Origin of the sequence: Pseudoalteromonas sp. OOF1S-7, assembly GCF_022347765.1 — a bacterium.
Classification (GTDB): Bacteria; Pseudomonadota; Gammaproteobacteria; order Enterobacterales; family Alteromonadaceae; genus Pseudoalteromonas.
The window spans coordinates 1-57,671 of sequence record NZ_JAKRFZ010000024.1 but is presented as its reverse complement, the minus strand read 5'-3'; the positions used below and the strand labels follow the sequence as shown (position 1 = coordinate 57,671).

The window sequence follows — 57,671 nt, the reverse complement described above, 5'->3', positions numbered from 1 at the left end:
AGGTGACGCTGGGTATGTTGCCTCCTCCGGGCTATAACATTTTGCCAGGGATGACCGCCAAAGTGATGGCCAGTGCACCAAGTGAAACCCAGTCTCGCCTTTATTTGCCTCTGTCAACGGTGCTAAAAGACGATAAAGGCCACTATGTGTGGACGGTTACATCAATCGGTGACGGTAAAGGTAAAATAGCGAAAACGCCGGTACAAATAGGAGAAGTGTCTTCGCTCGGGTTCCCTGTGATCTCCGGGGTGACGGCTGGCACGCACGTGGTCACGGCAGGCATGAGCAAGGTGACTGAGCAACAGGTTGTGAAATTCCAGGGAGGTCGTGAGTGAACATCACCCGAATTGCATTAGAGAATAATCGCACCACCTGGGTTTTGATCTTTGCCTTACTGTTTTTCGGCATCGTGGCGTTTAACAAGATGCCCAAGGATTATGACCCGGGTTTTATCATCAGAACGGCACAGGTGGTGACTTACTTTCCCGGTGCGAGCCCGCAACGGGTCGAAGAGCTGGTCACGGACAAAATTGAAAAGGTCGTACAACAAATTCCGGAACTGGATTTTGTGAAAAGCACCTCGAAAACCGGGGTCTCAATCGTCAGTGTCAATATTAAAGAAAGCTACAAAGAAATGCGGCCCATCTGGGACAACCTGCGCCGTAAGATTGAAACCGTGGAAAGCGACCTGCCCAGCGATGCGCAAAAGCCCATAGTGAATGACGAGTTTGGCGATGTGTTTGGTGTTGTCATCGGGCTGACTGCCGAGGGCTATACCTACCGCGAAATGGAAGAAGTGGCCGAGCAGGTCAGAGATGAGTTACTCAGGTTGCCTGAAGCGGCCAAAGTGGAGATCTTTGGTGCCCAGGAGCAGCGTGTTTTTATTGAGTTTGAAAATGCCAAGCTAGCATCTCTGGGCATTTCACCGGGGCAACTTAAAGATCAGCTGGCCGCGCGCAATATTGTTAACCCGGGCGGCTCCATTTTTATTGAAGATGAAACACTGGCGCTGGAGCCAAGTGGTAATTTTGAATCGGTGGAAGACATTGCCGGCACTATCATTAATATTGCTGGGTCGGAGCAGGTGATCCTGCTCAGTGACATTGCCAGGGTGTACCGTGATTATGTTGATCCGGCCAAAGTAAAGGTGCGGGTTGCGGATGAGCGCGGTATGACGATCGCCATTTCTATGCGCCAGGGGGGCAATAACCTGTTACTGGGTGAACAGGTGCTCGATGCCATACATTATCTGGAGTCTGTGTATCCGATTGGTGTGGACTTTGAGTTACTGTCCTTTTTGCCCCGAGAGGTTGAGCAAAAGGTAGATGATTTTGTCTCTAACCTGGTTCAGGCGGTGCTGGTGGTGACCCTGGTGATGCTATTCAGCTTAGGGCTGCGAACCGGTTTGATTGTGGCCAGCCTGATCCCCATGAGTATGGTGTTTGGCATACTGGCGATGTCGTTTTTTGATATCAGCATAGATCAGATCTCTCTGGCCGCACTGATCATTGCACTGGGCATGCTGGTGGATAACGGCATTGTGATGTCGGAAAGTATTATGGTGCAGATGGAGCGCGGCAAGTCGGCGGTCGAGGCCGCGGTAGACTCGGCAGATGAGCTTAAAGTGCCCCTACTGGTGTCTTCGCTGACCACAGGCGCGGCGTTTTTGCCTATTTTCCTGGCAGAATCCGCCACCGGGGAATATACCGCCTCTTTGTTTAAGGTCGTGACCATTACCTTGTTGTGTTCCTGGTTACTGGCAATGACTATGATCCCTATGCTGTGTGTGCTGTTCACCCGGGTAAAATCCGAGGCTGCTAATTACGATGCGGGCGTGTATCTGGTTTATAAAAACATTCTGATGGGGCTTATCAAGCACCGCTGGATGACTCTCGCCGGATGTGTGTTGATGTTTGTCCTCGCATTGCAGGGCTTGCAGCTGGTGCCTAAGTTGTTTTTCCCACCCTCTGACAGGGATTACTTTAAAGTTGAGCTGGAGCTGCCAGTTGGCACGCGTCTGAGTGCCACCGAAGCCATGGTCAAGGATATGGAAGCCTTTTTACAGCGCGAGTTGAAGGTCAACGAGTCGCGTGATAAAGGCGTAACCAACTGGGTCACCTATGTGGGCAACGGAGGACCCAGATTCCTGCTGACGCATACCCCGGAGCCGACCAGTTCAAACTACGCACTGATGATAGTGTCGACCACCTCCTATCGTCATATCGATGAACTGATGGCAAAAATTGAGACCTATGCGCTGCAGCGGCATCCCGACTTACTGATTAAGCAACGAAAAATTGAAAATGGCTCACCGATCGACAACCCGGTTGAGGTGCGTTTATCTGGCAGTGATATTGATGTGCTGACTGGACTGGTCAATCAACTCAAAGCACAAATGCGCAACACGCCGGGGTTGAAGGCGGTGAGTGATGACTGGGGCTTGCCGATTAAGAAGCTGCAGATCAAAATTAACCAGACCCGCGCGCGCCGCGCCGGTGTATCCAGTAAAGACATTGCCAGCTCTTTGCAAACGGGGTTGAGTGGGCTGGAACTAACTCGGTATCGCGAGGGCGATGAGCTTATTCCGGTTACCCTGCGTTCGGTGGCCGCTGACAGACAGGATATTGGTAAGCTCGAAGCTATGGTGGTGTACTCACAGGCCTCGGGTAAGTCGGTGCCACTGAAGCAAGTGGCGGATATTGAAGTAGTGTGGGAAAACGCGCAGATCCTCAGGCGAGACCGTCTCAAATCCGTGACTGTGGGTGCTCAGCTGGATGGCATCACCGCCGATGAAGGCTTTTCTAAGCTCAAACCCTGGCTTGAGGAGCAACAGAAAAGCTGGCCGTTTGGTTACAGCTATGAACTGGGCGGCGAGGCTGAGTCTTCTGGCAAAGCCAATCAGTCTATCGCCGAGAAAATGCCCATTGCCATCTTCATTATTGTGATCCTGTTGGTTGGCCAATTTAATTCGTTACGTAAATCGGCCATTGTCCTGACCACTGTGCCGCTGGGTTTTATCGGGGTGGTTGCCGGGTTGCTGGTCGGGCAGTCATTTTTTGGCTTTATGACTTTACTGGGGATCATCTCACTGGCGGGCATCGTGATTAACAACGCCATTGTGTTACTGGAGCGGATCAAATATGAACTGGAGCAGGGAGAAGATGCGGTACTGGCCATTATCCAGGCCGCCCAGCAACGCATGCGGCCTATTTTGCTTACTACCGCAACCACGGTTCTGGGACTGGTGCCGCTCTATCTGGGTGGGGGAGAGATGTGGGAGCCCATGGCGCTGGCCATTATGGGCGGCTTGTTGTTTTCAACTATACTGACATTAGGCGTTGTGCCCGTCTTATATGCGTTGCTGTATCGCATTTCGGTTAAGTCGTAACACGGATGAAGGATACCAGTCCGCCAAAATCAGTGGATTGGTATCAAATTGTCGTTAAATGTTACCTTTCATTGCGCGTTCAGCAAAAAATGCACAGTATTTAAGGGTCGATATCTAACATCGATCACAGATGGGTTGGCAATCGTGAGGAGAACACCATGAAACTTTTACATGCAATAGCGTTGCTTTGCCTGAGTCCATTGGCTGCGCAGGCCGGCGAAGCCAATGTCACCTGGCGCGACTTTAATGATTATCGCGATGTGGTGCCGGCCAATGAAAGCAAAGCGGGTTACCACAAACGGGTGGCCTCGCAGCTTGAAAAGCACCTGAGCAAGTTGATGACACAGACACCCGAGGGTTATCAGCTGAATATCACTTTTGAAGATATAGACCTGGCGGGTGATGTGCGCTTTAACATGCACGACATCCGGGTTGTTAAACCCATTTTCTTCCCGCGTCTGAAAATCAGCTACACGCTCACCGACAACAATGGTGCGGTTGTGGCGCAGGCGCAGGAGAAGGTGCTCAAAGATCTGTCGTTTATGGACCGAGTGAGAACCGGGCGAGACAGTGAGTTCTACTATGATAAACGGCTGTTAAGCACTTGGTACAAAGAAGAAATTGCTGACAAAGTGAAAGGGTAATTGCGGCATCGCCGGGTTGGCTCACCCGGCCAGTGGTTTTGCTGCGCTTTACTTAAATGTGGCGAGTAACTGGATAAGCTGCTGGAGCTTAAAAACCGCTTTTTTAAGTTGTGCTTCGTCTAGTTGTTCAGTCTGGCTGAGTGCTTCGACATCCGCCGCGACGTCCAGCACATAAGGCTTAAAACGCTTAGCAGCAAAATCAAACCCGGCGTCTTCAGCAAACAATGCCTGGAATTTTCCGTGACCTTGCTGCTGCAGTTCGTCTAATTTTTTATCGGCATCAAGTGCTTGACGGTAAACAAGTTTTAGATTTTCATTCAGCTTTTCGATAACGGCTTGCATATTTTTCCTAAAGACTTACGGGAACTGGCCGATATTGTACTTGGATCCATCAATCTTGTCAGGTATAAGCTTATGAATATATCCGGAAGTAACCTACCTGCTATGTCTGGGACAGGGCAAAGCGGCGAAGTAATGAGCGCGCAGCTAGCCAAAAAACAGCAAAAAGCAGATGGACAAGCCGCCCTGGCCCTAATTGAGTCTGCTGGTAATTCAGCTCCAGCAAAGTCAACCACGGCCACTATGGGCAATAATATCAACGTCTACGTGTAGGCATTGATATGCTGTGCCTAACCTGAATTCGCAAGCCCTGGCTTGTGTGTGGTATCAGGTCGGGCTCAGTCCCAAATCAATCGGCGTCTTACTTGGTTGGCCGCCGATTTCTCTGACCAGCTTAGGCACCAAAAAGCCGGGCAAGGTATCCAGTAGTCCATGCATCAGTGTAATAGCCTCTTGTTCTGCAACGTCAAAATGGCTCGCTCCCTCTACTTTATCTAGCAAGTGCAGGTAGTAAGGCAGTACATCAGCGTCAAACAGCGCTTCGCTTAGCGCCTGTTGAGCCGCCAGGCTATCATTAATCCCTTTGAGCAATACCGCCTGATTTAACAGCATCACGCCCGCACGTTTGAGCTTTTGCATTGCCGCTGTAAAGTGTGTATCGATTTCATTGGCATGATTAATGTGATTTACCAGAACCGGTTTTAACCGGCTTCTGCTGAGCGTCTCGCATAAGCCGTCGGTGATTCGTGCCGGGATCACCACAGGTAAGCGTGTGTGCACTCTAAGGCGTCTGAGATGTGGAATGGCTTCCAGGTGTTCAAGCAGCCAGGCCAGCATATCATCTTTGGCCATCAGAGGATCGCCGCCACTCAAAATGACCTCATTGATCTCAGGATGTGCGCTCAGATAGTCGAATACGGTCTGTAAAGAACGTTTATTGAGCTGGTTGTCCTGATAAGGAAAATGACGACGAAAACAATAACGACAGTTCACGGCGCAGCCGGTTTTGAGCATCAACAACACGCGGGAGCGGTACTTGTGCAGCAGTCCGGGCAGCGCTGCCTGCTGTTCGTCGAGGGGATCTTTGTGAAAACCGGCTTTGGCTAAGAATTCCTGATGCTGAGGCAGCACCTGAAGCAGCAAGGGATCCCGGGCATCTCCATAACGCATTTTTGCGATAAAGGGACGTGGAACTCTGAGCGGAAACAATCGCTTAGCGGCCAGGTCTTGCTCACTGAAGTGGCCCTCCAGGCCCACCAGTTTAAGCAGCTCGTCTGCACTGGTGACCACATTCGCCAATTCTTTTTGCCAGTTAGTATGCAAATTTACTTCATTTATTTGTATCATTAGCGGGTTTATTACTCGAAATACAAAGATTAGAGGATACGATGGCGAATTATAGCACCAACGAATTCAAGGGCGGCCTAAAAATTATGATCGATGGAGAGCCTTGCTCCATCCTGGAAAATGAAGTGGTCAAGCCCGGTAAGGGCCAGGCGTTTAACCGTGTTAAGATCCGTAAGCTGATCTCAGGTAAAGTTTTAGAGAAAACTTTTAAGTCTGGTGAATCGGTTGAAGGTGCAGACGTCATGGACACCGATCTGGCTTACCTGTACACAGATGGTGAGTTCTGGCACTTTATGAACAACGAAACCTTCGAGCAAATCGCGGCAGATGAAAAAGCACTGGGCGATAGCGTGAAGTGGTTGGTTGAAAACGATGTGTGTACCATCACATTGTGGAACGGCAGTCCAATTGCTGTGACGCCGCCTAACTTCGTTGAGCTGGAGATCACTGAAACAGATCCAGGCCTGAAAGGCGATACAGCAGGCACCGGAGGTAAACCTGCGACGCTGAGCACGGGCGCTGTGGTACGTGTTCCTTTGTTCGTACAAATCGGTGAAGTGATCAAAGTAGATACGCGCAGCGGCGAATACGTGAGTCGTGTTAAGTAAGCCTGTACGCTTTGTTGCTATCTCGCTTGTGATTAAGTGAGTCTGCATCGACAAGTCACCTGTAAATCCCGGTCCCGACCGGGATTTTTTTGTCCGGAGTTATTATGAGTCATTCAGCATCTGGTGGAACGTCTGATATTGTTTGGGCACCGAGTGCCAGTATCGAGACCCTGCGTCAGCGTGCCGCTATCCTCGCTAAAATTCGTGCCTTTTTTGCCGCACGAGAAGTCCTTGAAGTCGAAACCCCGAGTCTGGCACAAGCCTCAGTGACGGACGTTCATCTTGCCACCTTCTCAACCACATTTGTCGGACCGGGTCATGCCAGCGGTACGCCATTGTATCTGCAAACCTCACCGGAATTTGCCATGAAGCGGCTGCTGGCTGCCGGCAGTGGCGCGATTTACCAGATTGGTAAGGCGTTTCGCAATGAAGAATCAGGCCGACATCATAACCCCGAATTCACCATGCTGGAGTGGTATCGACCCGGGTTTGATGAATTTGCGCTGATGGCGGAAGTGAACGACTTAATGCAGGCAATCCTGGGCTGCCCTGAAGCCGATTCACTGAGTTATCAGCAGGCCTTTATCACGCACCTGGGCTTGGATCCGCTGAGCGCTTCTATGGATGAATTAAGACAGCTGGCATCGCTGCGCGGCCACGGCCATATTGCAGAGCAGGAACAACACCGCGATACGCTACTGCAATTGTTGTTCTGTATGGAAATTGAGCCTCTGATTGGTCAGCAGGCACCGTGCTTTGTTTATCATTTTCCGGCCTCCCAGGCTGCGCTGGCACAGCTCAACGCCGCGGATCCCAGAGTGGCAGGACGGTTTGAACTCTATTACCGAGGTATGGAGCTGGCCAATGGTTTCAATGAGTTAACAGATGAGGTTGAGCAGAGCGCGCGTTTTGATGAAGATAACGCGTTGCGTGCAGCAATGGGTCTGGCACCTGTGGCAAAAGACCCACGCTTTCTGGCGGCGCTGGCGCAAGGACTACCTGCGTGTGCCGGGGTGGCGCTGGGCGTCGATCGCCTGGTCATGCTGGCAACTGGTAAAACCCAGCTCAAAGAGGTGATTGCATTTGATGTTGACAGAGCATAGGCCAGACTAAGCTGGAGGGGCCTTTGCAGGCCCTATACAAAACGCTTGAGTTCTTGCTGTGTTCTGGTGGAGCGCTGCTGTGCATCCTGACAGTCCGCCAGAGCGGTATCGATCTGTGCTTTGGCGGATTGTCCCAGCTCAACAATACGTTGTACTGACTCGTGCGTGTGTTGCTGAGTGGATTCGAGCTGATGGACGGCACTGACAATCTCTTCCAGTTGCGACTGATTACGTTCAAAGTCTTCAGACATATCAGCAAAACCCTGTGATGTGGTGCGAATGGCCTGCTCGGCAGAGCTGGAGTGGTCTATCAGCTGCTCTGACTCCTGATGGGTTTCACCGACCAGCACATCCATCTGATTAATAAAGTCACTGATCTGCCGGGTGGCGTCATTCACCTTGACCGACAGATTGCGAACTTCATCTGCGACCACGGCAAAGCCACGCCCCGCTTCCCCAGCTCGCGCCGCCTCGATGGCAGCATTGAGTGCCAGCAGGTTGGTTTGATCGGAAAACTCTTCAACCATTTTCAATATACTGCGGATGTTCTCACTGTTTTCTTTGAGTCCGGCCACGGTGGATGAAAAGCTGCCCAGCAGATGGGTAATTTGCTGCACCTCTTTGACCAGGGTTGCCAGTGACTGTGATGAGCCTCGAACAAAATGCAGGCTTTCCGTATTGGCCTGATAAACCTGATCGGTGTTGTGTACTATGCTTTGCAAGCTGTGTGTGACCTGATCGCTGGCGGCGATAATGGTATCGCCCTGATCGATTTGTTGGCCGCCCAGTAGAGCCGTTTGCTTCATTGAGTCGGTTACCTGTTGGTTGCTGCGGTTAGCCGCTTCGGCGCTTTGGTAGGTAGCAGCCAGTAGTTCGCTGAGGTGCTGAGTAAAGGTGTTGTATTGCTCGCTGAGGTCGCGAAACTCATCATAGGTGAACTGCGGCAGCCTGGCATCGAGGTCGCCGTCCTGACGGTTAATTTGCTCCAGTGTGTCTCGCATGGCCTGCACAGGGCGCACGATCAGGTAGCGCATATAAAAGAAGGTGAAGATAAAGGCACCCACCGACACCAGTGCCAACAACCAGAACACGCTGGTAGTGCCACTTTGTTCGGCCAGCTCACTGTGTAGCCACAGTAAAGTAATGATTTGGAAAACTAACAAAAACCCCAGATTACCAAAAATCTTGCGAGTCAGGGTGAAGAACAAAGATTCTTCGATCAAATTATAGATGCGCATGTACAAACTCATATTAGGCTCTTCACTGTGCCGTTTAGCATACAGTATAGAGTAAACCCGGCAGGTGCAACTGTTTACAGGTTAAGCAATTTATTTTGGTCAGCGGCATAATCCGGTGAGCTACTTGCTTCCCTGCTTAGCCGCAGACGTCTGGTTTAGCTGTTGTTGCACCACCATTTTGGCGTAACAGGGGTAATTACTGAATATGCCGTCTACCCCATAATCTAACATTAATTCAATGTCTTTAGCCTTATCGACGGTATAAGCCAGAACTTTAAGGCCGCGCTGCTTGGCATCCTGAACAAATTCGTGGTTAATGAAGTTCTTGTCCATATGAATACTCTCGGCGTGGAGCTGTTGGGCAAACTGGGCAAAAGTGAGCGGAATTGAGGCTGTGAGCGCACCGATCCTTACCCAGGGGAGTTTTTGTTTGAGCCACAACAGCTGGTGGTGATCAAAAGAAGACAGTAACAGCTGATGTCTGGCAATTGTGCCACGCTGCACATTCTCTTCTATGGTTGCAACAAACTTGTCCAGGCTGAAGGTATGCTTGAGCTCCAGATTAATCGTCGTTTGCTGACCTATGGTATCCAGTACCTGTTGCAGTGTAGGCACAGACTCGTTATTGCTGAGCTTAAGCTGGGTCAGTGCCGCACGAGAGGTTTCATTAACTTTACCCCGGCCGTTGGTGGTTCGGTCCAGCCAGGTATCATGGATAATGGCGTAATCATCCAGGCAACTTTGCACATCGAGTTCTATGCCATCGACGCCCACTTCCAGTGCCGCTTTAATGGCGCTGAGCGAGTTTTCCGGATAGTTTCCACTGGCACCTCGGTGTGCATAAACCTGGATCATAGCTTGTTCCTTGTGATCGACCACGTTTCATAGCAGGCAGCACTGACAACCAGGACGCCCCCTGCCAGGGTGGTTAGAGTGATGGTTTCTGCCAACAGCATATAAGCCAATACAGTTGCGTACAAGGGCTGCAAGCAAGAAATCAGCCCTGCGGTGGTGGCTGATAAGTAACGTAAACTGGACGCAAATAAGGCATGCGGGATGGCGGTAAATACACAGCCAGCCAGGACAATCAGCATGAGGTTTTCTGCGCTTAACTCTGTTGGTGGCACCTCTACAAAGGCGCAGAGCATCAGGCTGGCTACCAGAGTTTGATAAAACATAGTGTGTGGCCCGCCATAGCTGGAAAACAACTTCTTTTGCAGCAAGTTTCTCAGCGCAAATAAAGCGCCTGAAATCACCCCGGTCATTATTCCCAGCGTAATTTGATTGCCAGGATCGCTGGTGGGCACCAGTAAATAAATACCGAACATGACGACGAGCGCTGTAAAGACATCTTTGCGCTTGAGCTTACTGTGGAAAAAGAGCGGCTCCAGTAGCACAGTGATCACCGGGTAAGTAAAAAAGGCGATTACGCCCACGGCAATGCCGGCCATTTGCATGGCGGCAAAGTAGGTCACCCAGTGCAGTCCAACGCAGACACCCAGTATGAACACCACGCCATAGTCTTTGCGGGCGTTGAGTTTGAATACACTGCCTTTGAATTTCAAAATGCAGGTTAAGGTAACAAATGCGATGGCAGTACGATAGACCGTGATATCGAGTGCAGACAGGGAAATGAGTTTGGAGAATAACGCCGTACCGCCAAATAGCAGCACAGCCAGATGTAAATTAACGAGAGAGGATTGTTCCGGGCGCATGGCGAACTCGGCTTGTTTTTCATTAGCTTATCACGGTAACTGAGGGTTGCTAAAGTATTATGATAGGCACTTTGCGATCATGAGATATCCATCCATTCGGATAAGCTGGCATGATCTGGTGAGGTAATTTCAAGACAAAAGTATGAAGTGTAATCCCGTGTAATGTCGGATGGATTAGATTTTGCTTCCAGGTAGCACAAAATTAATACTATACTAGTAGTTCTTTTTGACGATGTTTGATGCGGTATGGGCGATCCGAAACAACTTTTACAGATCCTGGCTTTGACGTCGTGCGTGTGCGCGCTGTTTATGCTGGTCAACTGGTTTATCCATCGCCGTCTGCTCGGGACCCGGTTATGGGCTGGTTTTTCTGTCTGTACTGCGTTTGGCTGTATTTTCATTGCCTCTTTTTCACTGTCTGTGACCTGGACCATTTTTATTTCAAATAGTCTGATCTTTATTGGCCTGTATTGTTTAAGCCGCGGTAGTGAGGAATTTTTTTCGGTACCAAGACTTATCTGGCCCTGGGTGTTACTGGCGGGCGTATTTTTCCCCGGCTACATATATTACACCTACATTGACGCTAACTTTATCGCCAGAGTGATTTTAAACTATCTGGGCTGGGCACTGGGTATGCTCTTATGTCTGCGCGCTTTATGGCTTGGCCAGCGACGCCAGTGGCAGAGCTTTTCGCCCGCACACTGGACGTTTTCCCTGGCCTGTGTTTGCCTGTTTATCGTGTTTACCGTACGCCTGCTGATGCTGCATCATTACACTCAGCACGACAGCCTGACCACCAACAACTGGGTTAATCAGTTTTTCTCCGTTTCTGTCATTGTGATGCCCTTGATTTTGTGTTTCTCTTTGTGCTTACTGTGTAGCGGGCGACGGGAAAAAGAGCTCCATGAGTTGCGTCATCGTGCTGAACTCGCCGCACAACACAAAGAGCGCTCGCTGACCCTGCTTAGCCATGAACTCAGAACCCCTTTGAACGCCATTGTTGGTCATGCAGAGTTACTCAAACGGGCCCCGAGAGAGCCACAGCAGCATGGGCAGTTTTGTGATGTAATAATCGCCACAGCCATGTCGATGTCGGATCTGGCCAATCAGATCTTGTTACAAGCACGTGGCGCTGTGCCTAATACCATAGTTGAACCGGTTAACCTCGCCACCCATCTTAAAGAGCAAATCACCTTCTTCAGACCCCTTGCTGAGAAAAAGCACCTACAACTGTCGCTGACAATGCAAGGCATTGATACCAATCTGCAGGTCATGATTGACAAAGACCCCTTTACGCTGGTGATTAAAAATCTGTTATCCAATGCGATTAAATACACGGAGCGCGGTGAAGTGGAGTTGATCGTCTATGGTTATGCACTGAACCCCAGCCGTCATCAACTGCGAATTGCCGTCAAAGATACCGGTATTGGCTTAAGCCGTATTCAGCAGCAAAAGGTCTTTGAGCCCTTTGTCACATTTGGTTCGCCACGCGCCATCGCAGATAGCGCCGGGGTGGGTCTGGCCTTGTGTAAACAATTGCTGGAAAACATGGGAGTTGACCTGGAAGTCGAAAGTGTCCCGGATCAGGGCAGCGAGTTTTTCTTTGAGATCCAGGTCAACTCGCAGCAGGGCGAGCAGTCAGAGGCGCTCGACAGCAGGCCAACGACGCTGGGTGATATGTCTGTCCTGGTGATTGAAGATAGCCACCTTAACCGTGAGGTTGTGCGCGGATATCTCGATACCCTGGGGCTTGATTATCAGATGGTTGAAACGCTGGCAGCAGCGGAGCAGCATTTAACCCAAAGTCACTTTGATGTGGTTTTGCTGGACATGCACTTACCGGACGGCCACGGCCTGGAGTGGTATCAGTCGCGCTTTGCCAAGCTTGGACTGGCCCACCCTCCGGTAGTGATGGCCCTGACTGGCGATGTAGACCAGCAAGCGCGTCAGGCTTATCAGCAGGCGGGAATTTACACCTGTCTGGAAAAGCCGTTACGCATCACCATACTAAGACAGGCGCTAGAAGATATTGTGCAGCAGAACAACAGTGGTCTGGCGGCAACTGAAGCGGCTTATGTGGATCTGGCCTTTGTCGAACGCCAGTTGCGTGGATCATCTGAACGTTCCGAATTTTCCTCGCGGTTGATGTATCTCAGTGACCGACTGGATTATGAATTTGCCCAGTTGCGTGGGTTGGCTGACATTCAGGCAGACGAATCGCTGCGTGAAAAGCTGCTGCAACTGGAGCACGAAGTCGAGCAGTTGGGGTTATATGCATTGCGCCAGGCATTGCATCAGACCCGGCGGCGTGCGGCGCAGGAGCGCGATATCGACTGGTCTGCTTTACATCAGTTTGCCAAGCAAAGTGCCTCTGCACTGCAGTCCTGTCATCAGCGGATGCATGCCTGAGTGTTTTAAAAAGCGCAAGGTTAGGTGGGCCATTGACAGGATTTGAGTTAGAATAGTCGTATAACTTCTCTACATACTCAGTGAATGTCTAAACAGGATCCCTATCTCAGCCGAGAGCAAGAAAAATACGACAACCCGGTGCCCAGCCGCGAGTTTATTCTTGACCATATACAGAAAAGCAATAATAAAAACAATTTCAATCAGTTATGCCAGGACCTTAAAGTCTTTGAAGACGAAAGGCAGATTGCCTTTAAGCGCCGTCTCAGAGCGATGGAACGCGATGGTCAGTTATTTTTCAACAAGTTTAAATGCTACGTGATCCCAACCGACGATGGCCTGGTAAAGGGTCGGGTGATCGGGCACCGTGATGGCTTTGGCTTTCTGGAAGTAGAAGGGGAAGCCAAAGACTGGTTCATCACTAAGTACCAAATGGACAGAGTATTACACGGCGACTGGGTGCTGGCGAAAGCCGGCTCACGTGGCTCTGGTGGCAAAGTCGACGCGCGCATTGTGCGGGTGCTTGAAAAAGAACGTGCTCCGCTGGTCGGTCGGTTTTTTATTGACCATGGTATGGCGGTCGTGGTGCCGGAAGATCCACGCCTCACTCAGGATATTATCATCTTACCTGGCAGCGAAAATGGTGCTCGTCACAATCAGATGGTGCAGGTGGAAATCACCCAAAGCCCCAGTGAGCAAATGAATGCAGTGGGCAAAGTCACCGAAGTACTGGGCGATCATATGGCGCCGGGCATGGAAATTGAAGTGGCGTTGCGCAACCATGAAATCCCTTATGAATGGCCACAGGCTGTGCTGGATCAGGTCTCTGAACACGGCGAATTCGTCGCCGAACCGGATAAGCAGGGGCGGGTTGATTTACGCGCGCTGCCTTTGCTTACCATAGATGGGGAAGACGCCCGGGACTTTGATGATGCGGTTTACTGTGAGCGCAAAAAGTCGGGTGGCTGGCGTTTATGGGTCGCCATTGCGGATGTCTCTCATTATGTGCCAAAAGGCAGCGCGCTGGATAAAGAAGCCATCTCGCGGGGGAACTCTGTGTACTTCCCTGAGCAGGTTGTCCCTATGCTGCCTAAAGTCTTGTCTAATGGTTTGTGCTCGTTGAACCCTCAGGTGGATCGCTTGTGTATGGTGGCCGAAATGACGGTGTCCGAAGCTGGCCGTTTATCGGGCTATCGCTTTTACGAAGCGGTGATGAACTCACATGCCCGACTGACTTATACTAAGGTCCACGCCATGTTGCAGGGCGATGAAGTATTACGTGAGCAATATCAAGATCTGTACCCGCATATTAGTGAATTACATCAGATGTATATGGCGCTGAAGTCAGAGCGTCAGGCCCGCGGAGCGATTGAATTTGAAACCTTAGAAACCCGTTTTGTTTTCAATGCGCATCGTAAGATCGAGTCCATTGTGCCTGTGGTCCGTAACGACGCGCACAAATTGATCGAAGAATGTATGATCCTGGCCAACGTTTCGGCAGCACGCTTGTTGGAAAAACATGAAGCCAGTGCCTTGTACCGGGTACATGACCAGCCTGATCCGGAAAAGCTCAGTCAGTTTAGGTTATTCCTGCAAGATTTAGGGATCGAAAGTACCCTGGGCCACGAACCCACACCGCTGGAGATCACTGAGGCGCTGAGTGGTTTGGGCGAACGCCCCGAGCTGGAACTGATCCAGACTATGCTGCTGCGCTCGATGAAGCAGGCAGTCTATCAGAGCGACAATATTGGTCATTACGGACTGGCCTTAAAAGCCTATGCGCACTTTACGTCACCTATTCGACGTTATCCGGATCTGGTGGTGCATCGCGCTATTAAGGGGATCCTGGCCGAGCAGGGGCAACAGGTATCGGGTGCTTATGTCTATGAAAGTGACGAAGCCGATCAGCTCGGTGAGCAGTGCTCTATGACTGAACGCCGTGCCGATGATGCCACGCGTGAAGTAGCAGACTGGCTCAAGTGTGAATTTATGCAAGATCACGTGGGCGATGAATTTACCGGAGTGATCTCATCGGTCACGAACTTCGGTTTGTTTGTCAGGCTCGATGAGCTGCAAATTGATGGCATGATCCATGTCAGCAACCTGGGCCACGAATATTTCCACTTTGATGGTGCCAAACATTGCCTGGTAGGCGAGCACAGCCGCAGCGTGTTCAGACTGGGTGATAAACTGAGCGTAGTGGTAAACTCCGTGAGTCTGGATGAGCGGCGTATTAATCTGGCGCTGGCGGAAGAAGCCGTACCGGACCGCTATGCCAGACGACGTCGCAAAACGGCGCCAGGCAGTACAGCCAGCAGTGTCCGTGCACAACTGAAAGACGGCAAGATCCCGGGCAAAGATAGCAAAGCCGATACAGACGTGAAATCGGCTAGCGGCGAAGGCAAAAAGCCGAAAAAGGGTAAAAAGACCACACCCAAAGGCACGGCCAAAAAAGCCAAGCTAGCTGAGAAGTCGACCGGCAAGAAAAAGTCCAAGAAAAGTGCAAAGAAAGCCAAGGCAAAACGGCCTGGTAAAAACGCGCGTAAAAGAAACAAACCTAGTGCGGGAGCTTAACCTTGAGTAATGAATTAATTTTTGGTTTCCATTCTGTTGAGGCCATTTTAGCCACGACCCCTGAACGTTTTTTAGAGATCTATGCGCTTAAAGGACGAGACGACAAACGCCTTAATGCGGTCGTCAATGAAGCACGTAAGTTTGGTATCTCTGTGCAGTTTATGCAGCGTAAGGCGCTGGACAATAAAGCCAATGGTGAGCAGCACCAGGGGATCATTGCCAATGTAAAAGCGGCCAGAGTACTCAATGAACGCGATCTGGATGAGATCTTAGCCCGAGAATCTACGCCATTCTTTTTGGTCCTGGATGGGGTGACGGATCCGCACAATCTCGGTGCCTGCTTACGCAGTGCGGATGCCGCTGGTGCACACGCTTTGATAGTGCCCAAAGACAAATCTGCCAAGCTCAACGGCACGGCCCGAAAAGTTGCGTGCGGGGCTGCGGAAACCGTCCCGCTTATTCAGGTAACGAACCTGGCGCGTACGCTCAGGGACATCAAAGAAGCGGGTGTCTGGGTTGTCGGCACCGCAGGTGAAACCGACACGGAGCTGTTTGATGCCAGTCTGACCGGCCCAATTGCTATCGTGATGGGTGCTGAGGGCGACGGCATGCGTCGTCTGACACGCGAACATTGCGATGTGCTGGTGAAAATCCCGATGGTGGGCACGGTATCCAGCCTAAATGTATCGGTGGCCACCGGAGTTTGCTTGTTTGAAGTATTACGCCAGCGTAACAATCAATAACCCGAAGTCGCTATCAGTGACATGAAAAAGGCAAGCTTAGCTTGCCTTTTGTGTGTCTGGGTTCATAAGCAGGGCCTGGAGCTGCGCGAGGTTGTCGACCGTGTAGGTCGGGTTGATTTCAGGCGGGCACTCGGCACCCGGGTGGCGTAACCAGCAGCTGTCGATACCAAAGCGATTGGCACCCAGTACATCACTGGCGGGTGTATCACCAACCATCAGTACCCGAGACTTATCAGGATTGTCCAGCAGTGACAGCGCGTGCTTAAAGACGCGGGGATCGGGTTTAGCCACACCCACTTGCTCAGAAATCACAATACTGTGAAAATAATCTTTGAATCCGGTGTGTGCCAGGCGTTTCTCCTGCAAGGCGGTAAAACCATTGGTGATGATTGCCAGGGTGGCTTTGCCTTGTAAAACATGTAATAACTCAGCTGCACCAGGCAGTGGGTTACAGAGCTCGGCCATGGCATCCAGAAACCCCAGGTTGAGGGTTTCAGCAGGCACGTTGAGGCGCTCAGACCAAAATGCAAAGCGTGTGATCTGGAGGGTTTTTGCATCAATTTCGCCGTTCTGATACTGCACCCACAAAGGTTTGTTGATGCGCTGATATTCGGCGTTATCGGCTTCGCTAAATTCCACATTATAACGGGCAAACAGGGCCTTTAGGCCTAAAAAAGCGTTGAAACTGAACAGGGTTTCATCGGCATCAAAGAGAATATGGGTATATTTCATACGTATAGCTCTGGATGGTTAAAAGGGGCCATAGCCAGCAACAGGGCCTGCGTATAGGCGCTTTCCCGGGTTGCCAGGTGGTTAGTCAGCAAACCTATCGCGCCCCCTTTTTGTTTAATATTGTCGGTATTGAACAGGCGATCCATCACGTGACCCAGCTCTTCTCCTGCGATCAGCGCATCATAAATCCGTTGCGGTAGTGGCAGGTTGGCACTGCGGCCAACACTCTCATGCTGACCATTGGATATGACAACAAAAGCAAAGGTGGCGGGGCCATAAGCAAACTGATGGGCACCGCCTTCCATTGCACAGTAGTAGTCGGCTGTGTGGTGGTCAGCCAGGTATTGCACGCGGTTTTGTGCGCCCAGTAGTGTGTCAGCTTCGCCCAGAGGCTGGTCCGCTACCCCACTAGGGGCATGCAGCCCGTCGCATAGGATTTCACTGTTCGGAAAATACTGTGTGAATATCTGCCTTGCGGCATTAACTTTGACCGGGTTTTTTGACCCGACGAGTACCTTAATAACTGCCATGCGCGATGCCCTGAAAAAGCGCTAGTGTAACGGCTTCGCCTGACAGGTCGCAAGCGATGAAGTGTAACCGGGCGTTAAACCGGCAAATCCAGCGGTACAATTTGTTCCAGTGCCCGCTTTTTGGTCAGCAAGTCTTTAATAAGTGGTGTTAACACCAACTCCATCGCCAGGCCCATTTTTCCACCAGGCACGACTAAGGTATTGACGCGTGACATAAAGCTGCCCTGGATCATCTGCAGATAGTAAGGGAAATCGACATCTTTGATATCGCGAAAGCGGATCACCACGAAGCTCTCATCCAGTGAGGGAATGTCTTTGGCACTGAACGGGTTGGAAGTATCGACTGTGGGGACACGTTGAAAGTTTATGTGAGTACGCGAGAACTGAGGGGTAATATGGTTTATGTAGTCATCCATACTACGCACGATCGAGCTCATTACGGCTTCACGTGAATGCCCGCGCTCGTGGGTGTCACGAATTAATTTCTGGATCCACTCCAGGTTGATGATAGGTACCATACCAATCAGAAGATCAACATGATGGGCGACATCATGCTCTTCGGTTACTATGCCACCGTGCAGGCCTTCATAAAACAGCATGTCGCTGTTGCTGTCCAGTTCCTGATATGGTGTGAAAGTGCCCGGTAGTTGATTATAAGGCACCGCATCATCAAAGGTATGCAGATAACGCCGAACCTGGCCGGTACCGCTCTGACCATAGGTTTCAAACAGGGTTTCGAGTGCGGCAAAATCATTGGCTTCCTGGCCAAAGTAGCTCAGGTGTTTCCCTTCTTGCAGGGCCTCCCGTTTGAGCTTGTCCATTTCCGGGCGGGTGTAACGGTGAAAGCTGTCGCCTTCCACGAATTCAGCTTTGGCGTCCAGGCTACGAAAAATGTGCTTAATCGCGGCTGTGGTGGTGGTGGTTCCGGCACCGGAACTCCCCGTGATCGCGATGATTGGATGCTTTGCAGACATTTTGTCCCCTTACCTGGCTCAGTCAGGCTGAGCGTAACTTCCGATTAACACCTTTCGATGTTACTCGATAAGGGAAAATTCGCAAGGCATTTCCGGTGACTGGGCGGGCAATGATTGAGTTCCTGCTGTTGCCCGGTATGATAGCGAAAAAAACAAGGGATACAACACAATGACACTGCTGAAAAAGATCATCACAATCGGGTTGCTATGGGGCGTAACGGGGGCGCTCAATGCGATGCCAGCCTCCCAGCTGTGGCTGGCAGAAGAGCACGCAGGTGCGCTGTCGGTCAAACCGATTAGCGCAGCGGATGGCTATCACAACCAGCCTTTGGTTGTCGACAATGGCGTCTATTTTACGCAGCAGGTTCAAAGTCCTGCAGGTGCGCAAACCGACCTGTTTTTTTATGATTTTACTACTCAAGAGGCTCGTAATCTCACCAATACCCCAGTGTCTGAATATTCACCCACTCTATACCCCTATGATGACGGGCTTTCTGCGGTGGTCGTTGAAGCCGATGGCTCGCAAAAACTGTGGTTTTATCCATTTTCAGAAGCACATTCACCGAGGCGACTGTTTGAGCATATTGCCCCTGTGGGTTACCACGCCTGGGGCGAAGACGAGCAACTGGTAATGTTTATTCTTGGCGCGCCACATACTTTGCAGTTCACGGACTTAAAAGGGCATTTACCTCAAGTAGTGGCCAGTGATATTGGCCGTACACTTGCCTACAACCCTTCGCGGGCGCTTTACAGTTTCAGCTATACCGCACTGGGTCAGCAATGGTTTGCGACTTTCAATGCACAAACACATATGGTGACACGGCACTTTGCACTACCAACCAGCGTCCATTATTACACCTGGTTTGATGATAATACCATTGCCTATGCCATTGGCGGTCGCATTTATACCCGCCAGCTGGATAACCCATATGATGTTCGGTTATGGCGAAACTTGTCGGCCTATTGCGCCGGAACAATTTCACGCCTGAGCAAGCAAGGGCAGCACCTGGTATTTGTGTGTGAGCAAGCCTAAGCGGCGACGGCCCTTATCTGTAAAACACTGACACATCGGACGTGATCGTTTACAATGAACGCAGTTATGTTTTTAGGAAAATTACTATGACCGTCTTAGTTACCGGTGGTGCCGGGTATATTGGTTCGCATACCGTGCTGGAGTTGTTGAGTGAAGGCAAGGATGTGGTTGTTGTCGATAACTTGAGTAACGCTTCACAGCAATCTTTGCAACGCGTAGAAGCGTTAACAGGTCGTGCCGCGACGTTTTATCAGGGTGATATCTGTGACAAAGCCTTTCTCGATCGCGTTTTAGCGCAACATCAGGTGGAACAGGTGATCCACTTTGCCGGGTTAAAGGCGGTTGGTGAGTCGGTGCAGAAGCCAGTTGAATATTATCAAAATAACGTTCAGGGAACGCTGACTTTACTGGATGCGATGCGAGATGCCGGCGTATTTCAGTTGGTGTTTAGCTCTTCTGCAACGGTTTATGGCGACCCTGCCAGTTTACCTATTCGCGAAGAGTTTCCGGTAGGTGGTACAACTAACCCGTACGGCACCTCTAAACTGATGGTCGAGATGATCCTGCAAGACCTGGCTAAATCAGATGCACGCTGGGCGTTCGCGATTTTGCGTTATTTTAACCCGGTCGGCGCACATGTCTCTGGTCAGATAGGCGAAGACCCGAATGGCATTCCGAACAATCTGCTGCCTTATATTGCACAGGTTGCGGTGGGTAAGCTAGATACGCTGGGCGTGTTTGGTAATGACTATGACACCCATGATGGGACAGGGGTGCGTGATTATATCCATGTTGTTGACCTGGCCATTGGCCACCTGAAGGCATTGAACAAGATTGCAGCACAACCTGGCGCGCATATCTATAATCTCGGCACAGGTAATGGTTACTCGGTAATGGACATGGTCAAAGCGTTTGAAAAAGCTGCAGGCAAGCCAATCAATTACGAAATAAAACCGCGTCGCGATGGTGATATTGCCGCCTGTTATGCCGCCCCCGAAAAAGCGCTGAATGAGCTGGGCTGGCAAGCAGAGCGTGGCATCGATGAAATGATGCAGGACACCTGGCGCTGGCAAAGCCAAAACCCGAACGGGTATGCAGGTTAACCTTCAATAGGCGGCCCATTTTGGCCGCCCACTCCACACCTATCAGCGCTGGGTGAAACTCATCATAACAGCGTGTATAATTCCACTCTTAGTTATTTTGATGGCCACTCGCGACCGGTTATTTGCGAAGGACGGGCCAGGATGTAGTTTGGTATTAGTCTTGTTGGCAGTTTCGAGCTGTTAATTTGAGCGTTCAGAGGTAGTATGACAAACACAGATAATTCAGGCGCAAGCCCGCTAGACACAAGCAATCCGGCGTTTCGTCGCTTTTCCGTTGCGCCCATGCTGGATTGGACTGATCGCCATTGCCGGACCTTTCACCGAAAGTTGACTAAACACGCAGTGCTCTATACTGAAATGATCACCACCGGTGCAATCATCTTTGGTAAAGGTGATTATCTGCACTTTGGCGAGCACGAAATGCCGGTGGCATTACAGCTGGGCGGATCAGATCCTAAAGCTCTGGCTGAGTGTGCCAAGCGCGCTGAGCAGTATGGCTACAACGAAGTGAACCTTAATGTGGGGTGTCCGTCGGATCGGGTGCAAAATGGCCGTTTTGGTGCGTGCTTGATGGCAGAACCAGAACTGGTGGCGGAATGCGTCGCGGCGATGAAAAGCGAAGTGTCTATTCCGGTGACGGTGAAAACCCGGATCGGCATTGATGAGCAGGATTCGTATGAGTTTCTGACCCGCCTGATTGAAACATCAAAAGCTGTCGGCTGTGATGATTTTATTATTCATGCCCGCAAAGCCTGGTTGCAGGGTCTGAGCCCCAAGGAAAACCGCGAAATTCCTCCACTGGATTACCCACGAGTGTACAAACTCAAGCAGGACTATTCGGATCTGCATATCAGTATTAATGGTGGCGTGAAAACCATTGAAGAATGTCAGCATCATCTGGCCCATCTCGATGGTGTGATGATTGGGCGTGAAGCTTACAGCAACCCATTTATGCTGTCTGAAGTTGACAGCGCCCTGTATGGCGCCCCCGCATTTACTCAGACTCGCCATCAGGTCGTTCGCAGCATGTATGACTATATTGAAGCTGAGATGTCTAACGGCGCTAACTTTTGGCACATCGCCCGCCATATGCTGGGGATTTTTCAAAACCAGCCCGGCGCTCGTGGCTTCCGCCGTCACCTGTCGGAAAACGGCCATGGTAAAAGCGCCGATATCAGCGTGATGGAAAAAGCGCTGAGCTTTGTGCCAGAATTGTAGTTCTGATTTTGGTCAAAAAAGCTAACTATGTGCTTTTTTGACCACACCCCCTTTCATATTCTGCGTCTTAATAATCCACTTTATATTTTAACTATTTGATTTTTAAGAATAAGTGTGTTTTGGCACAAACCTTGGAATAAGTTAATCAACATTAGCTTATTCAAGGAGCCTGTCATGGCCTTAATCGACCGAATCGAAGATTTAATCAAAGCCGAGTTTAATGCGTTGCTCGACAAAGCGGATGATCCGAAAAAGAACCAACGTCAGATCTTGACTCAGCTTGAGGAAGCGCTCAGTGAATGTCGCAGTACTGTGGTACAGGTGATCTGTGAGCAAAAAGCGCTGGCTCGTCGCAACCAGACGTTGGCAAAAAAAGCCGAGCAATGGCAGCAGCAGGCTGAGTACGCGCTGCAAAAGGATCGTGAAGATCTGGCCCGCGCCGCGTTGCTGGAAAAGCAAAAATGTCAGCAAGCCCAGCAGCACATTGCAGATGAGGCGGCGCAGTTACAGCAGGCTTACGACAAGCTGGAACAGGATGCACAAACATTGACTGAAAAGCTCAATCAGCTGCGCGATAAAGAAGCGCAGCTGACTCGCCGTGAACACACAGCCATCAGCCAGCTGAAAGCGCGTAGTGTGGTGAGTCAGCAGTCGATAGAAGAGGCGTTAACCCGCTTTGAACACCTTGAGCGTAAGGTTGAGCGAGTCGAGGCCGAGGTGGACAGCTACGAGCTGATCAGCAAAGAGCAAGCGCAATGGCAGGCACTGGAAACACTGGCGCGCGAAGAGCAAGTGGATAAGGCATTGGCCGAATTGAAACAAAATACACAGCCCGCTTAGGTGCTGGCAATGTCGGTGCCCAGGGGCCTTGGAAGGTAGTCAAAGTGAGGAGAGATCTGATGACAGAACATGATACTTATTACAGTACGACACGCCCGCAGCAACCCCGCAAAAAAGTGGCTGGGGTGTGTGTTAATGTGGCAAACAGACTGGATATGCCAACCTGGCTGGTCCGTGTGATCACCGTCTTACTGGCACTCAAAGCACCAGTATTGGTATTGATGGCGTACTTTATCGCCTGGATTGTGCTCTCGGAGCGCACCTAGGGAGGCAATATGAAAGCGGCATTTATCTTACTGATGGGCTTAGTGGTACTATCAGCGTTATCCTGGGTATCATCGCCACTGGCCTGGTTCAGTGTCCCTGAGGTTGTCCTGGATGTAAGCTGGGTTGGGATCGAAATGCTGAGTCTGTTTGTGGCTATGATAGCCGTTTTTGCCTTACTTGCATTGCTGAGCATAGGGTTGCTTGGCGTGATATTAGTTGTGCTCATTGGGCTAGTGTTAGCATTGCTATTTAACTCGGTATTGATTGCCATTCCGTTATTGTTCCTGGTTGCAATCGGGTGGTTGGTAAGCGATAAGCAGGCGGTATGTTAATGCGCCTGGCGGGTGTCACTGTATTGATTGAAGCGCTTTTACGTGCTTTGGATGGCTGTAAAGAAATGGTGATGAAAGCGCGTTAAACTAGGGGCAATGTGGTATAGTAAAAAGACTATACCTAACAAGGAAAGCGCTTATGATCAAAAATTTAGCCTTCTTTATGCTGTGTTCATTGCCTTGGATGTCACAGGCACATCCGGGCCACTCGGATGGAGAATCTCATCACCACACTCACGTCGAACAGAACGCACTGCAACTGACGCGTGCCACGCTGCGTGACTTTTTGCCTGCGGCCAGTTCAACTGCCGGATACTTTACATTGGCCAATACCAGCCAACAGGCAGTGACGTTGCTCAAAGCTGAGATAGAAGGGCTTGGGCGAGTTGAAGTTCACGAACACACACATGTTGACGGCATGATGCGCATGCAAAAGATAGATAAGCTTGAAATTGCACCGCACAGTCAGGTTGAGTTTAAACCGGGTGGCTATCATCTGATGGCCTTTGAGCCGACAAAGCCATTAAAAGTAGGCGAAAATCGTAAACTTACACTATATTTTGCTGATGGCAATCGCATCTATGGTTTGATTGAAGTGGTGTCACTTAAAGCGCAGATGCATAACGCGAAAAATGGACATCAGCATCACTAGGAGTATTGATGGATCACAACACACACAATCACATGGGTAAGCTCTGGGCAGGGCTGGTCGTGGCATTGCTCTTGGGGTATGGCCTGGCAATTTACTGGAGCGCAGAGCCCGAACAATTCGATGTAGTCGGCAGCGCGAAGAGCCACGCCGAGCAGTCGAAAACTGAGCTAGTGACAGGATATGTCACGACTCATGCCCTGATCCGGGTATCACAAACTTTACTCGATAAGCCGGGCGGCTATTTGTCTAATGACGTATTGCCCCCTAGTGTGATGATGGACAATATGCCTGCCTGGGAATATGGCGCGCTGGAAATGGTGCGTGATATGGCCTTGTCTATGCGTAAAGATTTTAGTCGCTCTCAATCGCAATCTACGGAGCACCCCAGCCTGAAAAAAGCCCAGCCACAATTTAATATCAGCTCTACGGCTTGGTTATGGCCCAGTGCCGAAGGGGAGTACCGCACCGGTATTGCCCACCTAAACGATTATCTGCAGCAAATATCTAACCCTGCCGATCAGGGCAGTCAGTTTTATGCGCGTGCAGATAACTTGAGGGGCTGGCTAAAAGAGGCGGAAAAGCGCCTGGGCAGTTTAAGTCAACGACTGAGTGCCAGTGTAGGTCAGGACAGACTGAATACGGATCTGGCGGGCGACAGTGCGGCGAATCAGGCAACCTATGCAGCGAATCATCATGAAGTGAAAACGTCATGGTGGAAGATAGATGATGTATTTTATGAATCTCGTGGTGCCACCTGGGCCCTGCTACACTTTTTAAGGGCAGTAGAATACGATTTTGCGGATGTGCTCGAAAAGAAAAACGCAAAAGTGAGCCTGCAACAAATCATCCGTGAGCTTGAAGCCACACAAGAAACGGTGTGGAGCCCGATGATTTTAAATGGTAGTGGTTTTGGATTGGTAGCCAATCACTCACTGGTGATGGCGAACTATATTTCCCGGGCCAATGCGGCTCTTATTGAACTCAGTGAACTTTTAGCGCAAGGATAAATAAATGAAAAAGTACTGTTTAGCGGCAGCGTTATCTCTGGCCTGCCTCGCACCTGCAGCACAAGCAGACACCCTGTTAGGTTTGTATCTGGGTGGTGAGGCATGGGGTGCAGAGCCAGAAGGTAGCTTTGCCAACAAGGGTAATCAGCAAGACTTTGACTTCGCTGATAAAAATTTCTCGAGTTTCTATGCAGCGCTCGAACACCCGGTACCTTTAGTGCCTAATGTGAAGCTTAGATATACCGAATTAAAACTGGAAGGTTCAGCGGTGTTGAATGAAACCTTCGACTTCGGTGACAAAAGCTTCACCGTGGGTGGTACTGTTAATACGGTAGGCGATCTGAATCACGTGGATTACATCCTGTATTATGAGCTGTTCGACAACGACTTAGTCTCGTTTGACTTCGGTCTGAATGCGAAACACTTTGATGGCGATATCAGCGTGACCGGTTTTGCCAATGGTGAAACAACCACTGAGACCGTCGATTTCTCAGGCTTTATTCCGCTGGGTTACCTCAGAGGGGAAGTGGGTTTACCACTGACGGGTCTGAGTGTGTTTGCTGAAGGCAGCTTGCTGGCCATTGATGATAGTAAAATCCAGGACTTCCAGATTGGGGTTGCCTGGGAGTTTATCGATAACATGGCAGTGGATGTGGCTGTGCGTGCGGGTTATCGTTCTATGGTGGTTGAGCTGGATGATGTCGATGATATCACCACAGACTTAGATGCATCGGGTCCATTTGCCGGCGTACAGGTTCATTTCTAATCACGCCGTATAGCAGGAATGCAACACAGCTTGGTGCTTTGCTGCATTCCTTGCCTTAAGATTCCCAGGCCAGGGTAAATTCTTCTTCGAGCGCTTTTCCTAATAATTGTCTGTAGGTCTTATTCACAGGCGTATTAATCAGTTTTTTCAGCTCATCGCCGGTTTGTGTCAGCTTGTAATAGCTCAGTACCAGATCGTTGCTGTTGGCTTCGATTGACAGATGTTTGCCCTGATAGGCCAATGTTAGTGACTGACCTTTCTGCAGGTTGGCAGATTCAATCTCCTGGCGATAGATTAGATTAATATCCATCAGCGTTAGAATATGTGGAAAGCTGAGCCCGGCCTGAGCCAGGTTCAGTGATTCCTTAGCCCCTTTCCTGAGCAAATCGAACAGCGATGGCTTTTTATAAAATCCCAGCAAAATGAGATAGCTGTCCTCTTTTTCCAGGTAGCCACATAATGAGGCGCAGCGCTGCAGCGCATCAGCTTCTTTTTGTGTCATTTGTTTCAGGGTTTGCAGGCTTTTGATTGAGAAGGTGCCTGGCGCTATCGACTCGCCAACCAGAATTTTGGCCCAGAGTTTCTGCATGGCACTGTTCGCGATGTCTTCGGCCAGGGCAATAAAGTGCTCCAGCCAATCAGGATCCGGCCGTCCCCGACTGGTGACATCGGGGCATAAAGTCAGTGACATCCCCATAATAGATTCGATATTGCGCTGCTGGGCAATACGTTGTAACTGGCTGCGTTTTAGCGCTCTTTTCAATACCCCATGTTCGCTGCGTACAATGAATTGATTCTGGCTGGGGTGAGGTGTTTGCGCAAAACGCCGATCTTCAGACTGAATGGCGGCCTTGGGTTGTTTGATCATCGCATAGCCCAGTTTCTCTTCGATAAGAAGTGCTAAGCTGGAGCGTGCCTGAGCATTTTTTATTGTCATACCTGTCCTTGTGTGTGTAATTTTAACTGGCTGATCAGCTGGTTCATCATCATTTTTAGTTGCTGTTCGATATAGTAGGCCGCAAAGCGGGCATACAGTCCGCCTACAAAAGGGGTGTGGTTCTCACCTCTGGCGCTAAGCTGAATCATTAATGCATCCGCCTGGGGTTGCAGCAGTAGCTCGATATGTGCGATATGCTCGGTATTGAACCTTAATTGTATTGTCACGCGCTGTTGCTCAAGGTTCAGTACTGTCACCTCAGCCAATCCCCAGGGGTGAACCAATTCGCCATAACCACCCACTTGTTGTGCCTGAGTCAGAAAAGAGAGCTGCAGATCCGGATGTGGCGTCAACAACGCTTGCCAATGTTCGGCGTTTAAATACTTTTGTACACGCTGCAGGTCCTGTTTGGCTACTCGCTGTGCAGTTTGAGCCTGATAGCCGGAAGGAAGCAGTGCGGTAACCACAATCAGGCCTAATATCAAAATAATGCTGAACGTAAAAGCCCGAAAAATTGATGCTGTCATAACCTGCTTAGAGCCGCTATATTATTTAGTTAACGAGCACAAGTTGTTGAACATCGACTATAATATTACTTGAGTGTTAACGGGTATGGATCTTGATAGTAAAAACCTATCATAATTTATAAGATACCACATAGGCAAATATGCCGTGTGCGCAGAAACTAAGTAGTTGAACATAAGGTTGATGATGGCGTCAGAACAAGAAGAGTTTTTGTTTGCGGATCAAGACTCAACGCATGACTCACAAGATACGGTCAGCGCGTATTGGGATGTACTGGTTGTGGACGACGATCCTGAGATCCATTCGGTCACGAAACTTGCCCTATCCGGGGTTGAGTTTTGGGGACGTGCGCTCAAATTTCATCATGCTTATTCAGGCAAAGAAGCGCTAGAAGTTTTGTCACAACATCCCGAAATTTGCATTTTATTGCTCGATGTTGTGATGGAAAGTGACGACGCGGGCCTGTCTGTTGTTAAGAAAGTGCGAGATGAATTTGGTAATTACGCCGTGCGGATTATTTTGCGCACCGGGCAACCAGGTTATGCGCCGGAAGAAAAGGTCATTCGTGAATACGACATCAATGACTACAAAATGAAAACCGAGTTGACTCGCGGTAAGCTGGTGACCTCTTTACTGACCGCCATTCGCTCTTATCAGCAGATCTGCGAGCTCGAACAACAAAGTCTGGCACTCACCAATATTCTGGAAGCGTCCCATGCCATTTTAGGTCATACAGATATGCCGTCTTTCGGTTTATCTGTGGTCAATCAGCTGGCCAAGATCTTAGGGTCTGAGCCACATGGCCTGGTTGCGGGAGCGATTGAAAAAGATGCAAAGGTGTTGGTTTTTGGTGGTACACAGCCCTATTTAACACACATTGGCCAGGGGTTGGAGCAGATCGACAATGGCCGGGTGATCATGCAAGTGCAGAATTGCTTCGACATGGATGCACATCAGCAAACCGATCACGATGTGACCTTTTTGTTGCAGGGTAAAAATCGCCGTGCAGCCATTTATCTTGAAGTGGCAGAGCCACCCAATGCCGCACAGATGCAATTTGCCGAGATCTTTCTGACCAATGTTAGTGTCGGCCTCGATAACATTAAGTTGATCAATGAATTGCGCGACGTCGCTTATAAAGATGCACTCACCCGGTTGCCAAACCGGGCTAATTTTGTCGATCAGATAGCTCAATATTGTCAGCCAGAGCAAGATCGGCTGGTGTTTGTCCTGATTGATATTGCGCAGTTTTCAGATATTAATAATGGTTTAGGCCAGGAAGTGGGTAATTTGCTGCTGCTGGCTGTCAAAGAGCGCTTGCAGCAGGAATGCCCGCAGGGCGAGTTACTCTCGCGGATCGGAGCGGATGTATTCGGTGTGTTGCTGCCAAAGCAAAGTTTTGATGAAACGCTGTTTTTAGATGCGCTGACTGTGCCCTATCAGGTCGGAGAGCATGTGCTGACCATGCATTTTCATATTGGCGTGTGTTGTCAAAGTGACTTTTCACAACAAGGGCTGGAAACTCTTAAATTGGCCTACATTGCTCTGAACCAGGCAAAACAAGCACGGCAGACGCTCAACTGGTATAGCTCTGATCTGGAAGAGAAAATGGCATGGCGACTGGGATTGATCCGCCAGCTCAGGCAAGATTTTGAACAAAGGAAACTGGAAGTCTGGTATCAACCGCAGCTGTGTTTACAGTCTGAGGCCGTAATTGGGTGTGAGGCTCTGCTAAGGTGGCCAACCGGAAAAGGCGATTACATTTCGCCGGCGGTATTTGTGCCGCTGGCAGAAGATGCCGGTCTGATTGTGGAAATCGGTCAGTGGGTACTCGAGCAGGCGTGTGTGATGCAAAAGCAACTAAGCTCGCTGGGTCATGACATCAGCGTGGCAGTTAACGTGTCTGTGCCGCAGTTTAAGGTGTCTAATTACGCCCAGCAGGTCAAGCAAACCATCCTGGACCACGATGTTGAGCCACAAAAAATTGAACTGGAAGTCACAGAAAGCGTGGTGATGGATGAGATTAATACAGTGGTGCACACTCTCAGTGAGCTCAAATCTTTTGGTGTTGAAGTGGCTATCGACGATTTTGGTACTGGCTTCTCTTCTTTGAGTTATTTACAAAAGCTGCCGCTGGCAAGGCTTAAAATTGATCGGGCCTTTGTGAAAGGGATCCCCCACGAAGACTCTGGTGCCATTGCTGAGCTGGTGACTTCGCTAGGTCGTCACCTTGGACTTAAAACTATTGCTGAGGGCGTCGAGACTCAGGAGCAAGTCGATATTTTGCGAGCTCTGGGATGTGATGAAGTGCAAGGGTTTTTCTTTGCCAAACCCATGGCTGAGGCCGATTTACTGGCGTATTTGAAGAGCTAGTACTGGGAAGCCATGGTGCTTTTTAGTATAATCCGCTTCTTTTTTCAGCATTGAGCCGTCATCATGAATGCGTTACAGGCCGAGCGCCCGCTTTTTTCTTATCCCAAGTATTGGGCCGAATGTTATGGTCCTGCGCCATTTCTACCTACTAGCCGCGCCGAGATGGATGCGCTGGGCTGGGATAGCTGCGACATTATCATAGTCACGGGGGATGCCTATGTGGATCACCCGAGCTTTGGTATGGCTGTCATAGGCCGGGTGCTGGAAGCACAAGGGTTTCGTGTCGGGATCATCGCACAGCCTGACTGGTCGAGCAAAGACGCCTTTATGAGTCTGGGTAAGCCGAACCTGTTTTTCGGCGTGACGGCCGGCAATATGGATTCCATGATCAACCGCTATACCGCGGAAAAGCGCATTCGTCACGATGATGCCTATACGCCGGGCAATGTGGGTGGTAAGCGTCCGGATCGCGCTGTGGTGGTGTACAGCCAGCGCTGCCGTGAGGCCTATAAAGAAGTGCCACTGGTGATCGGTGGTATTGAAGCCAGCTTACGTCGTATTGCACATTATGACTACTGGCAGGAAAAGGTACGTCGCAGCATTATTTTCGATGCCAAAGCGGATCTACTGATTTACGGTAATGCCGAACGCCCGTTGGTTGAGGTAGCACACCGTATCGCCAATGGTGAGTCAATAGATACCATCCAGGATGTGCGCGGCACCGCGGTGATCCGTAAGGAGCCGTTACCACAATGGCGTGGTAGCGATTCAACCGCCATCGATAAAATTGGCAAAATTGATCCTATTCCTAATCCTTACGGAGCCGACGATGTTGGCTGTAGTAAGTCAGAGTTTGTACAGGCTGAACAAGCACAGGATGCAACCCAGGCCCAGCCCATTGTTGTACAACCGCCAAAACTGAAACCCTGGGAAAAGGTCTATGTGAAGCTGCCGGCTTACGAGCAGGTGAGTGTAAACAAACCTTTGTATGCCCATGCGTCACGGATTTTGCATCAGGAAACCAACCCGGGCTGTGCGCGAGCGCTGTTTCAGCGTCATGGCGATCGTAGCGTATGGGTCAATCCTCCCGCCTTTCCGCTGGAAACCGATGAAATGGACGAAGTTTTTGGCTTGCCGTATCAGCGAGTGCCGCATCCCAGCTATGGCGATGAAAAAATTCCGGCCTATGATATGATCAAAACATCCGTGAACATCATGCGGGGCTGTTTTGGTGGGTGCAGCTTCTGCTCAATCACAGAGCACGAAGGGCGTATTATTCAGAGCCGCTCTGAACAGTCGATCATCGATGAGATTGAACAGATCCGCGATAAAGTGCCCGGATTTACCGGCGTGATTTCAGACCTGGGTGGTCCGACGGCCAACATGTATAAACTGCGCTGTAAGAGTAAAAAAGCAGAGAGTACCTGCCGTCGTCTGTCGTGTGTGTATCCGGATATCTGTAAGCATATGGACACAGATCATACGCCAACTATAGAGCTATATCGCAAGGCGCGCGATGTTGAAGGTGTGAAAAAAATCCTCATTGCGTCTGGTGTGCGCTACGATCTGGCCATTGAAGATCCGCGCTATGTCAAAGAGCTGGTCACTCATCATGTTGGCGGTTATCTAAAGATTGCGCCCGAGCACACTGAGCAGGGGCCATTGTCTAAGATGATGAAGCCGGGCATGGGTACCTACGACAAATTCAAAGAGTTATTTGATAAGTACTCCAAAGAAGCGGGTAAAAAGCAGTATCTGATCCCTTATTTCATCTCTGCGCATCCGGGCACCACGGATGAGGACATGGTCAATATGGCGCTGTGGCTTAAAGCCCATGACTTTAAGCTGGATCAGGTGCAGAACTTCTATCCGTCACCGATGGCCAACGCAACCACCATTTATCATACCGAGATGAATTCGCTGCGTAACATCAAAAATAACAAAGAAGTGGTTGCGGTCCCTAAGGGGGCCAAACAACGCCGTCTGCATAAAGCCATTTTGCGTTATCACGATCCGGCTGGCTGGCCAATGATCCGTGAGGCGCTGAAAAAAATGGGTAAAGCGAACCTGATTGGTCGGGGACCGCATTGTCTGGTGCCTGAAGCGGGGCGCAATGAAGGTAAGAGTACGACCCGACGCAAGCCGGGCAGCAAAGCGCTGACGCGCCACAGTGGCTTTGGTCAGTTTAATCAGGCCAATACCAAGCCCAGGGTGGGGAAGAATAAACCCGCTGGGCGCGCGGCTAAACGCTAGCGCGGAGCAAAGAAAAAGCCGCTGTATAGCGGCTTTTTTTGGCTTAGTTTTCGGGCTCTTTACGATAAGGGATCCCCGACTTGATCCAGTTCGCTGCGGGCTTACCCATCAGGTAGTGATCAAAGTAGTCCTTCATGCGAACAGAGTAGTCCACCTGATTCGGGAACTGTTTCAGGTGATGCGGTTCGCCCTCGTACTGTAAGAAGATGGCATCTTTGTTGTGACGGCGCAGTGCAAGATAGTACTGGATCCCTTCTTGCCACGGTACTGCGCCATCTTTATCACCAAACATCAACAGAATAGGTGTATTGACCTTGTCGGCATAGAATACCGGTGAGTTTTCAATATACAGCTCAGGCGCTTCGGTGAGTGTTTTACCAATCCGACTTTGTCCTGTCTCATACTGGAACTGACGCGCCAGACCCGACTTCAGGCGAATACCACTATAGGCCGAGGTCATGTTAGAGACCGGCGCACCGGATACCACCGCTTTAAACATATCGGTTTGGGTGACAGCAAAAGCACTTTGGTAGCCTGCCCAGGAGTGCCCCTGAAGACCTATCTTATCTGGATCGGCAACGCCCAGGTCAATCAGCTTTTGTGCGGCATTAATCAGGGTTTGCGTTGATGAGCGCCCCGGGTAACCAATTTCAAACCGAATGTCGGGCAGGAAAATGGCATAACCGTTAGAGGTAAACATCGGCAAATTCGGTCTGTGGTTCAGCACCATGTGCGGGAAATCATACATGCGCTGGCTCATGTAGCGATAGAAATAGAAGATCACCGGTACTTTTTTACCTGGCTTATAGTTAGCTGGTTTGATCAGCACGCCCTGCAACGACTCGCCATTGTACCCCTGATATTGCACCAGCTCGGGCTTCTGTCCCCAGGCAAAGGTGCTGAGCTGAGGGTTCAGGTTGGTTATCCGGCTATGCTGGCTAAAGGTGCTGTCGGTTTGCCACAGATCCCCAAACTCATGGTAGCTCTGCCTGGTAAACAGCAGGGTATTCGCCTGTTTGGCTTTTTCCAGCAAGCTGTATTTTGCTTCACCTGAGGTCAGGGTAGTGAGCTTGCCCGTGGCCAGGTTGAGCCTGGCTATGTGTGTTTGCTTGTTTGCCAGATTGTGTGCCGACAGGTACACCTGATCCTCTGCGCTAAAACCAACAAAGTCTTTATCCAGTTTGATCACCCGGTACTGTGTCTGGGTTTCTTTACCTTGTGTCAGGCGTTTGGCCTGGGCGGTTTGGCTATCAAAGGCCCAGATATCAAATTTACTGTAGGCATACAGCGTGCTGCCATCGCGTTGCCAGCCGGCAAATCCGTATCCCGGATTCGGCTCTGGGTAATCGTGACGGTCATCAGCAAACAGTGCATCGCGAACGGCCTGACTCACAGCCGTTTCTTTTTGTGCATGTAAGTCTTTAAGCCACAGCTGATCGTTCAGGAAGTAAGCGGCATGCTGACCCGTTGGCGACAGTGTGGGGCGATTCGGTGCTTCTTTAACGATAAAGCTGCGGGCACCCGTTGCAACCTGCACGGCGTAGTAGTCGGCGTAGAAGCCTTTATACATGATCTGGTGCAGATAAGGTTGATCATTGCTGGCCAGCAGGAAGCGGGCTTCACGATTGAGGGTCAGATCCCGTGCCGTTTCGTCACTCAGCTGAGCCACACGTTCACCGCCTAAATGATAGACTGCCTGATAGTCACGATCCCGGTTGGTTTTTTCCCAGGTATTGATCTCTCGTGGTTTGATCTGCTCATCGCTGTTATGCCAAACCTTCAGACCTGATTGGGCCATAATGGTATCAAGATCGGTCAGCGATGTCTGATCCTGGTATTTCTTCTCGGCGGGTTTAGGCGCAAGAAGCGGACGGTTCTCAAAGTACAGTCGCTCACCTTGCTCAGACCAGCTCAGTGCTGCAGACTTGGCGCTATACCAGCCTTGTGGTTGTGTCACTTCAGTGAAACGGTCTACTTTGGCATCCCATAAACGGACTTGATAGGCACGGCGGCGTGCATCGTTATTGACATAATTGCCCTGAGTAAAGGCCACCAGAGATGAGTAGGGGTGCCAGGCGATCGTGGACAGGGTCACACCAGGTTCTTCTATTAATACACTGAGCTGTGCCCGGCTCAAATCAAAATACTGAATTAGGTTGCCTGCGCCATCTTCGCTCTGCGTGCTCATCAGTACGCCATATTCTGCAGGGCTCAAAGCGTAGCGGCCAACCTGATCAAATGTGTGCTGTTGATCTGAGGTCAGGTCCACAATCACCAGTGGATATGCTTTGTCCTTCTTATCGGCTGGAATGGCGCTGTCTGCCTGGTTCTCGCCTTTATCTGATTGACTGGCTTCCACATCCTGGCGATAGGCCAGCCAGCGGCCATCGTCGCTAAGCTGATAATCTTTAACGGCGTCAAAAGTGCGCTGTTCACCCGTTTGTGTATTCACCAAAACCAGCGCGCGTTTGAGTTTTTTACGGGCTTTTTTGTCTGTGGTTTCGGATGTCAGCAGGCTGGGCACCTGAGTGAAGGCGGCCCAGTTGGCAGCCCGGTTGAGCTGGGCTTTGGTGCCGCGCTCCACACTGGCTAGCAATTTTTGGGTGCTGAGGTCATACAGCTGGCCTGTGCTGTCTCCCCGATAGGGCTGGGCACTCAGGGCAACAAAGCGCCCGTCTTCGGACAGGACCCGGCCCTGGGCGTACTTAAAGTCAAATACATCGCTAAATTCCAGACTGGGTTTTGCGGCCAGGGCAGAGGCAGAAAACACGGTGGCCGTGAGTATAGATTTGGCAAACGTCATAATATGTTTCTTGTTTGATAGGAGTTGTAACTTTGTAACACTTTTATCTGAGAGACTAAACTGTGCTGCGTTGGGTGTGAGGAAAAACTGGATAAAGTCAGGCGGACCAGGCCCGCCTGCTCGCAATAGCGGCGAGCCGGGCTAGGCCAGCCAGATACGCTGTAACTCTTGCCAGTGGCTGGCAAAATTGGCCGCCGGTTTGGCTTTAAAGTCGCTGCGTACAAACTGGTTCATTTTACCTTCAACATACGCGAGGAAAAAGTTTGCTAAAGCGGCTTCATCGCTGGCAAAGGTCTTACCCTCGCGCAGTTTGCGCTCTCGCAGCACTTGTTTAAACTGGGTTTCGAGTTTTTCAAACAAACCTTGTACGCGCTCGCGCAGTCGTTCCTGCTCTCCCTGTAGCGCATCACCGGTCAGGATACGGGTGATCCCCGGGTTCTTTTCTGAGAAGGTCAGCAATAGCATCAGAATATTGTAGATACGGCTCTGGGTCTCTTTTTCATTTTCCAGGATCAGATTGATGCGCGACAGCAAAGTATCTTCTATAAACTCAATCAGTCCCTCAAACATCCGCGCTTTGCTGGGAAAGTGGCGATACAGCGCGGCTTCAGAGACGCCTACTTCATTCGCCAGCTTGGCGGTGGTAATACGCTGCCCTGGACTGGTTTCAAGCATCTGCGCAAGGGATTGAAGTATTTGCTCTTTGCGATTACTGCGTTTAGTCGCTGGCATGAGGTTTCCTTTATGATTATCGTTATTTTAGTAGGAGCGGGCTCCATGATGCTGGCCAGTCGTCATGCTCGCCTGAACGACTAACCGCAGAGCCCTAAACTCAATTATCTGGCCATGTTAATGCTTTATTCAGCTTCTTTCCAGTCTTTTAACATGAACTTAATTAAGTTTACCGGCAATTGCTTTGACGACAGTAAGCGCTAACTCTGACTTGCTTGCCAGAGGCAGAGATTGTTGCGCATTATCCCAAAACAGGGTCAATGCATTGTCGTTGGCATTAAAGCCGATCCCAGCCTGGCTGACATCGTTGGCGCAGATCATGTCTAGCCCTTTGTTTTTCAGTTTGCCTTGCGCATATTGCGCGACATCCTGGGTTTCAGCCGCAAAGCCCACCGTATAAGGTCTGTGTGCTTTTAGTGCGGCAACATCGGCAATGATGTCGGGGTTTTTCACCAGTGTTAGTGTCATTGCATCGCCCTGTTTTTTAATTTTTTGTTCGGCGATATCTGCGGCGCGGTAATCCGCAACGGCTGCACAGCCAATGAATATATCAGAGTCGGGGGCCAGTTTCATGGCCATCTGATGCATATCCAAAGCACTGCTGACAGCATGCACTTCACAACCTTGTGGTGGTGTGAGCGTAACGGGGCCGGAGATGAGATGCACCTGAGCACCCAGTGCAAGTGCTGCTTCTGCCAATGCGTAGCCCATTTTGCCTGAGCTATGGTTGCTGATATAGCGCACTGGATCGAGTGCTTCGCGGGTTGGGCCGGCAGTGATGGTCACAGTTTTGCCTGCCAGCAGTGGGACTTCGGGCGTAAGCGCATCCAGTGTCAGTGATACCAGCTCATGTGGTTCCAGCATTCTGCCTTTTCCGACATCCCCGCACGCCTGCTCGCCCTGACCGGGTCCCCAGACAGCGACTCCCCGACTTGCCAGCGTGGAGAGGTTGCTCTGGGTCGCCAGGTGTGCATACATTTGCTGATTCATGGCCGGTGCAATGGCCACTGTGGTCGGCGTTGCCAGCAATAAGGTGGTCAGCAGATCATCGGCAATGCCTGCGGCCATTTTTGCGATGATATTACTACTGGCCGGGGCAACTAAAACCAGATCAGCCCATTTGGCCAGTTCGATATGGCCCATGGCGGCTTCGGCAGCCGGGTCGAGCAAAGAGTCAGCAACGGGCTCGCCAGAGACTGCCTGCATGGTCAATGGCGTAATAAATTGCTTAGCCGATTCTGTCATCACCACTTTGACGTCACAGTGATGATCTTTTAACCGTCGTACCAGTTCGGCACATTTATAGGCGGCGATCCCACCGCTGATCCCCAGAAGAATACGCTTGTGTGTTTGGCTCATGCTCGGCCCCTGCAAATAAAAACTAGCGCTAAGATAGCATAGCCTACCCCGGGTTTTGAATTATTCTGCCCGGTGACTACACTCAGAGAATCACAGTGACGTGGTGAATGCCCACAAGGAGGATGCAAACATGCAACTATTAGCCATGCCCAAAGCACAGCGCCCGAGAGAGCGCCTGTTAACCAGTGGCGCCAGTGCGCTCAGTGATGCCGAGCTGCTGGCTATTTTTTTACGTACCGGGGTGGCAGGTATGAATGCGATAGAGCTGGCTCAGTCGCTGATTGAGCAAAGTGGCTCGTTACAGGCTTTGATGAATGTGTCGTGCGGCGAGTTTTGTCAGTTTAAAGGGGTGGGTGAGGCTAAGTACGTGCAGTTGCAGGCAGTGCTGGAGCTGAGCCGACGTTATTTGCTGGAAGACATGGTGCGCGATGCACAGTTTGGCTCACCTCAGGCGGTCAGTGACTATCTGAAAATTCAGCTCAAGGGGTTGCACCACGAGGTTTTTATGGCGCTGTTTTTAGATAACCAGAATCGCCTGATCCGTGATGAGGTGCTGTTTTCGGGTACCATTAACGCCGCCAGTGTGTACCCCAGAGAAGTAGTGAAGGCTGCGCTGAAATACAATGCGGCCGCTTTGATCTTTGCGCACAATCATCCTTCGGGGGTGGCTGAACCCAGTGAAGCAGACAAGCTGATCACCAATAAATTGCAGCGTGCCCTCGCGCTGGTGGATATCCAGGTACTTGATCACTTAATTGTGGCAGGCAGTTGCTGCCTTTCATTTGCACAAAGGGGGCTGTTGTAGCAGGGGATTGGCCCGGATATGACGTGTTTCAGGGCGCTTTCCTAGCATAAATTAAAAATAGTTTAATTTAAATGCAGTTTTTACTTTCCTAAGCGGCCATGGATCATTATAATTGGCCGCTATCAAATTTACCCATGAGCTGATTAGGATATCATCAGATCCTTGAACTCTGCCTGTAAATACTGTATAAAGAGCGCCCTTTGATTTTACCCAGGGCAAGCAGTTTGAAGGCCTAAGGGGAAGTTAAGCTCGAGCGAAGTTATTGGAGATATATAGACATGTCTAAAGTCTGTCAAGTTACAGGTAAGCGCCCGGTTGTTGGTAACAACCGTTCACACGCGCGCAACGCAACTAAGCGTCGTTTCCTACCTAACCTGCAAACACACCGTTTCTGGGTTGAAAGCGAAAAGCGCTTTGTTACTCTACGCACTACTACTAAAGGTATGCGTATCATCGATAAAAAAGGCATCGACGCGGTATTGACTGATATCCGTGCTCGCGGCGAAAAAGTATAAGGAGCTTAAATCATGCGTGATAAGATCCGTCTAGTTTCTACTGCTGGTACTGGTTATTTCTACACTACCGACAAGAACAAGCGTAACATGCCTGAAAAAATGGAGATCAAAAAGTACGATCCTAAAGTACGTAAGCACGTGATCTTCAAAGAAGCGAAAATCAAGTAATTCGCTTTTAGATTCGAAAAACCCGGCTCAGGCCGGGTTTTTTATTGCCTGTGTATTATACTCGCCCTGATCCCCTGCCTTTGACTCGCGGATACTGATAAGCCTGGCCATCATCATGCGGGTGGTTTTTGTCTATCAGTGTCTCGGAAAGTTTATACCAATTTCACTTAATACCTGTTCAATCTGAAGGAGCAAATATGACGCTAACGGCGTTAAAAATTTCTCATTTAGAACAACTGAATAGCAAAATTTTTGCCTGGTTAGCGAGCAAATTTTCTCGCCTCAAAATAGAACACTTAATTAAGCAAATTGGTATTAGCGAGACGAAAGGCCATATATCGCCTGCTGCGTAGAGTAACTAGGCGATAAAAAAGCCCTGACTGGATAAGGGCTTTTTTGGGACTTGTTCAGCCAGGATTATGCGAATGCATCTTGCAGCGGCGGAACAACCTGCTTCTTGCGGCTCAGTACGCCATCCAGCCAGACTCGGCTATTTTCAGGAGTAATCTGATAGGCTTTTGCCACAATACTTTCGTCGTCAGAAGCGATCAGCATTTGTGAGCCTTCCTGCATAATGTCGGTCAACAGCAGTAACACTGAGTGACGACCGCCTTCTTCTTTCAGCTTAGCAATGTCGGCTTCCAAGTCGGCTTTGATGTCGTCGAATACAGACAGGTCGATCACTTCCAGCTGGCCGATACCGACCAGGTTGCCGTTCATGTTGAAGTCTTTAAAGTCACGCATTACCAGGTCGCGTGCAGGTGTGCCTTCAACCGCGGATTTGACTTTGAACATCTCCATGCCCAGTGCTTTAAAGTCTTCGATGCCCGCAATTTCAGCCAGTGCTTCTACACATTTAATGTCTGCTGTGGTGCAGGTTGGTGATTTGAAGATCACCGTATCGCTCAGGATGGCACACATCATCAGGCCTGCAATCCCTTGTGGGATTTCTACGCCGTAAAAGTCGTACATCATTTTAATGATGGTATTACTGCACCCTACCGGGCGGATCCAACACTCAAGCGGCGTTGAGGTTGTCAGGTCGCCCAGTTTGTGGTGGTCAACCACACCGACAACAGTGGCTTCGTCGATGTCGTCTGGCGCTTGTGTTTTCTCTGTATGGTCAACGATATAGACTTCTTCACCGGCATAGCTAAGCTTGAGCTCCGGGGCTTCAAAGCCAAAGCGCTCCAGAATAAACTGGGTCTCGGGAGAAACATCGCCCAAACGTGTTGGGATCGCTGCTTCACCGATCTGGTTCTTCAGGTAAGCCAGTGCAATTGCACCACAAATTGAATCTGAGTCTGGGATCTTGTGTCCCACTACATACATTGCCATTGACGGTTCTCCAAAAAAATTTGTCGCCATTCTAGCAAAAATTAACCACAAGAAAACAGCATAAGCTGGGCTAATCGCAGCTTTTTCATGTGTCCCATGCCATCTGCTTATAGGCTGACTGTCATCGCGCGTGAGGTAACGCGAAACTTGGGCATTTTCTTTGCCCTGTAAATACTGCAAGCGTAGTATGAAGCGGTATTTGATTAACTTAGCCAAGGAGGCATAAAGTGGAAAAAATCTATCTGGTGATGGCCTGGCTGGGGCTGGCCATTTTTTTATATTCCATTGCCATTCGCCAGCTGCAGCGAGCGGAATTTACAGGGCCGATGTGGTTTGTGTTATTTGGCTGTGCCCTGGGCTGGTATTTTCAGGAGTTTCTGGTGTTACGGCTGGAGACGCTGCGCGAGTTTCTGCCGCTGGTAGAACTGATCCTGGCCATTTTTTTGTTTTCTGATGCGGCAAAAACGCGTCTCAGAGTGCTGTTGCACTCTTATCAATTGCCGCTGTTACTGTTACTTGCTCTGCCGTTAACCATGGGGTTTGCGGCGCTTGGGGCGCATACACTGTTGGCCTTGCCCTGGCTGAGCTGTTTTATTCTGGCGGTTATGCTGACACCAACCGATGCGGCCTTATGTCAGAGCTTTATTCAGCAAAAGCAGGTACCGGCTAAGCTTCGCGAGGCCATTAATGTGGAAAGTGGCCTGAATGATGGCTTGTGTGTGCCGGTTTTTCTGTTTTTACTTGGTCGCAGCTTGTATACCCAGCAACCTGCACATCACTCTCTGGGGGTGCTATTTTTGCAGGAGGTTGGCCTCGCACTGGTTGTTGCATTGGTGTTAACTGTTGCCGCCATTTACCTGATAAAGTTGACCTGTCGTCATCACTTTTTTGCCGCCAAGAGCAGTCCATTTTTATTTATCGGGATTGCCATTGCGGTGTTTTCTGTTACGCAATTAGCTGGCGGCAGCGGCTTTATCGCGGTGTTTATCAGTGGTTTGTTGTTTGACTATGGTTTTCGCGATGCCCTGAAGGACAAACTCATTGAAGAAAGTGAACAAATAGCTGAGCTGGCAGCATATATTCTTTGGGTGATCTTCGGGATCAGTACCTGCGTGCTGTTGTTTGCCACATTTGACTGGCTGGTGTGGGCCTATGCCTTGCTGGCAGTGGCCGTGTTTCGATTTTTCCCCGTGGTCTTACTGTTACTGAGCACCCGGCTGACTTGGTCTGAACGAGTGGTACTGGCCTGGTTTGGGCCCAAAGGACTGGCGTCGGTCGTGTTAAGCCTGATGTTGTTGGGTTCTGAGCTGCCACATAGCCTGCTGATCACCAAGATCACGGCAGCCACTGTGTTGCTGAGTATTTTTATTTTTGGGGCGAGTGGTCATCTGGCCGGCACTTTTTTGATTAAAAAACAATAGTGCAATTACACAAAGTGTAATCCGGCTGAAATAAAAGAGTCATCAAGTGTCCCTAAACTGTGCCGCGGCTCAGATGATTACGTTTTAGGAACACTACAATGAAAAAAAAGCTATTAGCAGTGGCGGTATCTGCCGTCTTATTGACCGCATGTAACGATGACGATACCAAAACGGTAGAAGTTATCAAAGAAGTTGAGGTGGTTAAAGAGGTTGAAGTTGCGCCTAAGCCTGTTACTCAGGTGAAGAATGTTATCCTGATGATTGGCGACGGTATGGGTGCACAGCAGGTCGGTTTACTTGAAGAGTATGCTCGTCGTGCACCCAACTCTACGTATAACAATAAAAACAATGAAACCGCGCTGTCTAAACTCGCTGCCGGTGGTCACCTGGGTTTATCACTAAACGCACCGCATGGCGAGAATGGCAAACTAGTGGTGGATTCTGCCTGTTCAGCAACGCAGCTGGCAACGGGTAAAGCCGCTGGTTCAGAAATGATTGGTCTGGATGAAAAAGGGTATATCATTGAAACTATCCTTGAAAAAGCCAAAAAAGCAGGTAAAGCCACGGGCCTGGTATCTGATACGCGCCTGACTCACGCTACTCCGGCGGCCTTTGCGGCACACCAGCCTCACCGCTCTTACGAGCCAGAAATCGCCGTTGAAATGGTTGAAAGTGGCATGGTCGATGTCATGCTGTCTGGCGGTGCGCGCGCCTTTTTACCTGAAGTGCTAAAAGCGGCGAAAGCCGAAGGTGCCTCTGAAGAAATTAAACAAAAAGCGGCTGAAGTTAAGCAGAAAATGGCTGCTCTGGGCATGCCTGAAAAGTCATATTCAGACTCAAAGCGAAAAGATGAACGCAATGTTGTGGTAGAAGCAAAAGAACAGTATGGCTATGAGTTAGCCTTTGACAATGCACAACTGAGTGCACTTGAAGGTGACAAAATCCTTGGTTTGTTTGCGAAGTCAGGCATGGCAGATGGTATTGCTTATAAAGCGTGTAAAGCAGACAACAGCTGTACTCAGCCTTCTTTGAAAGAGATGACAGTGAAAGCGCTGGATATTCTGTCGAAAGATGAAGACGGTTTTTTCCTGATGATCGAAGGCGGTCAGATTGACTGGGCAGGTCACGCGAACGACGCGGGCTGGATGCTCAATGAACTGCTGAAATTTGACGAAGCGGTAGAAGCTGTCCATGAATGGGCAAAAGAGCGTACCGATACTTTGGTTGTTGTAACTGCTGACCACGAAACGGGGAGTTTCGGTTTCAGCTACTCAAGCCACAACAAACCAGACGGAGTTGATTTGCCAGGCGACGGCATGCGCGGCAAACAGTACAAGCCTAAGTTCAATTTTGGCGGACTAGAGTTACTGGATACGCTGTACGCACAAAAAGGCACGTTCTACGATGTGATTGGCCATGTAAATGGTGACTATGATTTCAGCAACTCAACGGATCAGGACTGGCAGGATGCCATCAAAATGTACACCCCGTATGAGGTCAGTATTGATGAAGCCGCTCGCATGAATGAATTTAAAGGCTTCACCAGCGATAACGTCCCGCTGCCTAAGTTTGATGACTTCTCTGACTTCTATGTGTACGGCACTGAAGACTATACAGCTAAAGTCGGCCGCATCGTCGCGAAACAGCAAAATGTAGTCTGGGGCACAGGTACGCACACGGCAGCGCCTGTCCCTGTCTACGCGTTTGGTCCGGCAGGTGTCACTGAGCAGTTCTCAACACTGCAGCACCACGTCGACATCGGCACTAAGATGATCAAAGCACTGGGCCTGGCAGAGGCTGAGTAAGTACTGGTTTTTAAGGATAATCCATAATAACTAACATAAAAGATCTGCCGATCTTATTTGGGCCACAGCCAAGCTGTGGCCTTTTTTGTTTGTCTCAAAACGCAGCCAAAGAAGCGTAAAAGACCGTTTTAACTGTGTAATGAAAGGGAAATCCTCATGCAATTGGAATGCTTACCTACACTGATAATATAGTCAGACTTTCAAGAGCAGAGCGATTAGCTTTGCACTATTAAAACTAATGTTGAATTTTGAATTTGGGGTGAGTGTTTTGTGTGCATAAATTAGTTGGCATGGTATACTCCGCGCCGATTTCCCGTTTGAGAAACATAGGATAACAATGAAATTTAAAGGACTACTTTGCTGTTTAGTGCTCTTTTCACCGCTGTTAAACGCATTTGAGCAGGCTTATGCTCCCATCAAAGCTGGCAAAGCCACAATTTTAATTCCCATTGAATTGATACCAGAGAATATCGTTCGACTATCTACTAAACGAACGGGTGATGTCTCTCAACTGGCATGGACACCTGTTTCGGGAGCGGACTACTATGTCGTTGAGCACTATCAGGGTGGTCAATGGAAAACGGTGAATGACAAGGTCCTGACGTCTTTTACCAGCACAGCTCAAATGGGCCCTTTTCGAGTAAAGTCATGCCATCGCTATGGCTGTTCACCCTGGCAGCAAAATGCCGTTACAGTCGATGCAGACCTTGAAGTTCAGGCATTTTACGCTACCAGTAGTCAGGTTGAAGCCGGTGAGGTGTTTCAGTTGCACTGGTCGCAATCAGGCGCAACTGCGATTTCTGTCACCAAATCAGCTAATCAAAATACAGGACCAGCGCTGACAATGAAGTCACCGTCATTCAGGTCGCTTTCTCAAAGTATTAATTACGTAACTAAATACACATTAACGGCCTACGGCTTTGGTGGGCAAAGAATTCAGCGCGAGGTTGTCGTCTCTCCGCTCGCTGAGGTACGGGCAATAGAACAAGCTTTGCCATCTAATTATCCTCAGCCGTTACGTGAGCTGGGGCTGGATGTGATAGAGCGAACCATTGTCGAACATAATGGTAGCCTGTATTTTGCAACCCATGACGATAAGCTATTCAGATATAAAAGTCAGGTCACCCATAGTGCACAAGGCGAAAAAGACATTACCTGGCAAAAAGAGTGGGCGCTCAGTACTACTGGGGTTGTCGCTAATGCACCGGTGTTTAATGACGGCTTTGCTTACTTCACTGTCAGTATGATGGGAGAGAAAGGCAAGGCCTGCAAGGTTGATGTAAACCAACCCGGTACACTAGATTGTTCCAATCAATTCGATAGTAATGCTATTGCGGCCCCAATGCTGGTTGATAAGGCTCAGCTTAATGCAGCAGCATCATCACAGAGTGAGTCGAGCTTCTTCAATTCCGTATCTGAGGCCAATGAAATACTGGTAAATGGCCTGTATGTCTTTCAGCGTAATGGCACCATCAAAGTGTTAGATACGAACAACCTTAGAACTGAGCTAAAAACCTATATCATGCCGGCACAAGTAAAGAATGTGCTGACAAAGCCCTTACTTATTGGTTCTGTTGAGTTGGTTCGTGCTGCGGAGCAATCTACTCAGCTCGCAAAACACGTCACAAAGGCTGTCAATACTGCGGGCTCAGGGCCTCAGCTTATTTACCGTGAAGGCAATAAATTGCTGGGGATTGCATTTCCAAAAAGCGCGCCACAGAGTGAATCTGTTACACAGCGAATGTCACGTATGTTAGGTCTGGAAGCGGTACCGTCGACATCACAGGATAGTCAGACAATGCAGGTAGTATGGGAGGCGGAGTTATAATTATGAGATATATTGTCCAACTACTCGTTTTGTCTCTAGTCCTATTGGCCTCTACATATTCAGGCCTTGCCTTTGCTCGCTGGGTTACTCCTGGCTGTTTCACAAAAGATGCTTATGTTCTGGAATACAATAGTAATCTTACGCTCAAGTTAACCGGGAACTATGAAAGCCACTATTACCCACCAGATAATGACGATGGTGAATCGACGGAGTTTGATAGGATATCAAAAATTTCCATCGGAAATAATACTCTCGGTAATACGCGTTGGTCTGCGGAGCTGATGTCCGAGCAGGACCTGCCAAATAATTTGCGTCATGATAAAAAGTATTATCACGTGCCCGTGGTTGAGGTGGAAAAACTCCCGGCGGGTAAATATGACTTGAAGGTTCAAATTAAAACCATTGATTATGAAGAGCCTGATGATCCTCAGGCTCCTGGTTCATTTGACAGATATACAACCTGTACTATCTCAATGGATGTTTATCACGTTACTCGTCCTTCTTTCCGTAGCACGAGCCCATCTAGCGATACGTCCATCGTTCAGGATGAAGCGCTTACCGTAAGCTTTACCGCTTATGATGCAGGCACTGACTTTGCTTCATTCAGCTTATATCGCAATGACATACCTATCACGGCTAAAAGCTGTGAAACCTCTCGTGACAAGAAATCAAAAACATGTTCTAGGTCTTATGATAAAAACACGCTTAAAGTGGGTGAACACACCTTCAAAGCGATTGTAAAGGATAGCCGGGGCTATCAAACCAGTAAGACGCGCAAAATTACTGTGCTGGAGAAAAACTCCGCTCCCACTATCAGTAATTTTTCTGTTTCACCTGAGTTTGGTGCGGCCGGGGAAGCGATATCGGTAAGCTTTACCGTAGAAGATAGCGACGAGCAAAATCAAAATAAATTATCACATGTAACGCTGCAACGGGATAACCAAAATCCTGTGACGGTATCGCAACAAGACTGTGCGCTTTCTGAGCTTAGTAGTCAAAGTTGTACGCTGGCTTTTGGTTCTATCAGTGGAGACAATGCACAAACCAGTATTACGCTGACGGTATATGATCTGCAGGAAGCTAATGCCAGCGACAGCGGTACTGTTGAGTTTGTGCCCGCAGATCTGACGGTCTCGTCAGTGACAGTCTCGCCTGGCACCCCGTTTATTGATGATATAGTGACGATTACGGCTAATGTGAACAGCGGCCTGGATTATCTGGACACCCTGCAGTTGTGCGCCATCAGAGGGGGCGGCTTTACACAAGACGCCCCTTGCCCCACTGGCACCATCATCAGCAATGCTTGTGATATGACAAATGGTAGTTGTTCAGCAACGTATAATTTGGGAGGGCGCTCCTCCACTGCTAACTTCAAAGTCTATGCGGCTAACCGGTTCGGTGATACAGACGAATCTTCACTCACAGTGGTGCCCAATAGTTACTTTGGTGCAGCGCTTGGTGTAAACACGAATCCGGGCACGAGCCTTTTCGTCGAGCAACCTGTACCATTCGTTGCGATCATTGGAGCAATTAATAAAAATTCAAAATCTCTAAAGCGGATCGAGCTCAGATCTGGAGGGACTCTGCTGCGTTCCTATTCGGTCAATGTACCACTTTACCGGGATAGAACTACAGAGCAGCGCTTTTCCTGGACGCCGCAAGAGGTCCGTTCAAATATGCCGATATCTGCGGTGTTGTACGATGATAAGAATCAATCGGTCTACACGTCGTCTGTTTATTTGGACATAGTATATCCGGAAACTCCCAAGCCAGGGTTGCCACAACTCACTATCGACCCAGCCGGTGCCGGCACCTTTCGGGTAGTGGCAAGCGAGCTGTCAAATACAGCACAGCTTAACTTTTCAGCACATGTAAATGGCTCATCCAGAGATGTTTTGCCAAATGCAGAGGTTAAGTCGCCAGGTGAAAAAGCAGCCGTTGAAGTCGATGTTAGTTATGCAGACCACAATAAAACACTTAGTGTGTGCGTACTTGCGAGTAATTATCGGGTGTCAGACGGGGAGCCGCTCCCTGATACAATTAAAGAAGCCGATCGACAAGTCTGTGCGACAGAGCGGATCTCGTATCCGAAACCAACACCCGATACACCTAAATTCAGTGCACTTAAGTCACAGGTGGGTGGTCGCTATACAGTACAGTGGCAGCAGCAAAATGACGGGGCAACGAACTTGTTCAGGCTATACCGCTGGAATGGTCTGCCAATTGATCGCAATTTGTCAAATCTGCTCTACGAGGGAACCGCGAACCAGGTAACGATTGAAAAGCCCGAACAGGGCCACGTAACCTATGAAATTCAAGCTTGTTATGATGGCAGTACGTGTACTGCCGGTCAGCAGTTTACTGTAGAGCACCTGCCGCCTTATATTCAGTCTGCGAGTATCGATGAATGTGGTGCGAATCGCTGCTTATATGTGAAAGGGATTGGCTTTTCACAATCACAAACTTCGCTTCAGGTACAACTGCGTCAAACCGCTGAGACCTATAGTTATTCTTCTAACCTGTCTATCCAGCAAGACGGATTTAAAGTGTTGGTATCCGACTATGTTGCCGATAAGCTGATTGACGGCGGTGCCTATTTAAAAGTAAATAATGGTGTCAGTAAAAACGATGCACCTATTTACTCCAGTATTGTCGTTGATGGCTCTGGCTCAGAAAACGGTCCTGATCTGCTTTCAAGAGGGTTCTCATTCAGCGAAAATGGCATTTTGTATGCGGGATCAGAAACAGGCCTGAATGCATACATAGTGACGGATAAGCAAAAGTTTGAGCTGAAATGGAGTCATAAAACCCCAGCCGGTGTTGCTGATGCGTCAAAGTATGATGATGTTGTCGCCATGCCGCTTGTCAAAAGTAATACCTCGATGGCCAATGGTGGCATCTATGATGACATTTACATTGGGGCGCGAAACAATCGCTTTTATAGCATCCGCCACGATATTACGAATACAAATGAGTCGAGTAAACGCGTTAAATGGCTGTTTGATACACGCGGACCCATTATTGCACCTGCTCAGTTGACTAAGGTATACGGCGAAGATAAGCCAGTCGTGTATGTTGGTTCTTTAGACGAGGCTTTATATGCGCTAAACGCAGAGACAGGTGAGGTTTATTGGCATTATGTATTCCCTGGTTCCGGGGGCGTGGTTGCGCAGCCTCAGGTTTCTGCTGATGGACATGTCTATGTCCAAACTGACAAAGATGTATATGTCATTAATCCGGGGTTGATTAAACGCAATGCCATGCACTGGCAGGGCTTGGGGGAGCTAGAAGCGTTACTGAATCAGTATTTTCCACAGTGGCGAGACACCATTGCTAAGGATGCAAAATTGCTGCGCCCGGAACAAAGGGATGAGGCAATCTGGACTATTACAGAGCTTATGTTTGTGCTCAGAGATGAGTCCCCGACAAAAGATCAGCTGAATGTTCTAAGCTACCTGGTGACTAACGATTTATTGTCCATCGAAGAAGTGGCACGCTTGATTTTAGGAAGTGTTACAGAAGATGGCGTTGCTATTTACAGTAACAGCGCTATGTCAAATGAAGCCTTTACGTTGGCCATGATAGCCAGAGCAAAAAATATTTCACTGCAAGTAGCGCAAACCGCATTGGTAGGTGGAAAAAATTATCTTTACTGGCAGGGCTTACTTGAACAGGGCATGTCCAGAGCAAATCTTGTTCTTGAGCTGTTGTTTTACCGCAGTGAACAGTATGACCAGCTGACTCTGAAAACACTCAACTATTTTTATGATTTCTGTACAACTAATGAAGCGTGTAGCTACAGTGCGGATGATGATGGTGACGGACTCAGCTTCGAGGCTGAATTGCTGCTGGGAACGGATCCGTTCGACAAAGAAGACGGTCTCCAAACAGCAGAAATCAATGTGCTTAGTCAGAACTTTGGTAACCTGACTTTAGGGCTTTCAGTGTCAGGTCCGGTTGAATTTTATGACCTTGAAATGAGTGTGAACGGTCAACCTTATGAGTCTGAACCCAAGGTTACTGCAAGTAGTAGCAGTAAAAAAGCCCCTAACTCAGACAGCACGACCTACAATATGGCCTTACATAATGGTAACTATAAGTTCCGGGCTCGTGCGTGCATCTCTGTTGCAGTGAATACGAATACCAAAACGTTCTGTAGCCCACAATATGCTGAGACCAAGCAGGTCTACATTCAGGATAGTGTGGTGCAGTCCGGTATCAATGTTCACCTGTCTGAAGGTGCGGCAAAAGAGCCGACGCATGACCAAGAGGCGCTCTTGCAGCACGCACGCCTTACGCCAACGCAAGGTAACTTTAGGGTAACGGAAAACGGCAGTGCCAGTTATACCGTGCCGATTGAACTGCCATCCGGCATCGCAGGAGTGACACCAGAAGTAACCCTTAACTACGATTCTCAGGCTGGCAGCTCTAATGTGGCGCTGGGTTGGTCCATTGGAGCGGGTGGCGCAATTTCTCGCTGTGCACAAACGTTTGCACAGGATGGTCAGTTTAAACCACTAACCTTTACACAGAGCGACCGCTTCTGTTTGGGTGGACAAAGGCTGATCCCAGCGGATGTGACTGGCGACTTTGATGATTACAGCCCCCTGGAGACCTATGTGCTTGAGCTGGACTCTCAGGTCACGGTTGCAAAAATCAGCACAGCAGACAGCGTAGAGTTTCTGGTTAAAGCGAAAGACGGCACCCTGAAGCGCTACGGTGGAGCGGCTGACAATGAAATTCGGCTGGGTAACAGAAGCGACAGAGTACTAACCTGGTTGCTGCATTCAGTGTACGACAACATGCAACTCGAAGAAACGGCCATCAAATATGAATACAGTGATGCTGTATCTGGCCAGGTGCTTGGCGAAGCAGAAAAAGTCCTGACTAAGATAACTTACAGTGGCAACAGTGTGGTGTTTAATTATCGGGCGGGTGAAATACGCAGAGCTGGCTATGTCTTTAACGGCCTTATGTCATCTGAGCGTGCCGAGTTGCAAAGTATCACAGTTGAAAACCACTTTGACAGAGTGTTATCCCGCTATGTATTAGATACGGAAACCGCGGCAAATGGGCTGCGTTTGCTGATTTCTGTGAAACAGTGTGATACTGGTAGTGTCTGCAAACTGCCGATCCAGTTTAACTATGACGCCTTCTCTGATTCCCTGTCTTACACGTCCAGTGCGAAGGTATATAGTCTGCCCTATCATAGAGAAGGAAAACATGCACTGGCGGCAGTCACAAGTGTCGACAGCGAAGGGGATGGTATACCTGAAATCGCGGTACTGGAGCGTTACGAAGGCAAAGACTACAAGCTATGTTTGCTTAAAGGCGGTGACAGACTTGCTGACGCTTCTCGCTTTGCCTGCGCGGACTTTGTCCGCGGTGATGATGAGGCAAGTGTCTCTGTTGAGTCCATTGATCACAATAACGATGGTAAGCAAGAGCTGTTCGTCAACATGAAAAAAGACTATGACAGCAACTACGGACATGACTACTTTGCTATCTATGAGCTGGTTGGCCAGACCCTGCAACGCGTGGATATCACCGACTTATTTGTGCCCTCTGACAGCGCGTCACTTGAAAGGGAGCGGGCACTGTACTTTAAAGAACCAAAGTTTGCAGATCTGAATGGCGATGGGTACAGCGATATTGTGTATAAGCTGGATAGTTCAGAAGCCGCCTATGTGCGCCACTATGATCCTGTTAAAAAACAGTTTGCTACACCGTTAGGATTAAAGCTCTTCAGCACTGACTATTGGCTTGGCGCAGTGAGTGAGGAAGATGGGGAATGGTTCCTGACGGATATGAATGCCGATGGGTTAGCTGATATCGTGTCGTTGAAATGTACTGGTGGTTCTAAATGTGACGATAAGCAGTCAAACAGTGTCTATGTGTTTTACAACCATGGTGTAGAGAGCACAGGCACTAACCAGGTACAGCGTTTCAGAGCAAAATCAATTGTCTCCTCTAAAAAAGTGCGCTCGCTACAGCTTAACGATGCCAATGCTGATGGCCTCGTCGATCTGCTATTTTTAGATGTTAGCGAGTGGGATGACTACAAAGGCGATCAGGCAGGTAGCTGGCAGTTATGGATCAATCAGTCTCAGTCTGAGCCTATGTTTGAGCGTAACTTTACATACGATGTTGACCTAGATTTGAGTGATCGCAGCGAAATCCACAAAGATATCACTACACCCACAGCCATTGATGTAGACCGAAATGGTAAACCAGACCTATTTTTCCGGGGCAAGCGAGATACCAAATGGACACATTATGAGTGGTCACCACAAAACAATACGCTGGAGCTGGCAGACAAGTTTGTGCTTTCAACCGCGACTTTGCAGTCTAAGGCAGGTGACTATCTGACGACCTTCGACTTCGACTACGACGGTAACAATGATCTGCTATTCAAAAATGGTGGTTCCATTGAAATCCGCTATGATAACAGCATGCTGCCAACCAGTGGCCTACTGAGAACGGTTACACAAGGGTACGATAGCGTAACCGCAATTGACTACGCCTCCATGACTGAACCAAGCGTATATGAGGGCAACGTAATTTTGTTTACGCAAGATGAAGACGTAAAGCGTGCTGATCTTAAGGTGAGCAAGTATATTGCGCCGATGCAGCTGGTCAGCCAGGTCACAACGGACAGCCCGAACAGTAATAATGTCGGTACGGTCTCTGTCGACTACTTCTATGAAGGGGCGCGAGTGCAATTTGGCGGGCGCGGTATGCTGGGCTTTCAGTCTCTGACAACGACGACCTATAAACAAGAACAGGAAAGTGATGAGCGCTATGCCATTGTAACCAAAACGCATTATCTGCAGCACTTCCCGTTCACTGGCATGCCACTATCGACCGACAAATACTTCAAAAAAGCGGATGAGGCGGACACGGTTATCTCAACAACTCAGTACCTGAGCCGGGCTTACAATACATACAAGAAAGTTGAAATCGAACATCGTGGTGGTAAGGCATATCAGGCCCTGCTGCAAAATGCCCGTGAATGTGATGCCAGATTAAATAGCAATTATACAATCAGTGGATATGGATGTAGTGAAACGGCCATGACCTATGATGAGGGTAACAATGCGAACTTGACCGAATCTGTCGTCACTAAATTCAATGTAAGTACTTCAGGTAGTGGTACTTTTGTACGCTCAGGTAGTGGTGGAACCGCATTGTCTCGAGTGACCACCAGCAACGAGTATGCAGGCTCGGCGCAAGCTAAGCGCTTTGGTCGGATCACCAAGGCAACAGCAACACATGCGGACGGTAGCGGTGAGAACGGCATAAGCAAGACATCAGCGTTTGTGTATTACGGTGCAAGTGACACGCATCCGTACATGCTTAAGCAGGAAATCATTGCCCCGGGTGGGCGCTGTGATGCGCAGCTCACCAAAACATACATCTATGATGACGTCGGGAACATCAAACGTACTGAGACAAGTAATGATAGTGACCAGTGTGCGCGTGGCGAAAAGCAAACGCGTGTGACTGAGCATGTGTATGATGCTGATGGCCGCTACCTGCGTTATAGCTTGCAAAATGTGGAGGCCGCTCCCGCCGACTTGAGCGAGGGGCTGGAGAACACGGGCGTTCTGGTAGCAAAAAGTGCAGAAGTTCTGGTCCGCAATGCGCATGGTGCACCGACTAAAATCCTTTCTCCGGGCGGGGTATTCACTCACAAGCTGTATGATACTTTCGGCAGCGCCATTGGCCAGTATCAGACTACGGGTGCCCATAGCTATACCTATCTGAGTGAATGTACTGAGCTAAAGTGCGCCGTGAAATCTGAGCGCTATGTTAACGGTGAGCTGCTCGAGACACAGTATCTGGATAGAGCGGGCAGACCTTATAAATCGATCGCGCTCAGTGTAAAAGGTAGTGCACTGGAAACGAAGAATTTCTATGATGAATACGGCCGATTGCTGCAAACCCAGGCGCATGGGGCTAAACCAGTAAAAACCTATCACGACATTTTTGACCGGGTTAAGAAAGTGGTAGATGAAAACTCCGGTATGACGACGGAAACGACGTTCAGTGGGTTGGCATCAACAACCACGATCAGTGGTCGTATTGGCGATGAATCTAATGCCTCACAATCCACGACGACGACCAAGAATACACTGGGTCAGGTTGTTCGGGTCACCGATGAAATGGGTAACACGCTAACCTATACGTATGATGTCATGGGCAATCAGGATACCGTTTCCTCGTCAGCGGATAATGGTCATGTCCTGGTAGACAATGAGTACGATGCGCTTGGTCGCAGAATTGAGTTAAAAGATGCTGACAGAGGCACCTGGACATACACGTATAATGCATTTGGTGAGCTTACAAGCCAGACTGATGCGCGTAAGGTAACTCAGTACTTTACCTATGATTTACTGGGTCGTAAAACACATCAGAGCCAGGAGCTGGGGGCTGAGTCCGACGGCAAGGACAGTGCGGCTTATCTGCAAACGGAGCGAGTCTCTGAAGGTGACAGTACCTGGAAGTATGGGACAGAGGCCAGTAATGTTCATCAGTTAATCTCGGCTACCCAGGGCCAGGACTGGCGCCAGTTTTATTTCTACGATAAGTTCGGTCGTGCGGTTGCGACGTTGACATCGCTTGAGCACGCAAGCGCGTGTGACAAAGACGATGTTGAGCTAGATACAACGTATTATGATTTGCGTATTAAGGTATCAGATCCGAACAACCTACCTGCAATAGCAGACCCTTTGAGCTCTTTGTGTGTCATTCAACAGCAAGCTTATGATGCTCATGGCAGGCTTGCCTTCCAGTTTGATGACTACCGCCGTATGAATAGTGGCGGGGAGAACGAGTATATTGAAGCCCAAGGTGTGAAAAACACCTATCAATATGGCCAATTGTTTGAGCGAAGGGAAGCCCGTGAAGGAAGCAGAGGGCGTATCTACTACCAGGTTATATCACTAAATGAGCGCGGACAGGTGAGCCAGTACATCAAAGGTGGTAAGACGATGGCAATCACCTATGATCCTGATACCGGAAATCTGACGAAGATTGCTGGTGAAGGAGAGCTTGAGGCAGTCCAGTCAGACAGTTATGCCTTTGATGGTCTGGGTAACCTGATCAATCGCACTCTGACCGGTTTTCAGCTGGAAAGGTTTGGCTATGATGATCTTAATCGGGTGACGCATATCAATGGTACGCAACAGTTTGAATACGACAGCAATGGTAACCTCACAAAAATAGGAAAATGGCATCAGCAATACGGGCAACATGGTGCAGCCCCCCATGCGCTAACTTCCAGAAGTAACTTTGTGAGTGATGATGGTAATGGCGTGCCTGTCATTCTTCCGCCACCACCACCAACGTTTGATACCTGGGGTAGTGAGGAGGCAAAGAGTCCATTGATGCAGAATCGTTTTTCTGCCTCGCTTAGTCGTGCCAGTGTGAGTGATGATGTACATGTAACTGAGTCTTATTTCTACGATGCTAACGGTAACCAGACGCGCATGGAGCGTGGTTCAACTACCATAAGGACCCTGAAATACAGCACGCGCAATAAAGTGAAGGAAATAGCGGGTCGTAGTGAAACCGTGACCTTCGACTACGACATTAACAACCGTCGCTACAAGCGGGTGGATGGCAATCAGACAGTCTACTATGTGGGTGCGCTGGAGTTAACGACCAAATCGGGCAATGACAAGCAGGCTTACATTAAACGTTATGTGGGTAATGACGCGACGATAAAGTACACCTCGGGCGATGAACAGGCTCAGGGAAGCACGATACAGTGGCTGTTTACAGACCATCAGGGATCGATTGTGGCCATTACTGATCAGTATTTTAATGTTGTAAAGCGAATGAGCTACGACGTGTTTGGCCAGTTGCGTACATCAGAATCAGAAATGGAAAAAGCAGCCAAGGCGGTTGGGTTACACCCTGATCTGGCATTCCTGTTTGATATTTCTGACAACACCCGTAGTTATACGGGACATGAGCCCGTAATGCTTGATGGCGAAAGCCGCATCATACATATGAATGGCCGTATTTATGACGCACTTACCGGGCGCTTTATGCAGCCGGATCCAATTACTCAGGCACCGGGTAACTTGCAAAACTACAATACCTTTAGTTATGTGTATAACAACCCGCTGTCTTACACCGATCCGAGTGGCTATATTATTAAGCCACTGAAAAAGCTAAACCGGAATATTATTCGCGCGACGGCTAAGGTGTTTGGTAAAGATTTAACGCATATCGCGGGAACGGTTGCATCGGCATTCTGTGGGCCAGGTGCACCAGCTTGTGCAGCAGCCTGGAATTATGAATATAACCGGGCAATGGGCGTCCCATCGGAATATGCCAGAGAGTCTGCTTATATTGCCTATATGAGCGCGACTGTATTGAATGCGATTGGCTCTAACTTTTCTAAGATGGGAGCACAAAACGTAGATGACGTCGTCTTCAATGGTGCTCAATATTCTAATTATATCGACTTTGGTGGAAATTTACTGACATCCGGTCAGGTTGCAGGTCAAATCACGGCACATGCTATGATTGGAGGGATATCTTCCGTCATGGCGGGCGGTAAATTTGGCCATGGTTTCTTTAGTGCTGGCGTAACGAAAGGAGCTGGTGGCGCTTACTTGCCAGGGGGCAGTGATCTGACAGTTGGTCAGGTTGCACAGGGCACCGTTATTTCAGCTGTTATTGGTGGCACTGCATCCGTTGTGTCAGGTGGCAAGTTCTCTAATGGTGCACGTTTTGCTGCTATGCAGTATTTGTATAATCAGGCTAGCAAAGTAGATTACGGAAAAATCTGGGATGATGCGACTCGTACTTTAGGAGAGTACGTTGGCGGGGTGAAAGATGAACAAGTCCGAGCGCTGTCAAATCCAAATTCAGTTAAAATAATCGTTGGAGCAGCCGGGGTAATAACCTGCCCTATCAATGGATGCACTTTAGCAGCATATATTATACCAACGTTGACCCTCTCAGATGGGCTTATACAGGGCTCGACAATAGAAGAATTATCAAGGCATGTAATTGAAGACGATAGTGCCAAAATGCTTGGGGCAGGCGCTGGCTTGTTGATTGGAGCATATGGTATGCAGGGAGCAATTAAAGGAATTGGAACGCAAATGGTAAAAGGCGGTGGGCTGTCAAACGCGGTACAAATTCCACTCGTGATCGCCGATAGTGCTGTCTATCATTTAGAAGTGCAAGATAATCTAGATAAACTTTCTGGAAATAAGTAATGAAACATACAATGGTTCTGAAAGATAAATTAACGCTGATAGGCCTGGCTGTCGGGGCAATTGCTATGGTTGTATATCTGATTTTTGTAGAAAGTAGGGAGCCTGTTTCTGCCACTGGTACATTACAGCAATATGAATGCAGGTATTTTGGAGGTAAGGGTAAAAAGTTTATACATGAGTTTCATATAGAAGGGGATGAGTATACCTTTACTTCCAAAGCAGCTTGTGAAAACTTTTCTAGGCCGATAGTTGGAAATCAATATAGCTTTTATTACTTTGAGAGATTGCAGGGAGCATCGAACATTGTTTTCTTTGAGGGTGTGATATCTCAAGCGCAGGGGGAAAAGGAAATTGGACGGTCCAAACTAGCAATCGTGCTTATGGCGCTGATGTTTACTTTATTATTTTGTGTAAAGCTCTGTAAAGTGAAAGCGGGAGGCGGGTAGCTAAAGGCGGTGAAATGATGTTAGACGTTTTTATCTTTCTGTACTTAGTCTCTTGTACAACACTCTGGTTTGTGTATGTCACACGCTTTTACTTAATTCAGCGCAGCTTTGAAGGCATCCAAATTGCCTGCATATTGATTTCGGTGAGTTTTTCCGGGGTATACTTTTTCTCAGGTCAGTTTGTTAAGTTGATACTTATCTTACCTTTTTTCATCTATTTGCAATCAAAATTTAAGAAGTTCAAGCAGAACAGCTAACAGTCAGTATCTGAATGGAGCACCTTGATGCCCTTGGCGAAGTCTGTGTTAGATATATTACGACTGTGCCTGAAGAACTGATATGCTTCGGGACCCTGAAGGAGCTTACTGGATAAGTTATTAGGAGTTGAGATATGAAGCTTATTTATGCTGTTTTGCTTTTATTCGTTGCCCTTGCCCCGAAATTAGTAAATGCAACCAGTTTCGAGGGTGATATTTTGACACCTACAAAAGAGGTGTGTGATAAGTTCATTGAAGAGGGAGTTAAGCAAAGAGAACCAGATTTATCCAGGCCCTATGCCGATTCGCTTTTTGTAAGCCAGCTAGATACTGTTGCACGCTGTTTGTATAAAAGGGGTCGTTCTAAACTTGCGATAGAGTTTTGGCTGCTGGCGTCTTCTTATGGCTCGACTTCGGGTGGAGAGCTTGGTGGCGTATTTTTAATTGTACATGCGGAAAATGCGCTTCAGATGCATTCAGGTGTGGCCTTGTTACGCCAAACAGCTGAGCGTAGTGCTCAGGTGATGAATCGATACCATGTTCTTCGAGCGCTGGCATTATTACAGGGAAAATTTGAAAAGAGGAACAGGAAGCTGGCGCTTAAAAATCTAGTGGATGCCTGGAAAGCGGGCTCCGCTCAGGCCACGTATTTGCTTGCCTACTTCATTGAAAAAGGGATTTATAAAAAGAGTGAAAAACTGTCGAGTGCGTACTGGAAGAAAGAGGGGGATAAACTGAGTGGAAATATTGGTTATGACCACTTTATTGATAATGCGCTTTTGAGTGATGTATATGGGCCCCTTCTTAAGGGAATTAGAAACGGACAAGATGACTAAAAGATAAGTCAGTCACTGACTACTGTGAATTAGTTCCGACCAGACCTGACAATTCGATTTGAAAAATTGAGAGTTACCCGTTTTGATAAAGGTGTCGAATCTTTGTTCAAAACAACTAAGGAGTAACTCTCATGTTACATATTAACAATCCAATCATTAAACACAAAGCTGGTTTGCTCAATCTGGCTGAAGAGCTTGGAAACGTATCTAAAGCCTGCAAAATGATGGGGGTTTCGCGAGATACGTTTTATCGTTATCAAGAGCTCGTTGATGAAGGCGGTATTGATGCACTCATCGATAAATCGCGTAGAACACCAAACCTGAAGAACCGTGTAAATGAAGAGACTGAAAAAGCAGTTTGCACCTACGCGCTTGAATTTCCGGCTCACGGGCAAGTCAGAGCCAGCAATGAGTTGAGAAAACAAGGCGTGTTTGTTTCTGCCAGTGGTGTGCGGTCAATTTGGTTGCGCC

General features: G+C 49.1%; 44 protein-coding genes (1 of these 44 running past the window's edge). 30 read left to right on the top strand and 14 right to left on the bottom strand.

Going from position 1 to position 57,671, the window contains the following annotated elements; all coding sequences use genetic code 11:
• The 3 genes from MHN33_RS22250 to MHN33_RS22240 form a co-directional block, all read left to right on the top strand.
• A protein-coding gene (locus tag MHN33_RS22250; protein WP_239401482.1) for an efflux RND transporter periplasmic adaptor subunit crosses the window boundary here: on the top strand, positions 1-335 show its 3' end. The gene continues 733 nt to the left of window position 1, outside the view; only the last 335 of its 1,068 coding nucleotides appear in the window; its start codon lies off the left edge, out of view; the stop codon is at positions 333-335.
• Entirely contained in the window at positions 332-3,388 is a 3,057-nt protein-coding gene (locus MHN33_RS22245) for an efflux RND transporter permease subunit (protein WP_239401480.1), read from the top strand. Before MHN33_RS22250 ends, MHN33_RS22245 begins: the two co-directional genes overlap by 4 nt.
• Before the next feature lie 158 nt (positions 3,389-3,546).
• Entirely contained in the window at positions 3,547-4,032 is a 486-nt protein-coding gene (locus MHN33_RS22240) for a DUF3016 domain-containing protein (protein ID WP_239401478.1), read from the top strand.
• Between the two features lie 48 nt (positions 4,033-4,080).
• Here the strand turns inward: MHN33_RS22240 and MHN33_RS22235 are convergent, their stop codons facing one another.
• Positions 4,081-4,374 (bottom strand): prephenate dehydrogenase, encoded by a 294-nt coding sequence (locus MHN33_RS22235; protein WP_239401476.1) that lies wholly within the window; start codon positions 4,372-4,374, stop codon positions 4,081-4,083.
• A gap of 72 nt (positions 4,375-4,446) precedes the next feature.
• Between MHN33_RS22235 and MHN33_RS22230 the strand changes: the two genes are divergently transcribed.
• A complete protein-coding gene (locus MHN33_RS22230; RefSeq protein ID WP_040644570.1) occupies positions 4,447-4,644 on the top strand; it encodes a hypothetical protein in 198 nt (65 codons plus the stop codon).
• Positions 4,645-4,698: 54 nt separating this feature from the next.
• Here MHN33_RS22230 and epmB read toward each other — a convergent pair whose 3' ends face one another.
• Positions 4,699-5,718: an EF-P beta-lysylation protein EpmB gene (gene epmB, locus MHN33_RS22225; RefSeq protein WP_239401474.1), complete on the bottom strand. Its 1,020-nt coding sequence runs from the start codon at positions 5,716-5,718 to the stop codon at positions 4,699-4,701.
• A 41-nt stretch (positions 5,719-5,759) separates the two neighbouring features.
• On the opposite strand from epmB, the gene efp reads away from it, so the two are divergent.
• On the top strand, positions 5,760-6,326 hold the full coding sequence (efp, locus tag MHN33_RS22220) for an elongation factor P (RefSeq protein ID WP_046004845.1): 567 nt from the start codon (positions 5,760-5,762) through the stop codon (positions 6,324-6,326).
• Positions 6,327-6,430: 104 nt separating this feature from the next.
• Positions 6,431-7,429, top strand: coding sequence for an elongation factor P--(R)-beta-lysine ligase (gene epmA, locus MHN33_RS22215; protein ID WP_239401472.1), 999 nt, complete (start codon positions 6,431-6,433; stop codon positions 7,427-7,429).
• A gap of 32 nt (positions 7,430-7,461) precedes the next feature.
• Here the strand turns inward: epmA and MHN33_RS22210 are convergent, their stop codons facing one another.
• From MHN33_RS22210 to MHN33_RS22200, 3 genes are all read right to left on the bottom strand, one after another.
• Positions 7,462-8,679, bottom strand: coding sequence for a methyl-accepting chemotaxis protein (locus tag MHN33_RS22210; RefSeq protein ID WP_239401470.1), 1,218 nt, complete (start codon positions 8,677-8,679; stop codon positions 7,462-7,464).
• Positions 8,680-8,787: 108 nt separating this feature from the next.
• Positions 8,788-9,522 (bottom strand): glycerophosphodiester phosphodiesterase family protein, encoded by a 735-nt coding sequence (locus MHN33_RS22205; protein ID WP_239401468.1) that lies wholly within the window; start codon positions 9,520-9,522, stop codon positions 8,788-8,790.
• On the bottom strand, positions 9,519-10,382 hold the full coding sequence (locus MHN33_RS22200; protein WP_239401466.1) for a DMT family transporter: 864 nt from the start codon (positions 10,380-10,382) through the stop codon (positions 9,519-9,521). The genes MHN33_RS22205 and MHN33_RS22200 overlap by 4 nt, the downstream gene beginning before the upstream one ends.
• Positions 10,383-10,628: 246 nt before the next feature.
• On the opposite strand from MHN33_RS22200, the gene MHN33_RS22195 reads away from it, so the two are divergent.
• The 3 genes from MHN33_RS22195 to rlmB all read left to right on the top strand — a co-directional run bounded on the left by MHN33_RS22195 (position 10,629) and on the right by rlmB (position 16,105).
• Entirely contained in the window at positions 10,629-12,791 is a 2,163-nt protein-coding gene (locus MHN33_RS22195; protein WP_239401464.1) for an ATP-binding protein, read from the top strand.
• Positions 12,792-12,875: 84 nt separating this feature from the next.
• On the top strand, positions 12,876-15,362 hold the full coding sequence (rnr, locus tag MHN33_RS22190) for a ribonuclease R (RefSeq protein WP_239401462.1): 2,487 nt from the start codon (positions 12,876-12,878) through the stop codon (positions 15,360-15,362).
• A 2-nt stretch (positions 15,363-15,364) separates the two neighbouring features.
• Positions 15,365-16,105: a 23S rRNA (guanosine(2251)-2'-O)-methyltransferase RlmB gene (rlmB, locus tag MHN33_RS22185; protein ID WP_239401460.1), complete on the top strand. Its 741-nt coding sequence runs from the start codon at positions 15,365-15,367 to the stop codon at positions 16,103-16,105.
• Between the two features lie 36 nt (positions 16,106-16,141).
• On the opposite strand, the gene yjjG is transcribed toward rlmB, so the two are convergent.
• The 3 genes from yjjG to MHN33_RS22170 all read right to left on the bottom strand — a co-directional run bounded on the left by yjjG (position 16,142) and on the right by MHN33_RS22170 (position 18,341).
• Positions 16,142-16,837 (bottom strand): pyrimidine 5'-nucleotidase, encoded by a 696-nt coding sequence (yjjG, locus tag MHN33_RS22180; protein WP_239401458.1) that lies wholly within the window; start codon positions 16,835-16,837, stop codon positions 16,142-16,144.
• A complete protein-coding gene (gene yjjX, locus MHN33_RS22175; protein ID WP_239401456.1) occupies positions 16,834-17,367 on the bottom strand; it encodes an inosine/xanthosine triphosphatase in 534 nt (177 codons plus the stop codon). The genes yjjG and yjjX overlap by 4 nt, the downstream gene beginning before the upstream one ends.
• Before the next feature lie 74 nt (positions 17,368-17,441).
• A complete protein-coding gene (locus MHN33_RS22170) occupies positions 17,442-18,341 on the bottom strand; it encodes a phosphoribulokinase (RefSeq protein ID WP_239401454.1) in 900 nt (299 codons plus the stop codon).
• A 169-nt stretch (positions 18,342-18,510) separates the two neighbouring features.
• On the opposite strand from MHN33_RS22170, the gene MHN33_RS22165 reads away from it, so the two are divergent.
• The 9 genes from MHN33_RS22165 (at position 18,511) to MHN33_RS22125 (ending at position 25,559) form a co-directional block, all read left to right on the top strand.
• Entirely contained in the window at positions 18,511-19,374 is an 864-nt protein-coding gene (locus MHN33_RS22165; RefSeq protein WP_239401452.1) for a hypothetical protein, read from the top strand.
• An 86-nt stretch (positions 19,375-19,460) separates the two neighbouring features.
• Positions 19,461-20,477: a UDP-glucose 4-epimerase GalE gene (galE, locus tag MHN33_RS22160; RefSeq protein WP_239401450.1), complete on the top strand. Its 1,017-nt coding sequence runs from the start codon at positions 19,461-19,463 to the stop codon at positions 20,475-20,477.
• 204 nt (positions 20,478-20,681) lie between these two features.
• Entirely contained in the window at positions 20,682-21,695 is a 1,014-nt protein-coding gene (dusA, locus tag MHN33_RS22155; protein ID WP_239401448.1) for a tRNA dihydrouridine(20/20a) synthase DusA, read from the top strand.
• A 174-nt stretch (positions 21,696-21,869) separates the two neighbouring features.
• Complete coding sequence (locus MHN33_RS22150) at positions 21,870-22,535, top strand: PspA/IM30 family protein (RefSeq protein ID WP_239401446.1); 666 nt, start codon at positions 21,870-21,872, stop codon at positions 22,533-22,535.
• A 59-nt stretch (positions 22,536-22,594) separates the two neighbouring features.
• A complete protein-coding gene (locus tag MHN33_RS22145; protein WP_125717008.1) occupies positions 22,595-22,801 on the top strand; it encodes a PspC domain-containing protein in 207 nt (68 codons plus the stop codon).
• Positions 22,802-22,810: 9 nt separating this feature from the next.
• Entirely contained in the window at positions 22,811-23,134 is a 324-nt protein-coding gene (locus MHN33_RS22140; protein ID WP_239401444.1) for a hypothetical protein, read from the top strand.
• A 139-nt stretch (positions 23,135-23,273) separates the two neighbouring features.
• The gene (locus tag MHN33_RS22135; protein ID WP_239401442.1) at positions 23,274-23,786 is read left to right on the top strand and encodes a copper chaperone PCu(A)C; all 513 of its coding nucleotides are present in this window, start codon (positions 23,274-23,276) and stop codon (positions 23,784-23,786) included.
• Positions 23,787-23,794: 8 nt separating this feature from the next.
• Positions 23,795-24,793, top strand: coding sequence for a DUF2333 family protein (locus MHN33_RS22130; protein ID WP_239401440.1), 999 nt, complete (start codon positions 23,795-23,797; stop codon positions 24,791-24,793).
• A 4-nt stretch (positions 24,794-24,797) separates the two neighbouring features.
• A complete protein-coding gene (locus tag MHN33_RS22125; protein ID WP_239401438.1) occupies positions 24,798-25,559 on the top strand; it encodes a TIGR04219 family outer membrane beta-barrel protein in 762 nt (253 codons plus the stop codon).
• 55 nt (positions 25,560-25,614) lie between these two features.
• On the opposite strand, the gene MHN33_RS22120 is transcribed toward MHN33_RS22125, so the two are convergent.
• Positions 25,615-26,496 (bottom strand): TIGR03899 family protein, encoded by an 882-nt coding sequence (locus MHN33_RS22120; protein ID WP_239401436.1) that lies wholly within the window; start codon positions 26,494-26,496, stop codon positions 25,615-25,617.
• The gene (locus tag MHN33_RS22115; protein ID WP_239401433.1) at positions 26,493-27,023 is read right to left on the bottom strand and encodes a hypothetical protein; all 531 of its coding nucleotides are present in this window, start codon (positions 27,021-27,023) and stop codon (positions 26,493-26,495) included. The genes MHN33_RS22120 and MHN33_RS22115 overlap by 4 nt, the downstream gene beginning before the upstream one ends.
• Before the next feature lie 184 nt (positions 27,024-27,207).
• Here MHN33_RS22115 and MHN33_RS22110 point away from each other — a divergent pair, with 184 nt between their 5' ends.
• Together MHN33_RS22110 and MHN33_RS22105 are read left to right on the top strand one after the other, a co-directional pair.
• Positions 27,208-29,394 carry an EAL domain-containing protein gene (locus MHN33_RS22110; RefSeq protein WP_239401431.1) on the top strand — a complete coding sequence of 729 codons (2,187 nt, stop codon included), beginning with the start codon at positions 27,208-27,210 and terminating at the stop codon, positions 29,392-29,394.
• A gap of 63 nt (positions 29,395-29,457) precedes the next feature.
• Positions 29,458-31,647 (top strand): YgiQ family radical SAM protein, encoded by a 2,190-nt coding sequence (locus MHN33_RS22105; protein WP_239401429.1) that lies wholly within the window; start codon positions 29,458-29,460, stop codon positions 31,645-31,647.
• A 43-nt stretch (positions 31,648-31,690) separates the two neighbouring features.
• On the opposite strand, the gene MHN33_RS22100 is transcribed toward MHN33_RS22105, so the two are convergent.
• The 3 genes from MHN33_RS22100 to coaBC all read right to left on the bottom strand — a co-directional run bounded on the left by MHN33_RS22100 (position 31,691) and on the right by coaBC (position 36,541).
• Positions 31,691-34,450 (bottom strand): prolyl oligopeptidase family serine peptidase, encoded by a 2,760-nt coding sequence (locus MHN33_RS22100; RefSeq protein WP_239401427.1) that lies wholly within the window; start codon positions 34,448-34,450, stop codon positions 31,691-31,693.
• 141 nt (positions 34,451-34,591) lie between these two features.
• On the bottom strand, positions 34,592-35,182 hold the full coding sequence (slmA, locus tag MHN33_RS22095; RefSeq protein ID WP_239401425.1) for a nucleoid occlusion factor SlmA: 591 nt from the start codon (positions 35,180-35,182) through the stop codon (positions 34,592-34,594).
• A gap of 159 nt (positions 35,183-35,341) precedes the next feature.
• Positions 35,342-36,541 (bottom strand): bifunctional phosphopantothenoylcysteine decarboxylase/phosphopantothenate--cysteine ligase CoaBC, encoded by a 1,200-nt coding sequence (gene coaBC, locus MHN33_RS22090; protein ID WP_239401423.1) that lies wholly within the window; start codon positions 36,539-36,541, stop codon positions 35,342-35,344.
• A 130-nt stretch (positions 36,542-36,671) separates the two neighbouring features.
• On the opposite strand from coaBC, the gene radC reads away from it, so the two are divergent.
• The 3 genes from radC to rpmG all read left to right on the top strand — a co-directional run bounded on the left by radC (position 36,672) and on the right by rpmG (position 38,029).
• The gene (gene radC / locus MHN33_RS22085) at positions 36,672-37,346 is read left to right on the top strand and encodes a DNA repair protein RadC (protein WP_046004819.1); all 675 of its coding nucleotides are present in this window, start codon (positions 36,672-36,674) and stop codon (positions 37,344-37,346) included.
• Positions 37,347-37,624: 278 nt separating this feature from the next.
• Complete coding sequence (rpmB, locus tag MHN33_RS22080) at positions 37,625-37,861, top strand: 50S ribosomal protein L28 (RefSeq protein ID WP_010383680.1); 237 nt, start codon at positions 37,625-37,627, stop codon at positions 37,859-37,861.
• A gap of 12 nt (positions 37,862-37,873) precedes the next feature.
• The gene (rpmG, locus tag MHN33_RS22075; RefSeq protein WP_005493124.1) at positions 37,874-38,029 is read left to right on the top strand and encodes a 50S ribosomal protein L33; all 156 of its coding nucleotides are present in this window, start codon (positions 37,874-37,876) and stop codon (positions 38,027-38,029) included.
• A gap of 417 nt (positions 38,030-38,446) precedes the next feature.
• Here rpmG and MHN33_RS22070 read toward each other — a convergent pair whose 3' ends face one another.
• Complete coding sequence (locus tag MHN33_RS22070) at positions 38,447-39,367, bottom strand: manganese-dependent inorganic pyrophosphatase (protein WP_239401421.1); 921 nt, start codon at positions 39,365-39,367, stop codon at positions 38,447-38,449.
• A gap of 227 nt (positions 39,368-39,594) precedes the next feature.
• On the opposite strand from MHN33_RS22070, the gene MHN33_RS22065 reads away from it, so the two are divergent.
• From MHN33_RS22065 to MHN33_RS22035, 7 genes are all read left to right on the top strand, one after another.
• Positions 39,595-40,788 (top strand): cation:proton antiporter, encoded by a 1,194-nt coding sequence (locus MHN33_RS22065; RefSeq protein ID WP_239401419.1) that lies wholly within the window; start codon positions 39,595-39,597, stop codon positions 40,786-40,788.
• A 98-nt stretch (positions 40,789-40,886) separates the two neighbouring features.
• The gene (locus tag MHN33_RS22060) at positions 40,887-42,593 is read left to right on the top strand and encodes an alkaline phosphatase (RefSeq protein WP_239401417.1); all 1,707 of its coding nucleotides are present in this window, start codon (positions 40,887-40,889) and stop codon (positions 42,591-42,593) included.
• A gap of 337 nt (positions 42,594-42,930) precedes the next feature.
• On the top strand, positions 42,931-44,421 hold the full coding sequence (locus MHN33_RS22055; protein ID WP_239401415.1) for a hypothetical protein: 1,491 nt from the start codon (positions 42,931-42,933) through the stop codon (positions 44,419-44,421).
• Positions 44,422-44,423: 2 nt separating this feature from the next.
• Positions 44,424-55,661: an RHS repeat-associated core domain-containing protein gene (locus MHN33_RS22050; RefSeq protein WP_239401413.1), complete on the top strand. Its 11,238-nt coding sequence runs from the start codon at positions 44,424-44,426 to the stop codon at positions 55,659-55,661.
• Entirely contained in the window at positions 55,661-56,107 is a 447-nt protein-coding gene (locus MHN33_RS22045; protein WP_239401411.1) for a hypothetical protein, read from the top strand. Before MHN33_RS22050 ends, MHN33_RS22045 begins: the two co-directional genes overlap by 1 nt.
• Positions 56,108-56,498: 391 nt before the next feature.
• On the top strand, positions 56,499-57,200 hold the full coding sequence (locus tag MHN33_RS22040; protein ID WP_239401409.1) for a hypothetical protein: 702 nt from the start codon (positions 56,499-56,501) through the stop codon (positions 57,198-57,200).
• Positions 57,201-57,331: 131 nt separating this feature from the next.
• The coding region (locus tag MHN33_RS22035) for a helix-turn-helix domain-containing protein (RefSeq protein ID WP_239401407.1) at positions 57,332-57,671 on the top strand (340 nt) is incomplete at its 3' end.

What these genes read in the sequence shown, in the direction of transcription:
- rpmG (WP_005493124.1), top strand. Translation starts at nt 37,874, where the DNA reads ATGCGTGATAAGATCCGTCTAGTTTCTACTGCTGGTACTGGTTATTTC.
- MHN33_RS22055 (WP_239401415.1), top strand. Translation starts at nt 42,931, where the DNA reads ATGAAATTTAAAGGACTACTTTGCTGTTTAGTGCTCTTTTCACCGCTG.
- MHN33_RS22105 (WP_239401429.1), top strand. Translation starts at nt 29,458, where the DNA reads ATGAATGCGTTACAGGCCGAGCGCCCGCTTTTTTCTTATCCCAAGTAT.
- MHN33_RS22150 (WP_239401446.1), top strand. Translation starts at nt 21,870, where the DNA reads ATGGCCTTAATCGACCGAATCGAAGATTTAATCAAAGCCGAGTTTAAT.
- MHN33_RS22060 (WP_239401417.1), top strand. Translation starts at nt 40,887, where the DNA reads ATGAAAAAAAAGCTATTAGCAGTGGCGGTATCTGCCGTCTTATTGACC.
- MHN33_RS22135 (WP_239401442.1), top strand. Translation starts at nt 23,274, where the DNA reads ATGATCAAAAATTTAGCCTTCTTTATGCTGTGTTCATTGCCTTGGATG.
- MHN33_RS22100 (WP_239401427.1), bottom strand. Translation starts at nt 34,450, where the DNA reads ATGACGTTTGCCAAATCTATACTCACGGCCACCGTGTTTTCTGCCTCT.
- MHN33_RS22200 (WP_239401466.1), bottom strand. Translation starts at nt 10,382, where the DNA reads ATGCGCCCGGAACAATCCTCTCTCGTTAATTTACATCTGGCTGTGCTG.
- MHN33_RS22165 (WP_239401452.1), top strand. Translation starts at nt 18,511, where the DNA reads ATGACACTGCTGAAAAAGATCATCACAATCGGGTTGCTATGGGGCGTA.
- radC (WP_046004819.1), top strand. Translation starts at nt 36,672, where the DNA reads ATGCAACTATTAGCCATGCCCAAAGCACAGCGCCCGAGAGAGCGCCTG.
- rnr (WP_239401462.1), top strand. Translation starts at nt 12,876, where the DNA reads ATGTCTAAACAGGATCCCTATCTCAGCCGAGAGCAAGAAAAATACGAC.
- efp (WP_046004845.1), top strand. Translation starts at nt 5,760, where the DNA reads ATGGCGAATTATAGCACCAACGAATTCAAGGGCGGCCTAAAAATTATG.
- MHN33_RS22050 (WP_239401413.1), top strand. Translation starts at nt 44,424, where the DNA reads ATGAGATATATTGTCCAACTACTCGTTTTGTCTCTAGTCCTATTGGCC.
- MHN33_RS22210 (WP_239401470.1), bottom strand. Translation starts at nt 8,679, where the DNA reads ATGAGTTTGTACATGCGCATCTATAATTTGATCGAAGAATCTTTGTTC.
- MHN33_RS22145 (WP_125717008.1), top strand. Translation starts at nt 22,595, where the DNA reads ATGACAGAACATGATACTTATTACAGTACGACACGCCCGCAGCAACCC.
- MHN33_RS22205 (WP_239401468.1), bottom strand. Translation starts at nt 9,522, where the DNA reads ATGATCCAGGTTTATGCACACCGAGGTGCCAGTGGAAACTATCCGGAA.
- MHN33_RS22140 (WP_239401444.1), top strand. Translation starts at nt 22,811, where the DNA reads ATGAAAGCGGCATTTATCTTACTGATGGGCTTAGTGGTACTATCAGCG.
- MHN33_RS22070 (WP_239401421.1), bottom strand. Translation starts at nt 39,367, where the DNA reads ATGGCAATGTATGTAGTGGGACACAAGATCCCAGACTCAGATTCAATT.
- MHN33_RS22235 (WP_239401476.1), bottom strand. Translation starts at nt 4,374, where the DNA reads ATGCAAGCCGTTATCGAAAAGCTGAATGAAAATCTAAAACTTGTTTAC.
- MHN33_RS22045 (WP_239401411.1), top strand. Translation starts at nt 55,661, where the DNA reads ATGAAACATACAATGGTTCTGAAAGATAAATTAACGCTGATAGGCCTG.
- MHN33_RS22040 (WP_239401409.1), top strand. Translation starts at nt 56,499, where the DNA reads ATGAAGCTTATTTATGCTGTTTTGCTTTTATTCGTTGCCCTTGCCCCG.
- epmA (WP_239401472.1), top strand. Translation starts at nt 6,431, where the DNA reads ATGAGTCATTCAGCATCTGGTGGAACGTCTGATATTGTTTGGGCACCG.
- MHN33_RS22110 (WP_239401431.1), top strand. Translation starts at nt 27,208, where the DNA reads ATGGCGTCAGAACAAGAAGAGTTTTTGTTTGCGGATCAAGACTCAACG.
- MHN33_RS22170 (WP_239401454.1), bottom strand. Translation starts at nt 18,341, where the DNA reads ATGTCTGCAAAGCATCCAATCATCGCGATCACGGGGAGTTCCGGTGCC.
- yjjG (WP_239401458.1), bottom strand. Translation starts at nt 16,837, where the DNA reads ATGAAATATACCCATATTCTCTTTGATGCCGATGAAACCCTGTTCAGT.
- MHN33_RS22115 (WP_239401433.1), bottom strand. Translation starts at nt 27,023, where the DNA reads ATGACAGCATCAATTTTTCGGGCTTTTACGTTCAGCATTATTTTGATA.
- MHN33_RS22130 (WP_239401440.1), top strand. Translation starts at nt 23,795, where the DNA reads ATGGATCACAACACACACAATCACATGGGTAAGCTCTGGGCAGGGCTG.
- yjjX (WP_239401456.1), bottom strand. Translation starts at nt 17,367, where the DNA reads ATGGCAGTTATTAAGGTACTCGTCGGGTCAAAAAACCCGGTCAAAGTT.
- MHN33_RS22125 (WP_239401438.1), top strand. Translation starts at nt 24,798, where the DNA reads ATGAAAAAGTACTGTTTAGCGGCAGCGTTATCTCTGGCCTGCCTCGCA.
- MHN33_RS22195 (WP_239401464.1), top strand. Translation starts at nt 10,629, where the DNA reads ATGGGCGATCCGAAACAACTTTTACAGATCCTGGCTTTGACGTCGTGC.
- dusA (WP_239401448.1), top strand. Translation starts at nt 20,682, where the DNA reads ATGACAAACACAGATAATTCAGGCGCAAGCCCGCTAGACACAAGCAAT.
- MHN33_RS22230 (WP_040644570.1), top strand. Translation starts at nt 4,447, where the DNA reads ATGAATATATCCGGAAGTAACCTACCTGCTATGTCTGGGACAGGGCAA.
- coaBC (WP_239401423.1), bottom strand. Translation starts at nt 36,541, where the DNA reads ATGAGCCAAACACACAAGCGTATTCTTCTGGGGATCAGCGGTGGGATC.
- slmA (WP_239401425.1), bottom strand. Translation starts at nt 35,182, where the DNA reads ATGCCAGCGACTAAACGCAGTAATCGCAAAGAGCAAATACTTCAATCC.
- rpmB (WP_010383680.1), top strand. Translation starts at nt 37,625, where the DNA reads ATGTCTAAAGTCTGTCAAGTTACAGGTAAGCGCCCGGTTGTTGGTAAC.
- MHN33_RS22240 (WP_239401478.1), top strand. Translation starts at nt 3,547, where the DNA reads ATGAAACTTTTACATGCAATAGCGTTGCTTTGCCTGAGTCCATTGGCT.
- epmB (WP_239401474.1), bottom strand. Translation starts at nt 5,718, where the DNA reads ATGATACAAATAAATGAAGTAAATTTGCATACTAACTGGCAAAAAGAA.
- galE (WP_239401450.1), top strand. Translation starts at nt 19,461, where the DNA reads ATGACCGTCTTAGTTACCGGTGGTGCCGGGTATATTGGTTCGCATACC.
- MHN33_RS22120 (WP_239401436.1), bottom strand. Translation starts at nt 26,496, where the DNA reads ATGACAATAAAAAATGCTCAGGCACGCTCCAGCTTAGCACTTCTTATC.